The 46250-nt window shown below is 69.8% G+C and carries 39 protein-coding genes and 1 pseudogene; 30 read left to right on the forward strand and 10 right to left on the reverse strand.

Translation table 11 applies throughout. From position 1 onward, the window contains the following. The 4 genes from hemG to E3O46_RS02435 all read left to right on the forward strand — a co-directional run. Positions 1-898 (forward strand): protoporphyrinogen oxidase (gene hemG / locus E3O46_RS02420; protein ID WP_134561043.1); only part of this gene is annotated, 898 nt, incomplete at its 5' end. Then, positions 895-2097, forward strand: a complete 1203-nt coding sequence (locus E3O46_RS02425; RefSeq protein WP_134447054.1) for a TIGR04053 family radical SAM/SPASM domain-containing protein — start codon at positions 895-897, stop codon at positions 2095-2097. The genes hemG and E3O46_RS02425, both read left to right, overlap by 4 nt. Next, positions 2094-3182, forward strand: coding sequence for a ferrochelatase (locus E3O46_RS02430; RefSeq protein WP_134447056.1), 1089 nt, complete (start codon positions 2094-2096; stop codon positions 3180-3182). The genes E3O46_RS02425 and E3O46_RS02430 overlap by 4 nt, the downstream gene beginning before the upstream one ends. Positions 3183-3278: 96 nt before the next feature. Continuing rightward, the gene (locus tag E3O46_RS02435; protein WP_134561044.1) at positions 3279-4289 is read left to right on the forward strand and encodes a nucleoside hydrolase; all 1011 of its coding nucleotides are present in this window, start codon (positions 3279-3281) and stop codon (positions 4287-4289) included. A 63-nt stretch (positions 4290-4352) separates the two neighbouring features. On the opposite strand, the gene E3O46_RS02440 is transcribed toward E3O46_RS02435, so the two are convergent. Then, the gene (locus E3O46_RS02440) at positions 4353-4961 is read right to left on the reverse strand and encodes a TetR/AcrR family transcriptional regulator (RefSeq protein WP_134447060.1); all 609 of its coding nucleotides are present in this window, start codon (positions 4959-4961) and stop codon (positions 4353-4355) included. Between the two features lie 354 nt (positions 4962-5315). On the opposite strand from E3O46_RS02440, the pseudogene E3O46_RS02445 reads away from it, so the two are divergent. The 3 genes and pseudogenes from E3O46_RS02445 to E3O46_RS02455 all read left to right on the forward strand — a co-directional run. Beyond that, positions 5316-5903, forward strand: a pseudogene (locus E3O46_RS02445) (ABC transporter substrate-binding protein); the annotation flags it as partial. A 62-nt stretch (positions 5904-5965) separates the two neighbouring features. Beyond that, on the forward strand, positions 5966-6928 hold the full coding sequence (locus E3O46_RS02450) for an IS481 family transposase (protein ID WP_134447063.1): 963 nt from the start codon (positions 5966-5968) through the stop codon (positions 6926-6928). A gap of 75 nt (positions 6929-7003) precedes the next feature. After that, positions 7004-7123, forward strand: coding sequence for an ABC transporter substrate-binding protein (locus E3O46_RS02455; RefSeq protein WP_134447065.1), 120 nt, complete (start codon positions 7004-7006; stop codon positions 7121-7123). Here the strand turns inward: E3O46_RS02455 and E3O46_RS02460 are convergent. Then, positions 7116-8396, reverse strand: a complete 1281-nt coding sequence (locus E3O46_RS02460) for a family 78 glycoside hydrolase catalytic domain (RefSeq protein WP_134447067.1) — start codon at positions 8394-8396, stop codon at positions 7116-7118. The genes E3O46_RS02455 and E3O46_RS02460 overlap by 8 nt on opposite strands. Positions 8397-8601: 205 nt before the next feature. On the opposite strand from E3O46_RS02460, the gene E3O46_RS02465 reads away from it, so the two are divergent. From E3O46_RS02465 to E3O46_RS02555, 19 genes are all read left to right on the forward strand, one after another. Further along, complete coding sequence (locus E3O46_RS02465; protein WP_134447069.1) at positions 8602-9036, forward strand: GntR family transcriptional regulator; 435 nt, start codon at positions 8602-8604, stop codon at positions 9034-9036. Next, complete coding sequence (locus tag E3O46_RS02470) at positions 9033-9971, forward strand: ABC transporter ATP-binding protein (RefSeq protein WP_134447070.1); 939 nt, start codon at positions 9033-9035, stop codon at positions 9969-9971. The genes E3O46_RS02465 and E3O46_RS02470 overlap by 4 nt, the downstream gene beginning before the upstream one ends. After that, entirely contained in the window at positions 9968-10678 is a 711-nt protein-coding gene (locus E3O46_RS02475; protein ID WP_134447072.1) for a hypothetical protein, read from the forward strand. Before E3O46_RS02470 ends, E3O46_RS02475 begins: the two co-directional genes overlap by 4 nt. 132 nt (positions 10679-10810) lie before the next feature. Next, the gene (locus E3O46_RS02480; RefSeq protein ID WP_134447074.1) at positions 10811-12025 is read left to right on the forward strand and encodes a MalY/PatB family protein; all 1215 of its coding nucleotides are present in this window, start codon (positions 10811-10813) and stop codon (positions 12023-12025) included. A 134-nt stretch (positions 12026-12159) separates the two neighbouring features. After that, complete coding sequence (locus E3O46_RS02485) at positions 12160-13410, forward strand: O-acetylhomoserine aminocarboxypropyltransferase/cysteine synthase family protein (RefSeq protein WP_241975374.1); 1251 nt, start codon at positions 12160-12162, stop codon at positions 13408-13410. A gap of 23 nt (positions 13411-13433) precedes the next feature. Next, positions 13434-14417, forward strand: coding sequence for a Gfo/Idh/MocA family protein (locus tag E3O46_RS02490; protein WP_134447076.1), 984 nt, complete (start codon positions 13434-13436; stop codon positions 14415-14417). Positions 14418-14542: 125 nt separating this feature from the next. Beyond that, positions 14543-16837: a putative bifunctional diguanylate cyclase/phosphodiesterase gene (locus tag E3O46_RS02495; protein WP_166787291.1), complete on the forward strand. Its 2295-nt coding sequence runs from the start codon at positions 14543-14545 to the stop codon at positions 16835-16837. Beyond that, positions 16834-19167 carry a putative bifunctional diguanylate cyclase/phosphodiesterase gene (locus tag E3O46_RS02500; RefSeq protein ID WP_134447080.1) on the forward strand — a complete coding sequence of 778 codons (2334 nt, stop codon included), beginning with the start codon at positions 16834-16836 and terminating at the stop codon, positions 19165-19167. The genes E3O46_RS02495 and E3O46_RS02500 overlap by 4 nt, the downstream gene beginning before the upstream one ends. Continuing rightward, a complete protein-coding gene (dacB, locus tag E3O46_RS02505; protein WP_241975373.1) occupies positions 19164-20687 on the forward strand; it encodes a D-alanyl-D-alanine carboxypeptidase/D-alanyl-D-alanine endopeptidase in 1524 nt (507 codons plus the stop codon). Before E3O46_RS02500 ends, dacB begins: the two co-directional genes overlap by 4 nt. A 36-nt stretch (positions 20688-20723) precedes the next feature. After that, complete coding sequence (locus E3O46_RS02510; protein ID WP_134447084.1) at positions 20724-21323, forward strand: isochorismatase family protein; 600 nt, start codon at positions 20724-20726, stop codon at positions 21321-21323. A gap of 188 nt (positions 21324-21511) precedes the next feature. Beyond that, the gene (locus E3O46_RS02515; protein WP_134447086.1) at positions 21512-22225 is read left to right on the forward strand and encodes a DUF4397 domain-containing protein; all 714 of its coding nucleotides are present in this window, start codon (positions 21512-21514) and stop codon (positions 22223-22225) included. 223 nt (positions 22226-22448) lie between these two features. Further along, entirely contained in the window at positions 22449-23303 is an 855-nt protein-coding gene (locus E3O46_RS02520; protein ID WP_134447123.1) for a DUF4397 domain-containing protein, read from the forward strand. 28 nt (positions 23304-23331) lie between these two features. Beyond that, complete coding sequence (locus tag E3O46_RS02525; protein WP_134447088.1) at positions 23332-24084, forward strand: class F sortase; 753 nt, start codon at positions 23332-23334, stop codon at positions 24082-24084. Between the two features lie 112 nt (positions 24085-24196). Then, on the forward strand, positions 24197-24757 hold the full coding sequence (locus E3O46_RS02530) for an RNA polymerase sigma factor (protein WP_241975372.1): 561 nt from the start codon (positions 24197-24199) through the stop codon (positions 24755-24757). After that, the gene (locus E3O46_RS02535) at positions 24744-25817 is read left to right on the forward strand and encodes an anti-sigma factor domain-containing protein (protein ID WP_134561045.1); all 1074 of its coding nucleotides are present in this window, start codon (positions 24744-24746) and stop codon (positions 25815-25817) included. The genes E3O46_RS02530 and E3O46_RS02535 overlap by 14 nt, the downstream gene beginning before the upstream one ends. 64 nt (positions 25818-25881) lie before the next feature. Next, positions 25882-27357, forward strand: coding sequence for an NAD-dependent succinate-semialdehyde dehydrogenase (locus E3O46_RS02540; protein WP_134561046.1), 1476 nt, complete (start codon positions 25882-25884; stop codon positions 27355-27357). 26 nt (positions 27358-27383) lie between these two features. Continuing rightward, positions 27384-28181, forward strand: coding sequence for a TrmH family RNA methyltransferase (locus E3O46_RS02545; RefSeq protein ID WP_134447095.1), 798 nt, complete (start codon positions 27384-27386; stop codon positions 28179-28181). 97 nt (positions 28182-28278) lie between these two features. Next, positions 28279-29466, forward strand: coding sequence for a thiolase family protein (locus E3O46_RS02550; RefSeq protein ID WP_134447097.1), 1188 nt, complete (start codon positions 28279-28281; stop codon positions 29464-29466). 1 nt (position 29467) lies between these two features. Further along, the gene (locus E3O46_RS02555) at positions 29468-30292 is read left to right on the forward strand and encodes an SDR family NAD(P)-dependent oxidoreductase (protein WP_134447099.1); all 825 of its coding nucleotides are present in this window, start codon (positions 29468-29470) and stop codon (positions 30290-30292) included. A gap of 16 nt (positions 30293-30308) precedes the next feature. Here the strand turns inward: E3O46_RS02555 and E3O46_RS02560 are convergent, their stop codons facing one another. From E3O46_RS02560 to E3O46_RS02570, 3 genes are all read right to left on the reverse strand, one after another. Then, entirely contained in the window at positions 30309-31931 is a 1623-nt protein-coding gene (locus tag E3O46_RS02560; protein ID WP_134447101.1) for a hypothetical protein, read from the reverse strand. A gap of 393 nt (positions 31932-32324) precedes the next feature. Beyond that, entirely contained in the window at positions 32325-33377 is a 1053-nt protein-coding gene (locus E3O46_RS02565) for an agmatine deiminase family protein (RefSeq protein WP_134447103.1), read from the reverse strand. Beyond that, positions 33374-34390, reverse strand: a complete 1017-nt coding sequence (locus E3O46_RS02570) for a nitrilase-related carbon-nitrogen hydrolase (protein WP_198413429.1) — start codon at positions 34388-34390, stop codon at positions 33374-33376. Before E3O46_RS02570 ends, E3O46_RS02565 begins: the two co-directional genes overlap by 4 nt. A 103-nt stretch (positions 34391-34493) precedes the next feature. Between E3O46_RS02570 and E3O46_RS02575 the strand changes: the two genes are divergently transcribed. After that, positions 34494-35123, forward strand: a complete 630-nt coding sequence (locus tag E3O46_RS02575) for a TetR/AcrR family transcriptional regulator (RefSeq protein WP_134447105.1) — start codon at positions 34494-34496, stop codon at positions 35121-35123. A gap of 113 nt (positions 35124-35236) precedes the next feature. Here the strand turns inward: E3O46_RS02575 and E3O46_RS02580 are convergent, their stop codons facing one another. The 3 genes from E3O46_RS02580 to E3O46_RS02590 all read right to left on the reverse strand — a co-directional run bounded on the left by E3O46_RS02580 (position 35237) and on the right by E3O46_RS02590 (position 37520). Then, the gene (locus E3O46_RS02580) at positions 35237-35539 is read right to left on the reverse strand and encodes a hypothetical protein (protein WP_134561047.1); all 303 of its coding nucleotides are present in this window, start codon (positions 35537-35539) and stop codon (positions 35237-35239) included. Between the two features lie 60 nt (positions 35540-35599). Further along, entirely contained in the window at positions 35600-35914 is a 315-nt protein-coding gene (locus tag E3O46_RS02585) for a ferritin family protein (protein WP_134447109.1), read from the reverse strand. Positions 35915-36077: 163 nt separating this feature from the next. After that, positions 36078-37520 (reverse strand): helix-turn-helix domain-containing protein, encoded by a 1443-nt coding sequence (locus tag E3O46_RS02590; RefSeq protein WP_134447111.1) that lies wholly within the window; start codon positions 37518-37520, stop codon positions 36078-36080. A gap of 180 nt (positions 37521-37700) precedes the next feature. Between E3O46_RS02590 and E3O46_RS02595 the strand changes: the two genes are divergently transcribed. Beyond that, entirely contained in the window at positions 37701-39551 is a 1851-nt protein-coding gene (locus E3O46_RS02595) for a phosphoenolpyruvate carboxykinase (GTP) (RefSeq protein WP_134447113.1), read from the forward strand. Between the two features lie 52 nt (positions 39552-39603). Here the strand turns inward: E3O46_RS02595 and E3O46_RS02600 are convergent, their stop codons facing one another. Further along, positions 39604-40176 (reverse strand): TetR/AcrR family transcriptional regulator, encoded by a 573-nt coding sequence (locus E3O46_RS02600; protein ID WP_134561048.1) that lies wholly within the window; start codon positions 40174-40176, stop codon positions 39604-39606. Between the two features lie 57 nt (positions 40177-40233). Here E3O46_RS02600 and E3O46_RS02605 point away from each other — a divergent pair, with 57 nt between their 5' ends. Both E3O46_RS02605 and E3O46_RS02610 read left to right on the forward strand, forming a co-directional pair. Next, on the forward strand, positions 40234-41724 hold the full coding sequence (locus tag E3O46_RS02605; RefSeq protein WP_134447117.1) for an MFS transporter: 1491 nt from the start codon (positions 40234-40236) through the stop codon (positions 41722-41724). 166 nt (positions 41725-41890) lie between these two features. Then, positions 41891-45004: an alpha-mannosidase gene (locus E3O46_RS02610; protein ID WP_134447119.1), complete on the forward strand. Its 3114-nt coding sequence runs from the start codon at positions 41891-41893 to the stop codon at positions 45002-45004. Between the two features lie 101 nt (positions 45005-45105). Here the strand turns inward: E3O46_RS02610 and E3O46_RS18620 are convergent. After that, a partial coding sequence (locus E3O46_RS18620) for an ATP-binding cassette domain-containing protein (RefSeq protein WP_241987323.1) occupies positions 45106-46250 on the reverse strand: 1145 nt, incomplete at its 5' end.

Genomic DNA, 46250 nt, shown 5'->3' on the forward strand with positions numbered 1-46250 from the left:
CGCCGCGTCCCGCTCCGCATCCGTGCCCGTCGCCACCGCGGGGGATGCCGCGGCCGGGTCCCGCGCGACGGCGCCCGCCGGAACGGCACCCGGGCTCGCCCGGGCCGGCGGGGCCACCCTCGTCACTGTCGAGGGCGGACTCGCCCGCCTCATCGACGCGCTCGCCGCGCGGGCGGCGAGCGACGACATCCGCCTCGGCACGGCCGCCACGAGTCTGGCCCGCGAGGGTGCCGGCTACCACGTGGGTCTCTCCGACGGGACGAGTGTCGAGGCCGACGCCGTCGTGATCGCCACCCCCGCGTTTGTCGCCGCCGGACTGCTCCTGGCCGAGAGCCCCGTGCTCGGGGCCGCGCTCGCCGGGATCCCCTACACGGACGTCGCGACGATCTGCCTCGCCTACCCGCGCTCCGCGCTCGGTCGCCCGCTCGGCGGCAACGGGTTCCTGGTTCCGCCGGTCGAGGGCAAACTCGTGGTCGGCTGCACGTTCTCGAGCGAGAAATGGCCGCACCTCGCCGATGAGGAGACCGTCATCATCCGCTGCATGGTCGGGCGCGCCGGGGACACCCGCTGGGCCGGCCTCGACGACACGACCCTCGTCGCGCAGGTGCACGCCGAACTCGTCGAGGCGCTCGGGCTGACCGGGAGACCCACCAGCCACCACATCGAGCGCTGGCCGCTCGGGATGCCGCAATACGTCGTCGGGCACCAGGGCCGGCTCGACACCGCCGACCGGGAGCTCGCCGCACTGCCCGGGGTGCACCTGACCGGATCGGGCTATCGCGGAGTCGGCCTCGCGAGTTGCGTCGCCGACGCCGAGCGGGTCGCCACCCGGATCGCCGAAAGCATCGCCGCCGGCGCCATCGCCGCGGCGCAGGCACCGAGCGAGGTCGGCGCATGAGCATCGTCGACGAGACCAGGAGCCACGTGCTCGGCCACCCCGCCGTGCTGCCGACGCTGCCCGCCGCCCGGCGCGGCCCCGGCCCCGACTACTCGAAGCGCCCGATGCTCGTGTTCTGGGAGACGACCCGGGCGTGCGCCCTCGCCTGCAAGCACTGCCGCGCGAGCGCGACGATGCAGGCGCTGCCCGGCGAACTCACGACGGCCCAGGGCAAGGACCTGATCGACCAGATCGCCGGTTTCGGCCGGCCGTACCCGATCCTCGTGCTCACCGGCGGCGACTGCCTGATGCGCCCCGACCTGTTCGAGCTCGTCGAGTACGCCACCGGTCTCGGACTGCCGACGGCCCTCTCACCCTCGGTCACGCCCACCCTCACCGCCGCGATGATCGAGAAGATCGTCGCGAGCGGGGTGAAGGCCGTATCGATCAGCCTCGACGGTGCGAGCGCGCCGACCCACGAGGGCGTGCGCGGCATCCCCGGCCACTTCGAGGACACCGTCAACGCCATCCGCGCCCTCGCTTCGGCCGGGCTCAGCGTGCAGGTGAACACGACGGTGATGCGCGCGAACGTCGACGAACTGGCGGATGTCGCGGCCCTCATCTCGAACGCGGGCGCGGCCATCTGGGAGGTCTTCTTCCTGGTCCAGGTCGGACGCGGCGTCTCGACGGAGGCTGTCACGCCCGAGGAACACGAAGAGATCTGCCACTTCCTCTTCGATGCTTCCCAACACGGTTTCATCGTCCGCACGGTCGAGGCCCCGTTCTTCCGCCGGGTCGTCGCCCGGCGCCGCGCGGGAGACCCGGCGCCGGAGACCGCGCTATACCAACGGCTGGCCGGCCGGCTCGAGTCCCTGATGGGGCCGCCGATCGGACTGCCCCGCGCGCAGACGGCGTCGACCCGCGACGGCAAGGGCATCGTCTTCGTCGCCTACGACGGCGACGTCTACCCGGCCGGTTTCCTGCCGCTCGGCCTCGGCAATGTCGAAACGACCCCGCTCGCCGAGATCTATCGCGACAACCCGCTGCTCAAGCAGATCCGCGCGACCGAATTCTCCGGACGCTGTGGGAGCTGCGAATACGCCGACCTCTGTGGCGGCTCGCGGGCGCGCGCCTTCGCCTCGAGCGGAGATCCCCTCGGCGAAGACCCGGCCTGCCCGTACCAGCCGGGCGCGGATGCTGCGGCCGGCCTGACGGCATGAGCGAGCCGGGGGAGGAGACCCAGCCTGACCGCGCGTACGACGCCGTGCTCCTGCTCGGCTTCGGCGGCCCAGAGGGGCAGGACGACGTCATCCCCTTCCTCCGCAACGTCACCCGTGGTCGCGGCATCCCCGAGGAACGGCTCGAGACCGTCGCGACCCACTATCGGGCCTTCGGGGGAGTGAGCCCGGTCAACGGGCAGAACCGGGCCCTGCGGGCCGCCCTCGAGGCGGAGTTCACCGACCGGGGTGAGCCGCTGCCGGTGTACTGGGGCAACCGCAACTGGACGCCCCTGCTCGCGGACACCGTGCGGGCGGCATCCGCTGCCGGTCATACCCGGCTCCTCGCGATCACGACGAGCGCGTACAGCTCATACTCGAGCTGCCGCCAGTACCGTGAGGACATCGCCGGGGCCCTGACCGCGACGGGGCTCGACACCACCGTGCACATCAACGCGGTGCGCCCGTACTTCGACGAGTCCGGCTTCGTCCTGCCCTTCGTCGAGGGCGCGCGTGCCGCTCTCGCACGCCTCGCGGCGCGGGGCGTGCCGGTCGATCGCACCCAGGTGCTCTTCACGACGCACTCGATCCCGACAGCGGATGCCGACCGCAGCGGTCCGCGCGACGCCGGCTGGGGCACGGGTGGGGCCTACCTCGCCCAGCACCGGGCCGTCGCGGTCGCCGTGATGGCCGCCCTCGCCGAACCGGGCGCTGCCGCCCCCGATGCACCCCAGCCGGCCTGGTCGCTCGCGTTCCAGTCCCGCTCGGGCCCGCCGGCGATGCCGTGGCTCGAACCCGACGTCAACGACGCGCTCCGAGCGCTCGCCGCCGACGGGACCGAGGCAGTCGTGATCGTGCCGATCGGCTTCATCTCCGACCACATGGAGGTGCTCTGGGACCTCGACACCGAGGCCGCCGCCACCGCAGCCAGCCTCGGACTGGCGATGGAACGCGTCGCAACCCCCGGCATCCACCCCGCCTTCGTCGCGGCCCTCGCCACCCTCGCCCTCGCGCGCCAGCACGGCCCCGTACTGCCCGGCTGCCCCGGCGGATGCTGCGAGAAGGGGGCCGGCCGTCCCGCACGCTAGTCCTGCCCGGCCCCGCACTGAACACCTGGGACGGGCGGGGCCGGGGACACTTGTAGTCTGGTTGCGATATTTCCCCCGGGCGAAGGCGCAGGCACGATGAACCAGATCGAGACGGATGCCGGGGCGCTGCCCCCGATCGAAGCCGAGCTGCAGCGGGTGGTCCGGCCCCGCGCCCGGGTCATCATCGACAACGACTTCTCCGGGGATCCGGACGGCCTCGTCCAGCTCGCGGACCACGTGCTGTCGCCGTCGGTCGAGATCCGGGCGATCATCGGTTCGCACCTGCGCCCCGGCGACCCGTTCGATCCCTCGGAGCAGACCGCGACGAACGCAGCCGCCGCCGCCGCCGAAAAGGTCCTCGACCTGCTCGGGCGCACCGGGAGCATCCCGGTCATCGCCGGGTCGAACGTCGGGCTCAGCGACCGGACCACGGCCATCCGCTCTGACGCAACCGACCTGATCATCCGGGAGGTGCTCCGCGACAACACCGAGCTTCCGCTCTTCGTCGCGTGCGGCGCCGGGCTCACCGAGATCGCGAGCGCCTACCTGCTCGAGCCGCGGATCGCCGACCGGCTGACCCTGGTCTGGATCGGGGGACCCGAACACGACGGGATCGCGGCCGCGCCGCCGGGGACGAGCGGCGCGGAATACAACCTCGCCATCGACATCCGTGCGGCCCAGGTGATCTTCGACTCCCGGATTCCGCTCTGGCAGGTGCCGCGGGACGCCTACCGGCAGACGCTGTTCTCCTGGGCCGAGCTGCTCACCTCGGTACGGCCCTGCGGTGCGATCGGCCGGCACCTCTACGCGGCGCTCGCCGGGGTCGCGGACACGGCCGGGCGGCACGGGATCAACCTCGGTGAGACGTACATCCTCGGTGACAGCCCGCTCGTGCTCCTGACCGCGCTGCACTCGAGTTTCGAGCCTGACCCGTCCTCGAGCGCGTGGGTCACCTGCACCGCCCCACGGATCCTCACGGACGGCAGCTACGATCCCACGCCGCGGCAGGGTCCGCGCCAGATCCGGGTCTACACCCGGCTTGACCTGCGCCTGCTCTTCGCCGACTTCACCGCCAAGCTCGCTGCCCACGCCGCCGCTAGAGAGTGACCTTTCCGGTCGAGAGTGCCAGGCATACCGGTGACTCTCGACCGGAAAAGGCCGGGGAGAGTTCTAGAAGTCGATCGTGAAGAGGGGGCGTAGGTAGCGCCGGAGCTCCTCAGCCATGTCGAGGGTGTCCGGGGCGAGCAGCCACTGCACCTGCAGGCCGTCGCTGAGCGCGATGAGTGACCGCGCGGCGCTCGCCGGCTCGACTCCATCGACCAGCTGGCCCGCCGCCTGGACATTGGTGAACGCGTCGACCATCAGGCCGACGACCCAGGTATACCGGTCGAGGAAGTACTGATGGGCCGGGTGTTCTGGCGCCGTCGCCTCGGCGGAGAGCACACAGTGCAGTTCCACAAGACCCGGGGCGAATTCGGCGTTGTACTCCGCCACGCGCACGATGCCGCGAATCGTCTCGATGTCGGGCGTGCCATCGATGGGGACGAGCGCCACGGAGCGCTCGTCGCGCAGTGCGAGCACGCCCGCGAGCAGTTCGTTCTTGTTCGAGAAGTGGTGCAGCAGGCCGGCCTGGCTCATTCCGACCCGCTCGGCGATCTCCCGCAGCGAACCGTTGCGAAAACCGTGGTTGGCGAACACCTCGATGCCGGCCTCGAGGATTTCCCGACGTCGGCCTGCCGTTTTGGCGTAGCTCCCACGCGACTTCCCCGTCATAGTCATGCGCTGACTCTAGCGCGGGAAAAAACGATTTGATGAAAACCTAGTAGTTAATCGCTTTTCCTGTTAGCTTTTCAGCCAGGCGACCCAAAGAGGGGTCACCCACTGAAAGGGAACACCGATGTTCCGATGGAAAAGCCTCACGGCGGCCGCAGCAGTTCTTGCTCTCGGCCTGACGGGTTGCTCGGCAACCAGCACCACGACCACCTCCGGCGCCCCGACCACACTCACCCTCGGCGTGATCGTTCCAGCTACCACCTTCTCGGCCGCGGATATCGCATTCGCCAATGAGGCCCCTACGGCCAGGCGGTCTACGACACCCTCCTCAAGGCGGATCCAACCGGCGAGGTCGGACCCGACCTGGCCACCAAGTGGGAGTACAACGACACCAAGACGGTGCTCACCCTGACCCTTCGCGACGACGTCACCTTCACCGACGGCACCAAGTTCAACCCGGATGCCGCGGCCCAGAACCTGATCCGCTTCCGTGACGGCGCCTCGCCGAACAAATCCTTCCTCGCGTCACTCGCCGACGCGAACGCCGTCGACGACACCCATGTCGCCCTCACCCTCACCCAGGCCGACCCGGCCCTGCTGCACTACCTGACCCAGAACGCCGGTATGCAGGAGAGCCCCAAGGCCTTCGGCAACGCCGACCTCAAGACCAACCCGGTCGGCAGCGGCCCGTACATCCTCGACACCACCAAGACCGTCGTCGGTACGAACTACGAGTTCACCAAGAACCCGAAGTACTGGGACCCGAGCTCCGTGCACTACGACAACCTCTCCATCAAGGTGCTCGCCGATGTCACCGCGATGCTGAACGCCGTCAAGGGCGGCCAGCTCAACGGCGCCAAGCTCACCGTCAACACCAACAACGCCGAGGTCGAAGCGGCCGGCTACATGTACCCGGCCATGACGTTGGTGACACTTTCGGGCTTGTGAAGAGGGAGGACCTCCGGGCTTAGTGGAGGTATCTGAAATCTTCACAAGTCACGGAGGTCCTCATGGGTCACATTAACGCGCGTTTGACGATTCATGGAAAAGTTCTGCTCATCGAGCGGCTAACTGTGGAGAACCGGCCCGTCGCTCACGTCGCGAAAGAGCTCGGCATCTCCCGTCAATGCGCCCACCGCTGGCTGGCCCGCTACCGGGCCCAGGGTCCTGCGGGACTTCTCGAACGGTCCTCCCAACCCCGGTCCTCTCCTCGAAAGACGAGCCCGGAACGGGAAGAGCTCGTGCTGAAATCACGTCGTGATCTCAAGTCCGGGCCGATGCGCATCGCGATAGCGACCGGAGTGCCGGCCCGGACGGTGTCTCGGATACTGGCCCGACACCACGTTCCCCCGCTCGCCTGCTGCGATCCCCTCACCGGGGAGCCCATTCGTGCGACCCGCGCCACCACCAACCGGTATGAGCGCAAGCGACCCGGCGAGCTCGTCCACATCGACGTGAAGAAACTGGGCCGGATTCCCGACGGCGGCGGCTGGAAGGCCCACGGTCGCAGCGAACAGGTCCGTGGCCGCGGCATCGGATTCGACTACGTCCACGCCGTGATCGACGACCACACCCGCCTCGCCTATGTCGAGATCCACCCCGACGAAAAAGGCGTCACGGCCGCCGGCGTCCTCACCCGGGCGGCCGCGTTCTTCGCCGCGAACGGCATCCCAAAGATCGAACGCGTCCTCTCCGACAACGCCTTCGCCTACCGGAAATCCGTCGCGTTCCAGCAGGCCGTCGCAAACATCGGCGCGGAGCAACGCTTCATCAAACCGCACTGCCCCTGGACCAACGGCAAAGTCGAACGCCTCAACCGAACCCTCGCAACTGAATGGGCCTACAGCCAAGTCTTCACCAGCAACGCCGAACGCGCAGCAGCGCTTGCACCCTGGCTCAACTACTACAACACTGAACGCATCCACTCCGGCATCGGAACAACCCCCATCAGCCGAGTGTCACCAACGTCATGACTCAGTACACGCTACACGCTGAACCCGTTCGAGCTGGACTGGACCGGTCTCATCCTGCTCGACCGCGACGGTTCGATGAACCCGGCCTTCAAGGACGTCCGGATCCGCCAGGCGCTCAACTACGCGATCGACACCAAGGCCATGCTGACCGCGGTCGGTGAAGGCCTCGGCACCCCGACCACGCAGATCAGGTGAAGCGCGGGCTCCAGGTGCGCGGGCCGCCGCCGTTGCCAGTGAAGCGGTCCGTCGCCCGGGCGAAGCGCAGGGGCCGCACGCCGAGTTCGCCGTGCTCGAGCACCTCGGCGTGGCGCAGGGTGATCGTGTGCCCCGCCGGCGCGTCGACCGTGATCGACAGCCAGCCGACGAGGTTCTGCCCGAAGTCGACGAGGGTCGCTCCGGACGGGCTCGTGAAGATGCGCCCGGCGGCCCGGGTCTCGATCCGGCGCACCGGGGGAGCGAAGGAGGGGAAGACGCGCGCGGGGTCCGCCGCGTCCTCCGGCAGCACGATGACGGCGAGCGGATGCGGGAACGACGTCCCCGGAACCGCGAGCGCGTCGTCCTCCGCCCGGGCGTCGTAGTTCTCGCCCCGGTAGATCCCTGCGCTCGTGACCGGGCCGTCCGTCGTCGCGGTCCATGACGTATCCGTCGCCACGGTGTCGATGCGCCCGTCGGCATATTCCAGCCGGAGCTGGAGGGCGAGCGCCTTCGGTCCGGGATAGCTCTGCGCGAAGTTGCCGTCGAAGCCGAAACGTTCGCCGTACCAGCCGTCTGCGACGGTCGCTCCGACCACATTGGGGCCGCCCGCGTGCACGAGATCGGTGACGTCGAAGGTCTGGCAGGCCAGCCGGTCCGCGTAGCTCGTCCAGCCGGGCGTGAGGACCTCGTCGCCGACGATGCGCCCGTTCAGCACGGCCTCGTAGACGCCGTGCGCCGTCGCGGAGAGGGTCGCGCGGATGAGGCCGTCCCGGCTCTCGAAGTCGGTGCGGAACCGCACGGTGCCGCGGTCGGCGGAATCGAGGTCTGCTGCAGTGGCGGGGCCAGTGGATTCGGCAGCGTCGGAGGCGTGGCCGGCTGCTGTGGCTGCGCCGCCAGCGGGCCCCGCCGCGATGAAGGAGCCGACCCAGTCGGCGGCACCCAGGGGACCCGTCTCGACCGAGAGCCACGGGGAGAAGTCGCTCGTCAGGCCATCAGCGCCCGCGACCCGCACCCGCACCTCGCCGCTCGAATACGCGGGCAGCGGGTCTGCCGGCCACGCCCGGTGCTGCGACTCCCCGGAGGCCACCCGGGCACTCAGCACGCGGGAGCCGACCCGGGTTTCGAGTTCGTAGGACTCCTGCAGCCATCCCGGGGAATCCGTCTCGACCTGCCAGGAGAGCGCCGGGCTGCCCGTGGCGAGGAACCGCGGCCGGCCACGCCCCTCAGTGCGCAGGGAAGAGATCGAGGGTACGGTCCGCAAGTTGTCTGGCATGGTCTCTCCGTTGAGAAGGGCGAGCTGAGTCGAGCATTGGTAAAACCTTATATGTGTTCGGTATTTGGGGCCAGCCGGTGCGCTCGTCCGAGTGCCGGGCGGGAATGGCCCCTGAAGACGGTGCCGGAGGAGGGCCGGAGAGGCTTGACAGAACCCGCCGAGGTCCATAGGTTCATTAGTGTAGTAATGAACCAAAGGGGTACAGGTGTTTTCCGAAAGCAGTCCGATCTTCCAGCAACTCGCTGCGCAGATCGCCAACGACATCGTGGCCGGCACGTACCCGGAGGGCACGGCCGTTCCGTCGGCGAGTGAATACGCGATTTTCTACCAGATGAATCCGGCGACGGCGGGCAAGGCCGTGAACGTGCTCGTCGAGCAGGGTGTGTTGTTCAAGAAGCGGGGGGTCGGCATGTTCGTGTCCGAAGGTGCCCGCGAGCTGCTCAGCGCCCAGCGGCACGCGGCGTTCCGCGCGCTGTTCGTCGAGCCCCTCGTCCGCGAGGCGCACGTGCTCGGCATCGAGACCGAAGAGCTCGCCCGGATGATCGCTGCCGAGACCGAATCCCAGTCCCAGAACCAGGATCCGTCCCAGTCCCAGACCCCCCATCGAAACCCGACGATCGAGAAAGAAGCTCTCTCATGACCGCAGCCATCGACATCCGCGCCGTGACCCGCACCTACGGCCACGCCACGGCTCTCGACGACGTCAGTTTCCGAGTGCCGGAAGGCTCGATATGCGGGCTCTTCGGTAGCAACGGCGCAGGGAAGACCACCGTGATGTCGATCATCGCCGGCCACGACCGGCCGTCTTCCGGTGAGGCCCTTGTGCTCGGCGACACTCCGTTCGAGCACGAGCCCACCGTCTCGCGGATCAGCTTCATCCGCGACAACCAGCGCTACCCCGACAACTACCAGCTCAAGCACGTGCTGCGGATCGCCCCCGAATTCGCACCCGACTGGAGCGCCGAGGTCGCCGCTGAGCTCGTCGAGGGCTTCCGGATCCCGGCGAAGACGCCGATCAAGAAGTTCTCCCGTGGCCAGATGTCTGCCGTCGCGATCGTGCTCGGCCTCGCCTCCCGGGCCCCCGTCACCCTCTTCGACGAGCCGTACCTCGGTCTGGATGTCGGAGCGCGCACCGTCTTCTACGACGTGCTCCTGCGGGACTACGGCCGGCATCCGCGCACGATCCTGCTCTCGACGCACCTCATCGACGAGTCGGAGTCGCTCTTCGACCGGGTCGTCATTCTCAACGCGGGTCGGGTGGCCGTCGATTGCGACCGTGACGAGGCCCGCGAACTCGCGGTCGTGATCAGCGGCGCAGCGGATGCCGTCGGCCGGCTGTGCATCGGCCGCACGGTCCTGCAGACGCGCGCCATCGGCACTCTCAGTTCGGTGACCGTTACCGGCGACGCCGACGAGGCCCTCCTCGCCGACGCCCGGCGAGCGGGAGTGCAGGTCGCGCCGGCCTCGCTGCAGCAGCTCGTCGCGGCATACGGCGCGCCCGCCGGAAACGCGGAGGAGCAGACCGCCCCCCAGCCCACCCGCACCACCCAGCAGAAGGAAGCGGCAGCAGCATGAACGCCATCACATCGGTCGTCAAACTGCACCTGAACCGGCGCGTGGTCGCCCTCCTGGTGCCGCTCTTCATCGTCGCGGTCGTCGTGGTGATTTCGATCCTGATCTCGCTGCTCTTCTTGCGGGGTGGCAGCCAGCCCGGCTCCGCAGTGTGGATCAACGCCTCGCGGAGCAACACCGGCATGCTGTTCTCGCTCGCCGGGTTTCTGGTCAGCATGGGCGTCGCCTTTGCCGCGACCACGTTCCCGTTCGCACTGGCGCTCGGGGCCACCCGGCGGGCGTTCACCCTGGGGACCCTGGCCTGGAACATCCTGCAGGCCGTCTATCTCACCGTGGTGTTCGCCGTGCTTACGCTTCTCGAACTCGCCACCGGGCACTGGTTCTTCGGCTTCTACATCTTCGACATCAACATCCTCGGGGCCGGCGACCTCACGAAACTGATCCCGATCGTCTTCCTCTCGGTGCTCGCCCTGCTGAGCGTCGGAGGGGCCTTCGGCGCATCCTGGGTGCGGTTCGGGGCGCGCGGCCCGCAGGTGATCGCGGCCGTCGCTGCCATCCTGATCATCGTCGGCCTGATCGTCGTGATCCCGTCGGCATCCGTGCTGATCGCGAACTTCGCGCTCTGGTGGCTCGCCGTCGCCGGCGTCGTGCTGGTCGTGATCGCGATGGCGGGCATCTGGTTGCCGCTCCGCACCGCGACCGTGCGTTAGTTCGCCGTGATCTCGCACTGAGTCGTTATGTGTCGCACCGAGACTCCCCGCATCGCACGCAGTTGATAGCGTGCAGGTCAAGCACTACTTGGCAGGCAGGGGCACCTCCGGCCATCCACCGGAGAGATTCTGATGACGACTTCCCGCTTTGACGACATCACCCGCGAGCAACTGAGCCGGCCCGACAGCCGGAAGTGGAGCCTGCACGCCGGCACCATCGGCGCCTGGGTCGCAGAGATGGACTTCGGAACGGCCCCCGTGGTCACCGAGGCGCTGCACCGCGCGATCGATGACGGCGACCTCGGGTACCTGGCCCCCGCGACCACGCGGCGGATGGCCGAGGCCGCCTCGGAGTGGCTCCGCACGGATTGCGGCTGGGAGATCGCCCCGGAGAACATCCACCCGGTCTCCGACGTGATGGCCGCCCTCGAGGTCGCGATCACCAAGTACTCCCCGGCCGGGAGCGGCGTCATCATCCCGACGCCCGCCTACATGCCGTTCCTCTCCTTCATCCCGACACTCGGCCGAGAGGTCTTCGAGGTGCCCGGCATCGACTCGGACGGGCGCTGGACGCACGACCTCGCCGGGATCGAGGCGGCCTTCCACGCCGGCGCGCGCACCCTCATCCTCTGCAATCCGCACAACCCGACCGGGACGGCGATCTCCCGCGAGGAACTCGAGGCCATCGCGCAGATCGTCGACCGACACAACGGCCGGGTCTTCGCCGACGAGATCCACTCGCCGCTCCGCTACGGGTCCACGCCGCACGTGGCGTACGCCTCCCTCTCGACCGTGACCGCGCGGCACACGATCACTGCGACCTCAGCGTCGAAGGCCTGGAACATCCCCGGGCTCAAAGCCGCGCAGCTCATCACGTCCAACCCAGCCGACGAGGAGCTCTACCAGATCTTCGGTTTCGCGGTGCTGCACGGGGCGTCGACGCCCGGGGTCATCGCGGCCACTGCGGCCTACCGGCACGGTCGGGAGTGGCTCACCGAGGTCACCGATTACCTCGACGGCAACCGACGCGAGCTCGGGCGGCTCCTGGCGGAGCACCTGCCCGAGGTCGGCTATCGCATCCCTGAGGCGACGTACATCGCCTGGCTCGACTGTCGGCGGCTCGGTATCGAGGGGTCGCTCGCCGACTTCTTCCGCACAGAGGCGGGTGTTGCGGTGACCGACGGAGCGCAGTGCGGGAAGGGATATGACGGGTACGTCCGGCTGATCTTCGCCATGCCCCGGCCGATCCTCGAGCAGGCCGTGTTGCAGATGCGGGATGCCGTCCTGCGGCATACCGCGCAGCGCCAGAACGTGCACAGCAACAACGTACGGACAGGAACACCGTGACCCACCAGGCCGACATCGAACCCACCCTCGAGGACACCGCGCCAGGGCACAGCGTCACAGGGAACACCGCCACGGGGCACACCGTCGCCGCGCCGGAGTACGACTGGGACGGCTACGCCTTCGACACCCGCCAGGTGCACGCCGGCGAGACCGAAGACCGCTCCAACGGGGCCAGGATCCAGCCGATCGCGATGACGGCCGGCTACCGTTTCGACTCCTACGACGATGCCGCCGGACGCTTCTCCGGTGAGGGAGACGGCCTGATCTACTCCCGGCAGCGCAACCCCTCGGGAACCGTCGCCGAGAAACGGATCGCCTCCCTCGAGGGCGGCACCGAGGCCATCGTCGTCTCCTCCGGCCAGGCCGCGATCACCGCCGCGCTGCTCGCGCTCGCCGGCTCCGGCGAACGGATCGTCTCGACCGCGAGCATCTACAGCGGCACCCGGGTGCTGTTCGGCCGCAGTTTCAAACGCTTCGGCGTCAGCGTCGACTACGTCTGGAACGAAGCCGACGACGATGAGTGGGACCGCCAGATCACCCCGGACACCAAGGCGATCTTCACCGAGACCATCCCGAACCCCAAGAACGACATCGTCGACATCGCCCGGGTCGCGCGGGTCGCCCGCCGGCACGGGATCCCGCTCGTCGTCGACAACACGATCGCCTCGCCCTTCCTGATCCGGCCATTCGAGCACGGCGCCGACATCGTCGTGCACTCCTCGACGAAGTTCCTGAGCGGCCACGGCGCCGCCCTGTCCGGCACCATCGTCGACGGCGGCCGCTTCGACTGGGCCGCCTCCACGCGCTCCTACCCACTGCTCACCGACCCGGTGCGCCCGGGCCGGCCTTCGATCTTCGACCAGTACGGCCCCACCGCGTATGCACGGATGACCCGCGAGGCCGTCGTGAACGACATCGGTCCCGCACTCTCCCCGTTCAACTCCTTCCTGCTGCACCAGGGCATCGAGACCCTGTCCCTCCGCATGGAACGACACCTCTCGAATTCGCTCGCGATCGCGGAATGGCTCGAGGGACATCCGCGCGTCGACAGCGTCGACTACGCCGGCCTGCCCGGGAGCCCGTACTACGAGCTCGCCGATCGGCTCTACGGCGGCCGCAGCGGCTCGGTGTTCTCGGTCACCGTGCGCGGCGGCACCGCCGGCGCCCGCCGGTTCCTCGACGGGCTCCGGGTGATCAGCCGGATGACCAACATCGGCGACGTGCGCTCGATGGCGCTGCACCCCGCGACGACGACCCACTCCTCGTTCACCCCAGAGCTCCGCGAGCGCCTCGGCATCGCGCCCGGCCTGATCCGGCTGTCCATCGGCATCGAGGACCCGACCGACCTGATCGCCGACCTCGACCGGGCCCTCTCCGCGCTCTAACGGCACGTGACTAGGCTCGGAGCATGACCGAGACAATTCGCTGGGGAATCCTGGCCACAGGCGGCATCGCCCACGCATTCACGAGTGACCTCATCCTGGCCGGGCACACCGTCCAGGCCGTCGGCTCCCGGTCCCAGGCCGGGGCGGATGCCTTTGCGACCGAGTTCGGGATCCCCACGGCCCACGGAAGCTACGAGGCCCTCGCCGCGGACCCCGAGGTCGACATCGTCTACGTGTCGACCCCGCATCCGTTTCACGCCGCCAACGCGACGCTCGCCCTGAACAACGGCAAGCACGTGCTGATCGAGAAGCCGATCACCCTCAACGCGCGCGAGGCGAGGGAGATCACCGAACTCGCCGCGGAGAAGGGCCTGCTCGTGCTCGAGGGGATGTGGACCCGGTTCCTGCCGCACATGCGGCGAATCAGGGAGATCATCGCAGCGGGCACCCTCGGCGACGTGCACACCCTGATCGCCGACCACACCCAGGATCTCCCCGACGACCCCGGGCACCGGCTCAACTCGATGCAACTCGGCGGCGGTGCGCTCCTCGACCTCGGCGTGTACCCGATCACCTTCGCCTCCGAGCTCTTCGGCACGCCGGAGACCATCCTCGCCGCGGCGACCTTCAAGGCGACGGGAGCGGACGCCCAGGTAGCGACGACCTTCCGCTACCCCGGCGGCCAGATCGCCGTCACGCTCTCGGCGAGCGACACGGCCGGGACGAACACGGCCGTGATCCTGGGCACGCTCGGCCGGATCGAGATCGACGCGGTCTGGTACTCGCCGACGAGTTTCCGGGTGCTGAACAGCAGCGGCGAGGTGCTCGAATCGTACGTGTCTGCCGTGAACGGCCGCGGGATGCAATTCCAGGCGGTCGAAGCCGAGCGGGTCATCCGCGCCGGCCTCACCGAGAGCGACCTGCTCCCGGTCGCGGAGATGGTGAGCATCATGGAGACCCTCGACACAGTCCGGGAACGGATCGGACTGCGCTACCCGGGTGAATAGGCCGCTGACCAGCCGACGCTAGTGCTTCAGGCACGGTAGCCTGACCTCACAGGCAACCGCGACCCGGGGATGACCCCCGGCCGGACGGTACGGCAATCGAGAGCTCGGATCCAATGGAATTGCTGGTGCGGGAGGATCGCAGGCGAGGTGCAGCCACGCCACGGTCGGATGCCTGGCTCGTTTGGTCACTCATCGTGCTGGTGGCGGCGTCGGCGGTCCAGACCCTCGTCGCGGGTGTCGCAGGCGTTCGGACCCCGGTCGGCGACATCGTGGGGGTGCTGTCCTTCTCCGCGCCCATCGTTCTCTGCTGGATATCGGTCCATCGCGCCGCGGCGCGCCGGACCGAGTTGGTCCTCACTGCCCTAGCCCTGAGCGCCTATTCCCTGTCGGGCATTCTCTTCTCCCTAGTCTACCTGGTCTTCGCGGGCATTGCCTCCGACTCGCTGGCGATCCTTGCGACCGCGCTCTTCTTCTCGTTCTACCCGCTGGTGCTCGCGGCCCTCGCCGTCCTGGTCTACCGGCAGAAGGGGCGGCTGTCCTGGGGTGTGACTCTCGACAGCACCGTCGGCGCCCTCGGCGCGGCCTCCCTCGTCGTCGTCCTCCTCGGCCCGAGCATCGACAGGGCATTCGGGAGGCCGTTCTCGCTCGACTCGTTCGTCGCCGCCGTGAATCCCCTCCTGGACATCCTTGTTCTCGCCGCCCTCGCCGGTGTTGCCGCCTCACGGTCGATCAGTGCCGGGCGCAACTTGCTCATGCTGGTCGCGGGGCTGCTGCTCTTCGCCGCCGCCGACATCGGCTTCTCCCTCACCGGGATGACCATCGAGGGCAGTTACTCGACGGCGTCGCCTTTCGACCTCGGCTGGATCGCGGGCCTCGCACTGATGGCCCTGTGGGCGCACCGCTCGGCCAGGCCCGTGCCGCCGGCGCCGGCCGTCCGCGACACGGCCGTGATGCGCTGGGCGCTCTCCCTCCCTGTCCTGGCTACGACCGCGGGACTCGTCGTCCTCCTGATCGCGAGCGAGATCGAGGTCTCCCCGCTCGCCATCTCCCTCGCGGCAGGGGCCGTGGTCCTCTCCGCAGCCCGCACGACGCTCGCGTTCCGTGAACTGCGGCGGATGGGCGACATGCGCAGGCAGGCCAGGACGGACGACCTCACCGGGCTGCCCAACCGGCGCGCCCTCTACTCCGAGGTGCCGTTGAGCCTCACCTCCGGTGCCAACCGGGCCCTGCTGCTCCTCGACCTGGACCGCTTCAAAGAGGTCAACGACAGCCTCGGGCACGATGTCGGGGACGAACTGCTTGTGCAGGTCGGGACTCGCCTCACGAGCCATGTCCGGGGGACCGACCTCGTCGCCCGGCTCGGCGGCGATGAATTCGCGATCCTGCTCGCCGACGCCGGGGAGGCGGAGGCCGTGATCGTGGCGGGGACGCTCAGGGAAGCCCTCGCCCGGCCGTACCTGCTCGAAGGAATCACCCTGCAGACCACGGTCAGCATCGGCATCGCCCTCTATCCCGGCCAGGCCCTCGACCTGACCGGCCTCCTCCGCAAAGCCGACATGGCCATGTACAAGGCGAAGGCAAGCCGCAGCGGTCACCGGGTCTACGACACGAGCGACGACAGCCACGGCGCCGCCCGGCTTCGCACCCTCCAGGAGCTGCGCGTGGCCCTGGCCGAGCGGCAGCTGGAGCTCTACTACCAGCCCAAAGTCGACCTCGCGACCGGGGCCGTGCGCGGTGTCGAGTCGCTCGTGCGCTGGAACCACCCGGTGCGCGGACTCGTCCAGCCCGGTGACTTCCTGAGCATCGTCGAAGAGGCCGGTCTGATGAACGCGATGACCGAACAGGTGCTCGACATGGCCCTCGACCAGGCCGCCGTCTGGCATTCCCGCGGTGCCGACCTGACCGTCGCCGTCAACCTGACGGCGAGCGCGCTCGTCGACGCGGAACTGCCGGAGCGGACCGCGGCGATGCTCGCGGACCGCGGCCTGCCGGCATCCGCCCTCATCCTCGAGATCACCGAGGAATTCCTGCTCGAGGACCGCGCCCGGACCACCGCGATCCTGACCCGGCTGCGGGCGGGGGGCATCCGCATCGCCATCGACGACTTCGGGACGGGATACAGCTCGCTCGCGTACCTGCGCGACCTGCCGGTCGACGAACTCAAGCTCGACCGGTCGATCGTGTCGCCGATGAAGGACGACCCGCGCGCGGCCGCCCTCGTCTCCTCGACGATCGAACTGGCGCACAGCCTCGGGCTCACGATGGTGGCCGAGGGTGTCGAGGACGCCGAGGTCTACGCCGACCTGGCCCGGTACGGCTGCGACGAGGCCCAGGGCTTCCACATGTCCCGGCCGATGCCAGCCGGCGAACTCGACAGGTGGCTCGCAGAACGTCGACTCGCCCTCACGGCGTCACCGTGACGGCCGTCGTGACGCCGCGCCGCCAGGGCCTGGACCGCTGGATGCTCTGGGCGCTCTGGCTGATCATCGCGGCGCACGTGGCGAGCCTCGTGCTGCGGGCACCGGCGGACTACGTCTCCTCCGCGTTCATCCTGCTCGGGGTGCTCGCCGCCGCCGCGCCCCTCATCGTCTGCTGGGTGGCGGTCGCGCGCACCCGGTCGAATCGACTGCAGGCCAGGCTCGCCGCCTCGGCCGTGACCGTGTTCGTGATTGGCAATGGCTTCTTCGCGGCCGCCGACCTGCCGGCCGGGGACTGGGTGCCGGTGCTGGCCGCCCTCGCCCAGCTCTGCTACCTCGCCTTCTACCCGCTGATGCTCGCCGCCCTGTTCACCGTCGTGCGGCACCAGTTGCGGAGCCTTTCCCTCGCGATCGCGCTGGACTGCGTCGTCGGCGGTCTCGGCGCCGCCGCTGTCGTGTCCGCCGTGCTCGGGCCCGTGCTCGCGGTCGGCGCCCAGGGGCCGCCGTCCATTTCCACCTTTGTGGGCATCGCGAGTCCCGTGCTCGACCTCGTCATCGTCGCAGCGGTCGTCGCGATCGCGGCGTCACCGATCCTGATGGCAGGCCAGAGCTGGATCCTGCTCGTGGGCGGGCTGCTCTCGTTCGCCGCGGGGGACATCCTCTTCGCGTTGGGCAAGCTCAACGGCACCTACGTGGTCGGCCACTGGCTCGACGCCGGCTGGTCGATCGGACTCGCGCTCGTCGCGACGTGGCTGCGCACGGCAGCGACCCCGGACACGGACGACGAGGGCACGGGCGACGGAGGCACGGCCGAACGCGGCACGGATGCAGCAGACCGGCCGGGCGCCTCGGCGAGCGGATCCGGCGTGCTCGCGGTCCCTGTCGTCGCGACGATCGCAGGTCTCGCCGTCCTCCTGGTTTCGAGCAGGCACGGAGAGTCACAGGTGACGGTGGGGCTCGCCGCCGCCACCCTCGTCGTCTCGTCAGCCCGCACGGTCATCGCATTCCGGGAACTCGGCCGGATGGGCGATCTCGCCAGGCTGGCCCGCAGCGACGACCTCACCGGGCTCCCGAACCGGCGGGCCCTCTACGCCGAAGTGCCCGCCCGGCTGGCCCTCGGCGGGCGCAATGCCCTGCTCCTGCTCGACCTGGACCGGTTCAAGGAGGTCAACGACAGTCTCGGGCACGACGTCGGGGACGTGCTCCTCGTACAGGTTGGCCTGCGGATCGGCGCCCAGCTCGGCGCGGACGACCTCCTCGTGCGGCTCGGCGGCGACGAATTCGCGATCTTCCTCCGCGACTCCGGCCGGGAAGAGGCCGAAGTCGTCGCGATGAAGGTGCAATCCGCCCTCGCGGCACCGCACACGCTCGAAGGCATCTCGCTGCAGTCGAGCGCGAGCATCGGGATCGCGCTGAGCCCCGAGCACGGCGAGAGCCTCGGCATCCTGATGCGCAAGGCCGACATGGCGATGTACCGGGCCAAGGTGCGGCGCGGCGGACATCGCGTGTACCACCCGGTCGACGACAGCCATGGCGACACCCGGCTGCGCACCCTCGAGGAATTGCGCGCGGCGCTTGTGACCAACCAGCTGGTGCTGCACTACCAGCCGAAGGTCGAACTCTCCGGCGGGGAGGTGCGCGGGGTTGAGGCCCTCGTGCGCTGGAACCATCCGAAACGCGGCCTGCTCTACCCGAGCGAATTCCTCGAACTCGTCGAGGACGCCGGCCTGATGCAGACGCTGACGGAGCGGGTCCTCGAACTCGCATTCGACCAGGCCGCGGTGTGGCACCGTCGCGGCGAGAGGCTCACGATCGCGGTCAACCTCGCGGCGAGTTCGCTCCTCGACTCCGGCCTGCCTGAACGGGTCGGCGTCATGCTCACCGCGCGGGACCTCCCGGCGACTGCCCTCATGTTCGAGATCACCGAGGCGTTCCTACTCGACGATCGCGGCCGGGCGAGCGACATCCTCGGGAGACTGCGTGCCCGCGGCATCCGCATCGCCGTCGACGACTTCGGCGTGGGTTACAGCTCGCTCGCCTACCTCCGCGAACTCCCGATCGACGAGCTCAAGCTCGACCGCTCGTTCGTGGCGCCGCTGAACGGTGACAAGCGCGCCGCCGCAGTGGTGTCGTCGAGCATCCACCTCGCCCACAGCCTGGGGCTGCGGATGGTGGCCGAGGGGGTCGAGGACGCCGAGGCGTACGCGCAGCTCGCGCGGTTCGGTTGCGACCAGGCCCAGGGCTACCACGTGTCTCCGCCGGTGCCCGCCGCCGTTCTCGACGAGTGGCTGGCCGCGCGCCTCACAGCGGACGCAGGTACAGTACAGGCGTGAACGATCAGGACAGCACCGCGCCGCAGGGTCCAGGAGCCCAGGACGCCGCCCCGCATCGCCCCGGAGTGAGCGGCCCCGGAGCGGCCGGGATCGCCGGGTTCCTCGCCCGGCACCGCACCGCTTCCTGGGCCTTGTCCTGGGCCGTTGCCTTCGCCCTGCTCGGCAGCGGCGCCGTCGTCGCCGGCGCGTCCACGCGCGCCTCCGCGCCGGTCTCCCTCCCGGTCACGGACTCCGCGACCCCGACGCCCACCCCGACCCCGACGCCCACGCCGATCCCCGTGCGCCCGGTTCCCGGAGCGATCGTCCCCGCGAGCCACCTGCGCACGTGTTCCGTCGCCGCACTGTCCACCGACTCCCGCCTCGGCAGCTTCCAGTCCCAGGTCGTGAACGCGACGACGGGCGAGGTCCTCTTCGACCGGGGCGGCAGCACGCCCTCGCGCACCGCGAGCGTGCTCAAGGTCCTCACCTCCGCCGCGGCGCTGAGCGTTCTCGGCTCCGACTACCGGGCGACGACGACGGTCGTGAAGGGCGCGGAACCCGGTTCACTCGTGCTCGTCGGCGGCGGGGACCTGACCCTTTCCCGGCTGCCCAGCGGGGCGGAGTCGACCTATACCGGAGCGGCACACCTCGACACCCTCGCCGTGCAGGCCGTCGCGGCGTGGCAAGCCGACCCCGCGACCGCGAACGTCCCGATCACCTCCCTCGTGCTCGACTCCTCCCTGTTCGGAGACCCGGCGTGGGACCCCAGCTGGAACCGCAAGGAACTCACCGACGGGTACATGCCCGAGATCACCGCCCTGCAGGTCGACGGCGACAGAGACAACCCGAAGCAGAGCACCTCCGCCCGCAGCAGCGACCCGATCGGGCGCGCCGGGCAGGCATTCGCCGACCTTCTCGGCAGCAGCGTCACGGTCACCCGTGGCACGGCGCCGGCCGGGGCAACCCAGCTCGCATCGGTCCAGTCGCAGCCGGTGTCGACACTGATCAAGCAGGCGCTCATCGTCTCGGACAACACCATCGCCGAGATGCTCGCGCGGCTCGTCGCGGTCAAGTCCGGCGCGGGCAACACCTTCTCGGCACTCAAGAAATCGACGGTCGCCGGGCTGCAGACGTATGGAATCGACACGACCGGCATCGTCATCGCCGACGGCTCCGGCCTGAGCGACAACAATGCCGTTCCACCGTCGTACCTGACCAAGCTGTTCATCAAGATCAACGCACGCGAGGGCGATCTCGGGGTCATCTTCGACGGACTGCCCGTCGCCGGCGGCAAGACCGGTTCCCTCTCTTACAGCGACCGGTTCACCGGCAAGAACGCGGACGCCGACGGTTCCGTGTTCGCGAAGACCGGCTGGATCGACACCGGGTACACCCTCGCCGGCATCATCCACGCCGCGGACGGGACTCCGCTCACCTTCGTCGTTTACGCGCTCGGTGATGTGGGTGATAATGCGAAGCAGGCGATCGACACCATCACGGCGGCGTTCTATCGCTGCGGAAACAACCTCTCTAATACCTAGCGTCTCACGCAGGCGCAGAACCCAGAACGGAGCACCGTGGCCAGGGCCTTGTTCATCATCGACGTGCAGAACGACTTCACGGAGGGCGGCGCCCTGGGGGTTGACGGCGGGGCAGCCGTGGCCGCGGGCATCAGCAGACTGCTGGCGGAGCATCCGCTGCACTACGACTATGTCTTCGCCTCGCGCGACTGGCACAACGCGGCGGGCGACAACGGTGGCCACTTCGCCGCGGCGGGCGCAGAGCCCGACTACACCGGCACCTGGCCGGTTCACTGCGTCGCGGACACTCCCGGCGCCGACTACCACCGGGATCTCGCGCTACCGGCCGGGACCGTGCATATCCGCAAGGGACAGGGCGAACCGGGGTACTCGATCTTCGCCGGCGTCGACGAGTCGGGCGCGCGCACGGCAGAGGTGCTGATCGAGCACGCGGTGACGGATGTCGACATCGTCGGAATCGCGACCGATCACTGTGTGCGGGCCTCGGGTCTCGATGCGCTCGAGCACGGCCAGCGGGTGCGCGTGCTCACCGACCTCATGGCCGGCGTCGACCCGGACGCGAGTGCTGCAGCCCTCGCCGAGCTGGCGTACGCCGGCGCCACCCTGACCACCGCAGCGGACCTCGCGACCGCCTAGCACCTGTTCCGCCACCCTCGTGGCCCGGCAACTGTTGCCGATGGGGACACCTGTTGCCCGCCCACCGGGAACTGTTGTCCATATCGGCCACAGTTTTGGCCGCGGGTGCATCCGGATGCGGGGTACCACCCGAAGTGGGGGTGGGAGGCAATGCTGCCTCCCACCACCACGACAAGCAGGAGGTAACCATGCGCAAAATTCTAGCCGTAGGCGCCGCAGCCGGTGTACTCGTAGCTCTCGCAGGATTCGGGCCGGCGTACGCCGGGGACGGGGGGCACGGTCACGGTTCCGGTGACAACGGGCCCGCCGAATTGACCGTGTTCCACGGTATCCCCGGGGTCACCGTCGACGTCTATGTCGACGGAGCCCTCACGCTCGACAACTTCACGCCGGGCTCCTTCTCGGACACCCTGTCCCTGGACCCCGGCACCTACTCGGTCGCGATCACCGCTGCCGCCGCAGCGGATGCGAGCAACCCGGTGATCGGCCCTGTCGACCTCACCCTCGAGAGCGGCGACAACTACACCGCCGTGGCTCACCTCACCGAGGCAGGGACGCCGACGGCCACCCTGTTCACGAACAACCCCGACCCGGTTGGCAAGGGTGAAGGCCGGCTCACGGTCCGTCACGTTGCGGCAGCGCCGTCCGTCGACGTGCTCGCGAACGGTGCCGCGGCCATCACCGACCTCACCAACCCCGACGAGGTCGAACTCACCCTCCCCACGGGGACGATCTCGGCGGCCGTCGCCGCGACGGGCACCACCGACCCGCTCCTCGGGCCGGCCGATGTCTCGATTGCGAAGCGCACGAACACCATCGTGTACGCCTACGGCAGCCTCGCCGACGGAACCCTGGCGCTCGCCGTGCAGACGGTTCCACTCGAGAAGGGCCACAGGCACTGACCGCCGGCACTGACCTCCGGCACTGACCGCCGGCACTGAAAAGTCAGCGGCCGGCTCGAGCGGACCGGCCTGCGCAGACACCCACTGCGCAGGCCGGTCTCCGTCCGTCCGAAGCCGGGCGCTCATTCTCCTCGAGGAATTCTTTCCTGCCGCTGCATCCGAAATGGCATCTGAACAGGAAGTAAGGGTAAGAAGCAGCTCACCCCCACCGTAGGAGGACATGATGCACGCGACACACAGCACAGAATTCAAAGCTTCACTCACCGCCTCTCTCACGGCCGCTTCGATCGGAGCGCTCGTCATTTTCGGTGGTCTCGCCCCCGCCAGCGCCGCCACGGATGATGCGAAACTGTCGGTATTTCACGGCGTCCCCGGACTCACCGTCGATGTCTACATCAACAACAAACTGACGATTGACAACTTCAAACCGGGTGACATGGCCGGTCCCCTCGACCTCCCCGCCGGCACCTATTCGGTCGCCATCACGCCCTCCGACGCAGCAGATGCGAGCAAACCCGCGATCGGCCCGGTCGACCTCAAGCTCGAGGCGGGTATGAACTACACTGCAGTCGCGCACCTCGGAGCAGACGCGAAGCCCACGGCGACCCTGTTCACCAACGACACGTCCATGATTGCCGCCGGCTCTGGCCGCCTCGTCGTGCGGCACGTCGCCGCGGCGCCCGCTGTCGACGTCCTGGCGAATGGCGCGGTCGCGATCTCGAACCTTTCCAATCCGAAGGAGTCGGTCCTGACGATTCCCGCGGGCACGATCTCGGCCGTCGTTGCGGCCACCGGCACCACGGCACCCGTGATCGGCCCGGCCGATGTGAAGGTGGCCGAGGGAGTCGACACGATCGTCTACGCCTGGGGCAGCCTCGCCGATAAGAGCCTCGCTGTCGCCGTGCAGACGGTCGCGGGCATGAACTCCGACCCCAACGGCATTCCCGCCGGTGAGGCCGGTCTCGTCGCGACCAACCGGCCGGCGGACACGACCCCGTTCTGGCTCGCCGGCATCGCCGTGCTGCTGCTCGGCCTCGGGTCGGCCAGCTTCCTCGGACTCCGCCGAGTGCGTCGCTGAGCGCGCGAACGAGGACTGAGGGAGAACGATGAGAGCCACGGCGGGCAAAATCGGGATGCTTGCTGTGGCCCTTGTCCTGCTCTCCGCAGCTGCCCTGATGCTGATGCTGATGCTGAGCGGATGCGGGAGCACGTCCGTCGCGGGGAGCCTTGCCGGTGCGCCGATGCAGCTCCCCGCGACGGGCGCTTCTGCGCTTCCAGAATCGTCTGCACTCCCCGAACCGTCCGCAGCCGCGCCGATACCTCCCGCTCCGACGGCGACTCCGCTCCCTCCGGCGGTGCCACTCGTCACCGGGGTGAGCGCCGACATCCGCTCGGTGCAGGGCGTGGCACTGGTCGCACCGGTGCGGATCAGGATCGAGGCGCTCGGGATCGATATGGGTATCGAAGCCGTCGGACTCGGCGACACCGGCGGCATGGGCCTGCCGAAGAATCCGGCGATCGCCGCCTGGTACCAGTTCGGTCCGGCCCCGGCCAGTTCGTCCGGCGCGACCGTGATCGCCGCGCACGTCGACTCCCTCGAATACGACATCGGTCCGTTCTCCCGGCTCGCGACGGCGCCGGCCGGCACGGACATCGTGCTCTTTCTGGCGGATGGCGGTGAACGGCGCTACCGCGTCGAGTCCGTGGCCCTCACCCTGAAGCCCGATGTACCCTGGCCGGCGGTCTTCGACCGGACCGGGCCCGCCCGCCTCACCCTCGTCACCTGCGGTGGCGAATTCGACTACACGGCACGTCGGTACCTCTCGAACGTGATCGTTTCCGCGATGCCGGTTCCCTGATGAGCGGGATTGGCTATGCTGTCGCCGACGACGTCCGGCGCGACGCTCCCCGCAGGGACCGACGATGACCGGCAATCACATCACCCTGACAGTTGGGAGGCGACGAGACCCCGTGACCGTACCCATCGATGACGTCGACCACGTGCGACTTGCCGCCGCGTTCCAAGCGGGGGATGAACGTGCCCTTGCCGAGGCCTACGCACGGTGGTCGTCGCTCGTCTACACGATCGCGGTGCGGTCGCTCGGAGATCCCGGCGAAGCGGAGGACGTGACGCAGACGGTCTTCATCGCGGCCTGGCGCGGACGGGACAACTACAATCCCGAGCGGGCGCGGCTCCCCGCCTGGATCGTTGGGATCACCCGACACACCGTCGCGGACACCCATGAGGCACGATCAAGGCGCCGCCGGATCGAGCAGGCCGTTGCGGGCGAACTGCGGACGACCTCCGTCGACGACTCGGTTGACGTCGCCGACCGGGTGATGTTCGCCGAAGAGTTGCAGCGGCTCCCGCCCGTCCCGCAACGTGTCATGCAACTCGCGTTCTATGCTGACCTCACGCACGCGCAGATCGCCGCGATGCTCGATTTGCCGCTGGGAACGGTCAAGAGCCACATCCGCCGAAGCCTTGGCCGCCTGCGAGCCCGATTGGAGGCCGAAGATGACACATATTGACCGCGACGACCTCGCACTCATCGCCCTCGCGGAATTCGACCTCACCGAGGCGGAACGCGTGCACCTCTCGGTGTGCCCGCAGTGCGCGCTCGAGTTGATCTCCCTGCAGCACACCGCCTCGGTCGGCAGGTCCGCCCGGCACATCAGCCTGACCGAGCCCGCGGGCTCCGTATGGGCGGGCATCCACTCAACTCTCAGCCTCAGCGGCGCTGTCGGTGCACAACCGAGGCTCCGTGACTTCGTGCGCCCTGCGGATGCAGAGGCTGCCGGTGTCGTCTATGACGTGTACGACGCCTCCGACAACTCCGAGGGGTGCGACGTTTCCGAGCGGTATGACGTGTCCGATGGGTACGACGGGTACAAGGTCTCCGACGCGTCCGCCGCGTCCGATGCCTCCGAGGTCTCGGACCTTTTTCCGGGCAGTCGGGAGGCATCCGCGGGGGATCCCGCAATTAAGGTGCCTGCCCGGCCGGTCGCGGCCCTGCCGGTGCCCGTGGCAGAGTTGCCCGTTTCGCCGTCGCCGCCCCCCGCTGCGCAGCCGGCGACCCCCCGCGTTTCCGACTCGCCTGCCCGGCTGCGGCCTCGCCGACGTGTGAGGTCCACGACCCGAACCTGGGTGCGGGTCCTCATCGCCGCGGCGGCGAGCCTGGCGCTGCTCCTCGCCGGGTTCGGCGCCGCCCGCTGGGCCGACGCACTCCGCCCGCCCGCGACGGCGCCCATCACCTTCGAGGCCCAGCTCACGCCCTTCCCCGGCTGGAAGGCGAGCGGCAGTGCGGCGGTCGAGGTGACTCCCGGCGGTCATCGCGAGGTCGTCGTCGACCTCACCGGTCTCGCCGTCGCAACCGCGGCGGCCCCCCTCCGCGAAGTCTGGCTGATCAAGGCGGATGCGTCCGGCCTGATCAGCATCGGCCTGCTCGACGGGAACATCGGCCACTTCGATATCCCGGACGGCGTCGACCTCGCCCAGTACCCGCTCGTCGACGTTTCGGCGGAACCCGACAACGGAAACCCGGCTCACTCAGGAAATTCGATCGTGCGCGGAGAGCTGCACGCTATGTGAGCGCGGCCGCCCGCGGATAGGCTGGATGACGCAGAGCAGCAGACACTCGCGACAGGGAGACACTATGACGAACGTCACCGAAGCCGAACTTCTCCGGATGGTTCCGAAGGAACTCTTCATCAACGGGGAGTGGGTGCCCGCGCGTGACGGGGCGACGCTCGACGTCGTCGACCCGGCCACCGGGCTCGTCATCGCCTCGATCGCCGACGCCGGGGTCGCCGACGGCGCAGCAGCCCTCGACGCCGCCGTCGACGCCCAGGACAGCTGGGCGGCGACCCCACCCCGGGTACGCGGTGAGATCCTTCGGCGCGCCTTCGACCTGATGCAGGAGCGCAAGCAGGAGTTCGCGCTCCTGATGACGATCGAGATGGGCAAGCCGCTCGCCGAGGCCTACGGCGAGGTCGCGTACGGCGGCGAATTCCTGCGCTGGTTCAGCGAAGAGGCCGTGCGCATCAGCGGCCGGTACGGCACCAACCCCGAGGGCACCGGACGGATGCTGGTGTCCCAGCACCCGGTCGGCCCCTGCTTCCTGATCACGCCCTGGAACTTCCCGCTCGCCATGGCCACCCGCAAGATCGCCCCCGCGCTCGCCGCCGGCTGCACCGTCGTTGTGAAGCCGGCGTCGCTGACCCCGCTCATGACCCTGTACTTCGCCAAGCTCCTCGCCGAGGTCGGGCTCCCCGCCGGTGTGCTCAACGTCATCACGACCTCGCGTTCCGGCGCGGTATCCGACCCGATCATCGCCGACCCGCGGCTGCGCAAGCTCAGCTTCACCGGTTCGACGGCCGTCGGCCGCCGAATGATCGGCCAGGCCGGCCAGGGCGTGCTGCGCACCTCGATGGAACTCGGCGGGAACGCGCCGTTCATCGTCTTCGCCGACGCCGACCTCGACAAGGCCATCGACGGCGCGATCGCGGCGAAATTCCGCAACGTCGGGCAGGCATGCACGGCCGCCAACCGGTTCATCGTGCAGGCGTCCGTCGCGGAGGAGTTCGCCCGCCGGGTCACCGAGCGGGTGCAGGACTTCGTCGTGGGTCGCGGCACCGCAGAGGGCGTGAACATCGGACCGCTGATCAACGCCGGGGCCGTGGAGAAGGCATCCACCCTGGTGCAGGACGCCCTCGAGCGCGGCGCGAGACTGCTCACCGGCGGCGACTCGATCGAAGGCGCCGGCACCTTCTTCGAGCCGACCGTGCTGGCCGGGGTCGCGCCGGGCAGTGACATCCTGCGCGAGGAGATCTTCGGGCCGGTGCTCGCGATCGCGACCTTCGACGAGGAGGACGACGCAGTGCGGCTCGCCAACGACACCGAGTTCGGGCTGGTCAGCTACGTCTTCACCCGGGACCTTGCCCGCGGGCAACGCATGGTCGAACGCCTGCAGACCGGGATGATGGGGCTCAACATCGGCGTGATCTCGAACGCGGCCGCACCGTTCGGCGGGGTCAAGCAATCCGGCCTCGGGCGCGAGGGCGGCCCGGAGGGCATCCAGGAGTACCTCTCGACCAAATACACGATGACCCCGGACCCCTTCGCCGACTAGCACCTGCCGGCTCGTAGACTGAACGGATGCCCGTCACCCCGATCACCGACCTCGACGACCCGAGACTCGTCGACTACGCCCACGTCACCGACGTTGCCCTCAAGAAGGCCCGCGGCACCGAGCACGGCCTGTACATCGCCGAGTCTGCGCTCGTGCTCGAGCGGGCGCTGCGTGCCGGCCACCGGCCACGCTCCGTGCTCGCGCTCGGCAACACGGTCGACGAGGCGCGCGCGCTCGTCGGCGAGGACGTGCCGGTGTTCGTCGGGCCAGGGGAGCTCCTCGCCGAGCTGACCGGGTACATCCTGCACCGCGGTCTGATCGCGGCGATGAACCGGCCGGTCCTGCCGGACGCCGATAGCCTGCTCGCCGGAGCCCGGCGCATCGTGATCCTCGAGAACGTGTCAGACCCCACCAACGTCGGCGCCATCTTCCGCTCCGCCGGCGCGATCGGGGCGGATGCGATCCTCGTCACGCCGCGCTGCTCCGACCCGTTCTACCGCCGCGCCATCCGCGTCTCGATGGGGACGGTGCTGCAGGTGCCGTGGACCCGCGTCGGCGACTGGACGAGCACCCGCGCCCTGCTGTCGAGGCACGGTTTCCACGTCGCCGCGCTCGCCCTCCGGGCGGATGCCGTCAGCCTCCGTGACGTGCAGTCTCGCGATCACGAGAAGCTCGCCCTGCTGCTCGGCGCCGAGGGCGACGGCCTCACCGAGGACGCCCTCGCCGCAGCGGACAGTGTCGTGCAGATCCCGATGAAGCACGGCGTCGACTCCCTCAACGTGGCCGCGGCGAGCGCCGTCGCGATGTGGGCGCTCTCGGCCTGACCCGCGCCGCGCATCCGCCCGCCCGTTGCTCGCGGAGCCCTGCGCCGCGCCAACGCCGGCGGGCCCCGGCGGCGCGGCATAGGCCTAGGCTGTCGGCATGAGCAACGAGGCCGTGATCATCGATGTCGTGCGTACCCCGTCCGGGCGGGGCAAGCCGAATGGAGCGCTGTCGGGGGTGCACCCGGCGGACCTGCTCGCCGGGGTGCTCGCCGAGCTGGTCCGCCGGAATGACCTCGACCCCGCGCTCGTCGACGACGTGATTGGGGGCTGCGTCACGCAGTCGGGCGAGCAAGGTTACAACGTGACCCGCACCGCGCTGCTCAGCGCGGGATTCCCGGAGTCCGTGCCGGGCACGACGATCGACCGGCAGTGCGGTTCCAGCCAGCAGGCGGCGACCTTCGCCGCCCAGGGCGTGATCGCCGGCAGTTACGACATCGTGATCGCGTGCGGAGTCGAGTCGATGAGCCGGGTTCCGCTTGGTTCCTCGCTGCGTCCGGGCCAGGACCCGTCCGGCCGGCTCCTGCTTGAGCGCTACCCGAACGGTCTCGTCGGCCAGGGCGTCTCCGCCGAGCTGATCACCCGCCGCTGGGGCCTCAGCCGCGCCGAACTCGACGAGTACGCTGCCCGTTCGCATCGGCTCGCAGCGGATGCGACCGGCCGTGGAGACTTCGACCGCGCCCTCGTCCCGGTCCGGCTCCCCGACGGCTCCTCCGTCACGGGCGACGAGACCGTCCGTCCCGGCACCACGGCGGCGGGCCTCGCCGCATTGCCGCCGGCGTTCCGCACCGATGCCCTCGCGGCCCGGTTCCCCGACCTCGACTGGCTGACCACCGCGGGCAACTCGTCCCCGCTCACCGACGGCGCCTCCGCCGTGCTGATCATGAGCGCTGCGCGCGCCGCCCAGCTCGGCTGCACGCCGCGGGCGCGGTTCGACAGCTTCGCCATCACGGGGAGCGACCCTCTCCTGATGCTCACCGGCGTGATCCCGGCAACCCGGCGCATCCTCGCCCGCTCCGGCCTCGATCTCGACGACCTCGACGCCTACGAGGTCAACGAGGCTTTCGCGTGCGTTCCGCTCGTCTGGGCGCGCGAACTCGGCGCCGATCCCGCACGCCTCAACCCGGACGGCGGCGCGATCGCCCTCGGCCACGCGCTCGGTTCCTCCGGCACCCGACTGCTCGGCACCCTCCTCGGCACCCTCGAGCGCACCGGTGGCCGCTTCGGCCTGCAGACCATGTGCGAGGGCGGCGGCATGGCCAACGCGACGATCATCGAAAGGCTCTGAGATGCGCATCGACGGATGCTCCGCACTGGTCACCGGAGCCGCCTCCGGCCTCGGGCTGGCTACCGTCACCGCCCTGCACGCGGCGGGGGCAGCAGTCGTGCTGCTCGACCTGCCGGGAGCACCCGGGGCCGCGATCGTGGCCGCCCTCGGCGACCGGACGCGCTTCGTGGCCGGCGACGTCACGAGCGTGGGCGATGTGCACAGCGCCGTCGAGGCGGCGGTGTCGATGGCGCCGCTGCGGATCGTCGTGACGTGCGCGGGAATCGCGCCGGCGGAACGCACCGTCGGGAGGGACGGCCCGCTCCCGCTCGACGACTTCGAGCGGGTGATCCGGGTGAACCTCACCGGGACGTTCAACGTGATCCGGCTCGCGGCCGCCGCGATGCTCGCCGCCGAGCCGATCGACGAGATGGCCATCGGCCTCGGCGCCGGCTCTGGCGCAGGTGCTGGAGCCGGGGGAGGCGGGACCGCCGAGCGGGGCGTCATCGTGACGACGGCATCCGTCGCAGCTTTCGACGGACAGGTCGGGCAAGCGGCATACGCGGCCTCGAAGGGCGGGGTCGCGGCGATGACGCTGCCGCTCGCCCGGGAGTTCGCGCGCTCCCTGATCCGGGTCGTGTCGATCGCGCCCGGCGTCTTCGACACCGCGATGCTGCAGGGCATGCCTGCTGCGGTGCGGGAGTCGCTCGCCGCGCAGGTTCCGCACCCGGCCCGGCTCGGCGACCCGAGCGAGTTCGCCGCGCTCGTGCGGCACATCGTGGAGAACCCGATGCTCAACGGCGAGACGATCCGGCTCGATGGCGGAATCCGGATGCCGCCCCGCTGAGCCCGCGCGACCTGGCCTACTCGGTGTGGTTGACCTTCCGCTGCGGGGAGCCTGCCGCCCAGCGCTCCGCGGAATCCGTCGCGAGCCCGGCGATCTCGTCCTGGCGGTGCACGATCGTCTCGGCGGCCGCGATCCGCTCCGTCAGGGCCGGCAGTGTGACGCCCGCGAGCAGCGCCGAGAGCTGCGCCTCATACTCGATCCGATAGTTCTCGGTGCCCTCGGTCAGCGAACTCAGCAGCGCCGCGTACTCGATGCGCGCCTCGCGGGCGGTGGCCTGCTCGGTCTGGGTATTCAGCTCGAAGAACTTCGTGCGCGCCCGGTTCTCGGAGATGAGGGCGGCGCGATAGTTCGGACCCGTGCTCTTCTGACCGGTCTTCACGCGCAGCTCGGTGGCCCTGGCCAGGATCTCCCTGGCCCGGTCCCGTTCGGCGCGCAGGATCTGAGAACCCGTGACCGTGCCGGCGTAGTTCGCCACGATCGGCGCGCCCGGCGCGGGCGCCATCGGCGCACGCGCTGACCGGGTCAGGGGCGCCTGGGGTGCGCGCTGTGCGGCGAGGTGTGCGGCAGACTCCGCGGCGGACCGCACCGTCGACACCGGTTCCGGTTCCGGCGGCGCGGGCAGTCGCGACGGGCCGGCCAGTGGCACGTGGAGCGGCACGTTGATCGCTTGCGCTGCGGCGGCCCGTGCGGCCGCGGCCTGTGCTGCGGATGCCTGCGCCGCGGATGCCTGTGCTGCGGCGGCTTGCGCGGCTGCGGCTTCTTCTGCCGCGGCTTGTGCTTCGGCGTGTGCGGCGGCGGCTTGCGCCCGGGCGGCCTGCTCGATTGCGGCTTGAGCTGCCTCGGCCTGCTCAACCGCACGGTGTGCTGCAGCTTGTGCTGCAGCGGTTTGCACGGCGGCGGCGTGCGCTGCCTCGGCCTGTGCCGTCTCGGCTTCCGCGGCGGCGGCCTGCGCCGCGGCCGCCTGGGCGACCGCGGTCTCTGCGGCTGCGGCAAGCGCGGCAGCGGCAGCGGATGCACTGGGTCGCGGCGGCGGTGCAGCGACCGGTTGTGCGGCGGCCGGCGGCGCGGCCGCAAACGATGCGGCGATCGGCGGCGCGGTAGTAAACGGTGCGACAACCGGCAGTCCGGTGACCGGCGGCGCGGCCTGGAGCGCGGCGGGCAGAAGAACAACCGGCACCGCAACGGGTGCGGTCACAGCCGTACCCACGCCCGGATAACCGGCTTCCCGCGGCTGGACGGCCCGGGCCACGAAGTCGGGGACGACCTCGGTGCTGCCGTCGCCGCGCTTGAGCACCCAGTTCACGTTGTCCCGGCCGCTCACCGTGGGCACTGAGATCTGGGCGACGTCGACAAAGGCCTGTTGGGCGTAGTACTCCGCGTTGGACAGCACGCCCTTGCCCGGAGACACCCGCGCGTTCATGTGCCGGCTGAACCGGCTGCGCTCGGCGGCGCTCAGGAGCGCCGGGTTGAAGGTGATCGCTGCGCTGCGCCCGAGCCGGACGACGGGAGAGGTCCCGGTCGCGGGTTGGCTTGCGCGCGCGGCCGGCGGATTCTTCCCCGCGGTGCGTGCGGCGGAGCGCTGGCTGCGGCGCAGCAGGGCCTCGCGTTCCACGTCACGGAAATCGCCTGTGGCACTCATCCGAGAACTCCCGCTCGGACGTCGGTGTACGTCGGCAGCTTGTCGAAGGCTTCGGGTATCGGTGTATCGGGTGTCGGGTGGGTCACGGCGGGTCCGCGTTTCTCGCTTCGACGTCACCTCTTCGTCGGGGTGCTCAGCCGACAGGGGTTTCGGGACCGTGTGTCGGCAGTCGAACGGAGGGGACCGGTCCGCAGCGAGGGCTGCGAGGGGTCCGGCACCGTCTGGAAAATCGAATCAGCCGCTGGGGCGAACGACAGACCTTCCGACGAATGGTTACGTAGTGATAAATGGGTATGGTCGGCCGTGCGACGGACCCCGGAACAGGGGGGGAAATCACACGCCCACACATACCCTAGCTGCGCCGACAGCCTCACCGCCAGACATTGCGGCGGGTTAAGCCGCCGCGGGCTGCTGCTGGGTGATGCAGTGGATGCCTCCGCCGCGGGCGAAGAGCGGCCGCGCGTCCACGGTCACAACCTTCCGCCCCGGGTAGGCGTTCTCGAGGATCGACCTGGCCGCGGCATCCGCCCGGGGTTCGCCGAAGCCGCACGCGATGACGCCGCCGTTGACGACGAGGTGGTTCACGTAGCTGTAGTCGACGAAGCCCTCGGCGTCGGAGAGCCGGGCGGGCGCGGGCAGGTCAATGATCGTCCAGGGCCGGCTAGCGGCATCCGTCGACGCGGCGAGCCCCGCGCGCAGCTCCCGGGTCACACTGTAGTCGGGATGCGCCGGGTCGTTCTGGGCGTGCACCAGGAGCGTGCCGGGCGCGGGGATCGCGGCGACGATGTCGACGTGCCCGCGGGTGCCGAAGCGGGCCTGGTCGCGGGTGAGGCCGCGCGGCAGCCAGATCACGTGCGTCGCCCCGATCGTGCGGGCGAGTTCGGCCTCGACCCTGGCCCGGTCCGCCTGCGGGTTCCGGCAGGGGTCGAGCTGCACGGTCTCGGTGACGATTACGGTGCCCTCGCCGTCGACCTGGATGCCGCCGCCCTCGTTGACGAGCAGCGAGGACACCGGTCTCGCCCCGGCCGCGCGGGTCACGATCCCGGCGATGTCGGCGTCGCGGCCCCAGGTCGCCCAGTCCTGGCCGCCCCAGCCGTTGAAGATCCAGTCGACGGCGCCGAGCCGCCCGGCCGGATCGAGCACGAAGGTCGGCCCGATGTCGCGCATCCAGGCATCGTCGAGCGGGGCCTCGAGTACGTCGACGCCGGCGGAGAGGTGCCGCGCGGCGGCGGCCCGCGCGTCGCGTGCGCCGGTCCCGCCGGCGCTCCCGGGGTCGACGACCATGGTCACCGGCTCGAACTCGAGCACCGCGTGCGCGACGGCCGCCCAGGTGCTGCGCGCATCCTCCGCCTCAGCCGCCGTGTCGCCGAGCGTGTAGCCGTCGGAGGGGAAGGCCATCCAGACCCGCTCCTGCAACGCGGTCTCCGCGGGCATCCGCCAGGTCATGCGCGGGCCGCCGCGCCCGCGCCCGCGCTCGAGTCCGCGTCCGCACCGAACGGATGCCCCTGCTCGACCGGGGTGGTCAGGCGTCCGTAGCTGTCGGGCCGGCGCGTTCCCAGGAACGGGAACAGGGCCAGCCACTCGGCCCGCTGGGCGAGATCGAGGTCGGCCACGAGCACGGCCGACTTGTCGCGGGGGGCCTGGACCAGCATCCGCCCGTAGGGGTCGGAGATGAACGAGGAGCCGTAGAAGGTCAGGTCGCCCTCATCGCCCCAGCGGTTCGGGACGACCATGAACAGGCCGCTCGTGATACCGTTGCCGACGATGACGTGCTGCCAGATCGGCTGGGTGTCGAATGCCGGGAAGCCCGGCTCGGAGCCGATCGCAGTCGGATAGGCGAGGATCTGCGCCCCCGCAAGGCCGTAGAGGCGCGAGACCTCGGGGAACCACTCGTCCCAGCAGGTCGGCATGCCGATGCGGGCGCCGTCGAGTTCGGCCGGGGCATAGACGGGGTACGCATTCTCCGGCGGCCCGGGGCGGAAGTAGGTGTCCTCGTAGTAGCCCTCGGTCACGGGGATGTGCAGCTTGCGGGTGCGGCCGAGCAGCTCGCCGGAGGGGGAGACGATGATCGCGGTGTTGTAGCCGCGCGGGTCGCCGGGCTGGTCGGCCGGGTCCGGCCGCTCGAACAGCGAGGCGTGCACGACGACGCCGTGCGCGCGGGCCTGCTCGGCGGCGAAGGCGAAGGTCGGGCCGGTGAAGAGGTCCTCGGCGTCGAGCTTGGGCACGCCGGTCGCACGACGGTTGCCCGGGTACTTGCGGAGGGTCAGTTCCGGGAGGAACACGATCCGCGCCCCCGCGGCGGCGGCAAGGCGGATGCCCTCTGCGAGTTCGGCGCGGAGGGTCGCGTCGTCCGCGTGCCAGCGGTGCTGCACGAGCCCGACCCGGAGCGGGGCGGGGGTGGGTGCGGCGTCGGCGACCCGGGTCAGCGGCGGGGCGGCGGGGGCGATGATGAGCTGCAAGGCGTCTCCTGGGGTGCCGGCAACGGCGGTCGAAGAAAGGATAGGGAGCCAGTTGATCACTTGATCAATAAGCCCGAGGCATAACTATATACACTGAGGTGCGATGTCAACCCTTCCGAGCCGAGTCAAGCGCAAGTCCGGTCCCGAGCGCGCCGCCGAGATCGCGCGCACGGCCCGCGAGATCGCCCGCTACGACGGTCTCGACGCCATCACGCTCCGCGCGATCGCGGCCCGGATCGGTGTCACACCCGCCCTGGTCAGCCACTACGAACCGAGCACGGAGGGCCTCGTCGCGACGACCTTCGGCTCGATCGCCGGCGCAGAGCTCGCGGAGATCACGAAGGAGCTCTCCGCTCTCCCGAGTTCCGTCGAGGCGCTGCGCGCGCTGATCGACACACTCCTGGGCCCCGATCGCAGTGCCGTGACGACCGTATGGCTCGACGCCTGGAGCGTCGGGCGCCGCAACATCGCCCTTGCCCGTGAGGTCGGCGTGCAGATGGATGCCTGGCAGGCGTTCCTCGTGGCCCTCCTGAACCGGGGCTGCGCGCGCGGCGAGTTCGCCGTCGCCGACAGCGGCGCCCTGGCCTGGCAGCTCCTCGCGATCATCGACGGCATCAACGCGCACGCCGTCGTGCGCTACGGCGACGCCCGCGGCCAGCGCGACCTCGTGCGCACCGTCGCAGAGCACGAACTCGGTCTCCCGCCGGGCACCCTCTCTGCCGCACCCGCCTGACGCACTCGCTCCGGCGCATCCGCTCTCCGCAACTGGGTCGGAACGTACATGTCGGCATCCGTTGCATCCGCTGCCAGACACGACGACTCCCACCGGGTACGCTCGCCCCGCGGTCAGGACGCGATGGTGAAGAGCCCCGCGATACCGACGAGGAACAGGCAGAGCACCGGGAGGAAGGCATTTCCTCCAAAGATGTCACTCATGGCGACGTTGTCGTCGCCCTGTTTGATGGACTGCAGACCGGTGGAGAGCTCGGGCAGCGAGGTCGCCAGGGCCAGGATCGTGGCACCGAAGATGATTCCAGAGACTCCCAGCTGGTTCGCCGCCGCATCGCCGGACAACTCCAGAACGACGCCGGCGACGAGCGTCGCCAATGCCGAGACTGCGAAGATCGCTCCGGCCCTTCCGGTGCTCATTTTTGTGCCGCCGTTGAGGAGCCATTCTCCGTTACATTGTGGCGAACGCGCGCGGCGCACTCAATCGGCTTCCGCCTCCGCCTTCTCACCGTGCGAGACGATATCGCCGTCCGTGAAGAGGATGCCCTGAGCGATTTCTCGCCATTTCGGCTTTGCGCGGAGCAGGAACTCCAGTTCCATACTGAAATGTTTGTACTCTTCGCCGAGCGAATCCTCCATGATGGCGCGGGCGGCGGAATCCTGCTCAACGGCTATGCGTTGTTCATACCAGCCGATTGCTTCGGCTTCTTCGGAGAGGCTTGCGCACATCCTGGCGAACGTACGCACCTCGGCAGACAACTCCTGAGGCGGCTCGTGATACTGGTCTGTCGGCATGTTCTCTTCCTTTTCTGTCGGAAACGGCCCGACTAATCGCAGCGTAGGCCCTGATCCGGTGCGGGCGTAAGAACGCGAGACCACCGTGGAAGGTGGCGTTGCTTCGAAACATGGAATCCCCACACACATACTCGACCCAGCCGGACGCCAAAACACCATCCGATCACGGGGCCGCGTGGGCCTCGAGGAATTCGTAGACCTCGGTGTCGTCGACGCCGGGGAAGGTGCCGCTCGGCAGGGGCGAGAGCACGTGCGCGTGCAGGCGGGCGCTCGGCCAGGCGTGACCGGCCCAGTGCGCGGCCAGGTCGGAGGCCGGCCGGCGGCAGCAGGACTCGTCCGGGCAGCGCGACACGGCTCGCTGCACGGTCTCGCGTCCGCGGAACCACTTGGCGTGCACGAACGGCACCCCGACGCTGATCGAGAATTCGCCGCCATCCGCCGCCCCGGTCTGGGTGGCCGACCAGAAGGTGCCGGCCGGAGTGTCGGTGTACTGGTAGAACTCGGTCGTGCGGTTGGTATGCGTGAAGGCGCTGCGGGCACTCCACTGCTTGCAGACGAACTGGCCTTCGATCGAACCGGTTACGTCGACCGGCAGCGGCAGGCCGTCGTTCTCGTAGCCCTTCTGCAGGGCGCCGTCGCCGGTGACCCTGAGGAAGTGAAGCGGCATGTCCAGGTGCGAGGTGGCGAGGTTGGTCAGGCGGAGGGCCGCGGCCTCGTGGGTCACGCCGAACGCGTCGCGGAAATCCTCGACCGAGAGCTCGCGCTCGCGTTTCGCGCGCGCGAGGAACGCGACGGACGCGGCAGGCGGCATCAGGCACGCGGCCGCGAAGTAGTTGATCTGCAGCCTCTGCCAGAGGAACTCTGCGTAGCTCGCCGGGCGTTCGTGCCCGAGCAGCCGGTGCCCCATCGCCTGGAGCGCCATCGACCGCAGCCCGTGCCCGCCGGGGATCGACGCCGGCGGCAGGTAGATCCGGTGGTTGACGAGGTCGGTCACCGAGCGGGTCGAGTTCGGCAGGTCGTTGACATAGATCAGGCTGAAGCCGAGCTGCTCGGCCATCACGCTCACCTCGCGGTGCGTGAGTGCTCCGGAGACGTGACCGGACGCCCGCACCCGGTCCTCGGCGAGCTCCTCGATGTCGGGCATGTAGTTGTTCTGCTCGCGCATGAGCTCGCGCAGCTCCGTGTTCGCCCGCCGGGCCTCCTCCGGCGTCGCGATCGCCTCGCTCGCGCGCCGCGCAAGCTCACGGTGCAACCCGATGAGCGACTCGAGGGCAGTGACCGGCATGCCCTTGGTGACCTTGACCTCGGGCAGGCCGAGCGCACCGTAGAGCGGGTTCTTCTGCGCCCGCGCGAGCTCGATCTCGAGCGCGGCCCGCCGGTTCGGCGCCTCGCCGTTGAGCAGGTCGGCGATCGGGACGCCGAGCACGGTCGCGACGTCCTGCAGGATCGACAATTTCGGTTCCCGCCGGCCGTTTTCGATGAGCGACAGCTGGCTGCCTGCGAGTCCGACCTTTTCGCCGAGCTGGTCGAGGGTGAGGCCGCGCTCGCCGCGATAGTGGCGGATGCGCAGGCCCAGGGTGACGAGATCAGAGGCTCGAGTCGACATTCCTTAACAATATCTAAAGAAGCGCGATTCTTAAAATGAGTTTTTTGATCCAGGAGGGAAGATTGCGCGCATTCTGGTTCTGCAGCACAGAGTTACGGACGCCCGACGACAAGCCGCGCGGATGCATCGATCACGACCGCAGGCATCCGCTGCACACCCCATACCGAGAAAGGCCAGGAGATGACCATCGCCCACTTCCGAGTCACATCCAGCGGAAGCGATTCCGACGACACTGCCGGTACCACGGATCCCAATCTCCAGTCCTGGGTGGATTCCATCGCCCGGCTGACCCAGCCGGACGAAGTTATCTGGTGCGACGGTTCGAGCCGGGAGGCCGACGAACTCTCCAAGCAGCTCGTCGCAGAGGGCAAGCTCATCAAGCTCAACCCCGAGTGGCGCCCGAACAGCTACCTCGCCCGGACGAGCCCGTCCGACGTCGCCAGGGTCGAAGACCGCACCTTCATCTGCTCGACGGACCCCGACGACGCGGGCCCCACCAACAACTGGGCCGACCCCGCAGCGATGAAAGACGAGCTGCGCGCCGTCTTCGCCGGCAGCATGCGCGGCCGCACGATGTACGTCGTGCCGTTCTCGATGGGCCCGCTCGGTGGCCCGATCTCCCAGCTGGGCGTCGAGATCACCGACTCACCATACGTCGTGCTCAACATGGGCATCATGACCCGGATGGGCGACGCCGTGCTCGAGCTGATCGAGGCCGGAGCCCGATGGGTGCAAACCATCCACAGCGTCGGCTACCCCCTCACGGATGCCGCAGGCGAGACCCGCCCGGACGTCACGTGGCCCTGCAACGACACCAAGTACATCGTGCAGTTCCCCGAGACCCGCGAGGTGTGGTCGTACGGCTCGGGCTACGGCGGCAACGCGCTGCTCTCGAAGAAGTCCTTCGCCCTGCGGATCGCGTCGGTGATGGCCCGCGACGAGGGCTGGCTCGCCGAGCACATGCTCCTGATCAAGGTGACCTCGCCGGAGGGTCGCGCCGTTCACCTCGCCGGCGCCTTCCCCTCCGCCTGCGGCAAGACCAACCTGTCGATGCTGCGCCCGACGATCCCCGGCTGGACGGTCGAGACGATCGGCGACGACATCGCCTGGCTCCGCCCCGGCCCCGACGGACGCCTCTGGGCGATCAACCCGGAGGCTGGCTTCTTCGGCGTCGCCCCCGGCACCGGCGTCGTCACGAACCCCACCGCGGTGCAGACCGTCTGGGGCAACACGATCTTCACGAACGTCGCCCTCCGCGACGACGGCGACGTCTGGTGGGAAGGCCTCACCGAGACGCCGCCGAGCCACCTGATCGACTGGCAGGGCAACGACTGGACGCCCTCGTCGCCGACGCCGGCCGCGCACCCCAACTCCCGCTTCACGGTCGCCGCGGCGCAGTGCCCCTCGATCTCCGACGACTGGGAGGCCTTCGGCGGCGTCCCGATCGACGCGATCCTCTTCGGCGGGCGGCGCGCCACGAACGTGCCCCTCGTCGCCCAGGCCCGCAGCTGGAAGCACGGCGTCTTCATGGGGGCGACGATCTCCTCAGAGAAGACCGCAGCAGCAGAGGGCACCGTCGGCGAACTCCGCCGCGACCCCTTCGCGATGCTCCCGTTCTGCGGCTACAACATGGCCGACTACTGGGCGCACTGGCTGAAGGTCGGCAAGGGCCTCGGCAGCCGCGCCCCCGAGATCTTCCAGGTCAACTGGTTCCGGAAGGGCGCGGACGGCAGCTTCCTCTGGCCCGGCTTCGGCGAGAACTCGCGGGTGATCGAGTGGATCGTGCGCCGCATCGAAGGGTCGACGGATGCCGTCGACACCCCGATCGGACGCCTCCCCGCCGCGGGCGCCCTCGACCTCGCCGGTCTCGACCTCCCGGAGGAGACCGTGGAGCAGCTGTTCCACATCGACAAGACCAGCTGGCTCGCCGAGTGCGACCTCACCGAGGACTACTTCGCCCAGTTCGGCGACCGGGTCCCCGCTGCGTTGCTCGCCGAACTCTCGAGCGTGCGCTACCACCTCAAGGGGTAGCGGCGGGCCGTGGGGGCCGGCCGGCGGCATCCGCTGCCCGGCCCGCCCCGGCTCAGGGGGCGATGAGTTTGCGGGCGGCGGCGACCGCTGCGGCGCGGCGGCGCTCCCGCACGGATGCCTCCGGCGCGCTGCCCGGGGCGGGGAACACCCCGGGGGAGTGCACCCACGACGTCGCGTGCGAGAAGACGAGGGTGACGAGGTCTTCCGGATCCCAGCAGGGGTCGATGTCGCCCCGGGACTGGGCGGCGGCGATCGCGGCCGCCTCCGGGCCGTTGCGCCATTCCGAGGTCGTCGGCAGCAGCGCGGCGGCGCCCTCGAGCCTGGCCCAGTCGAGCATCCGCACGTGCTCGGGGTGCTCGACGACGTGGTCGAAGACCCGGCCGACGAAGCCGGGCAGGTCGTCCGTGTCCATCGGGATCGCGGCCATCACGTCGCGCCGGTTGACCTCGAGCACGGCGGTGAACAGGGCGCCCTTGTCGCCGAAGTATGCATAGAGGCGCTCCTTGCTCGCCTTCGCGGCCGTGGCGATGCGGTCGACGCGCGCGCCGGCCAGTCCGTACCGGGCGAACTCGGCCTGGGCCGCATCGAGAATTCGCTCGCGGGTCGCTTCACCGTCACTTCTCATGACTAAGATCATACCTATCCCAACCAACTAGTTCGTTTGAATAGGATTTCTGTCTCGATGAGTTCCCCCGCTCCTGCTCTCTCCGTCTCCTCCCCGCCCCTGTCCGATCCCGCAGCTCACCCGCGCCGCTGGTGGCTCCTCGCCGTGCTGGCACTGGCCCAGCTCATGGTCGTGCTCGACGGGACCATCGTCAACATCGCCCTGCCGAAGGCGCAGCTCGCCCTCGGCATGAGCGACGGCGACCGCACCTGGGTCGTCACGATCTACGCCCTCGCCTTCGGCTCGCTGCTGCTGCTCGGCGGCCGCATCGCGGACTACTGGGGCCGCAAGCGCTCCTTCCTCGTCGGGATGGCCGGCTTCGCGCTCGCATCCATGGTCGGCGGGCTCGCAGACACCACCACCCAGCTTCTGATCTCCCGCGGTCTGCAGGGTGCATTCGCCGCCCTGCTCGCCCCGGCCTCGCTTGCGATCCTCACGATCACTTTCCCCGGCGGCACGGACCGGATCAAGGCCTTCGCCGTCTACGGCGCGATCGGTGGCGGCGGCGCGGCCGTCGGCCTCGTGCTCGGCGGGGTGCTCACCGAGTTCACCAGCTGGAACTGGTGCCTGCTCGTCAACGTGCCGATCGCCCTCGTCGCGATCCTCGCCGCGATCCCGCTGATGCAGGAGAGCCGCGCGCACGGAAACACCCGCTATGACCTGCCCGGCGTGATCCTCATCGTCACCGGCCTCGCCTCACTTGTCTACGGCTTCAGCCAGGCCGAGAACGGCTGGGGGCGGGTCGAGACGATCGGCTTCCTCGCCCTCGGCGTCGTGCTCCTCGTGGCCTTCGTCATCGTCGAGGCCCGGGCGACGAACCCGCTGCTGCCGCTCCGGGTCGTCACCGACCGGGTCCGCGGCGGCGCCTTCCTGGTTTCGCTGCTCACCGGAGCGAGCCTCCTCGGCGGCCTGTTCTTCCTCACCCTGTACTTCCAGATCGTGCTCGGTTACTCGCCGCTGCGCTCCGGGCTCGCCTCGCTCCCGATGACCGCGACCATCATGGTCTGCGCGACCGCGCTCTCCGGCATCCTGCCGAAGGTCGGCGTGCGCCTGCCCCTGACGATCGGCCCGGTCATCGCCGCCGCCGGGCTCGCCTGGTTGTCTTTCGTCACTGTCCAGGACGACTACGTGCTGCGAGTCCTGCCGGGTGTCATCCTGCTCGGCATCGGCCTCGCAGCCATCTTCGTACCGCTGCAGAACGTCGCCCTCGCCGGCATCGACGCGCACGACGCCGGTGTGGCCAGCGCCGCGGTGTCCGCGACGCAGCAGATCGGCGGGTCGATCGGCACCGCCCTGTTCACCGCCCTGTACACGGCCGCGATCTCGAGCTACCTGGCCTCGAACCCGGCGACGCCGACCGTTCAGCTCGACGCCTTCGTGAGCGGGTATTCGGTCGCGTTCCTCTGGGCTGCCGGGCTGATCCTGCTCGCCGCTCCGATCTCGTTCTTCATGATCAAGCACTCGAAGGCGGACCTGGTCGGTGCCCCCGAGATCGTGCACCTGGGCTGACCGGGTCTGTGTGCCTCGCGCGTGCTCGGCGTCACCTGGACCGCGCGGGGCTAACCCAGGAGATCCGGCGGGATGCGCAGCCGGGGCCGCGGAACAGTGCGGCAGTTCCGACCAACCGGTGCGGAATTCCTGAGTTCGCCCCCGCGGGCGGTCGTAGGATGCTGGCATGGACGACGAGGCCGCACTGATCCAGAAGCGCATCGACCGGTTCCTCCGCGAACGGCTGCGGCCGGCCGTGTACCGCGCGGTCGTGCCGCTGCAGGTCTCGGCCTGGGTGTCGGCGGCTCCGGTGACGGATGCCCCCGCGACCTTCGCCGAGGCCGTGCAGCAGTCCTACGCTCCGTTCGCCCCCGCCGAGGCATGGGGCCGCCCCTGGGCGACGGTCTGGTTCCACGTGACAGGCGTGATCCCCGCGGACTGGGCCGGGCAGCCCGGTACCCGGATCGAGGCCGTCGTCGACCTCGGCTTCACCGACACGACGCCGGGGTTCCAGGCCGAGGGCATCGCCTGGACCGCAGGCGGTGCCGTGATCAAGGGGATCGCACCGCGCAACCGCTCCCTGCCGCTTGCGCCGCTGGTACCGCGACCGTTGGACGCAACGGGCGCCCCGGCATCCGTCGACTTCTACGTCGAGGCGGCCGCCAACCCCGACGTCACCGCGGGGTTCACGTTCGTGCCGACCCGGAACGGCGACCCGGCCACGGCCGGCACCGAACCGCTCTATCGGCTGCGACAGCTCGACCTCGCGCTCCGCGACGACGAGGTCTGGGAGTTACTGCAGGACGTCCTCGCCCTCGACGGTCTCCGCCGTGCCCTGCCGCACGGGTCGACGCGCGCTGCCGGGATCCTGCGCGCCCTCGAGCGCTGCCTCGACGTGCTCGACCCGGATGATGTCTCCGGATCGGCCGCGCGAGGCCGGGCCGTGCTCGCCCCCGCGCTCGCGCAGCCCGCCGCCGCGAGCGCGCACCGGGTGCACGCGGTCGGGCACGCCCACATCGACAGTGCCTGGCTCTGGCCGGTGCGGGAGACCGTGCGCAAGGTCGCCCGCACGTTCTCGAACGTGCTGGCCCTGGCCGGGGAGTATCCGGGATTCACCTTCGCCGCGTCATCCGCCCAGCAGTACGCCTGGCTCAAGGAGTACTACCCCGAGCTGTTCGAGCGGGTGCGCGCCCAGGTCGCCGCGGGTGCTTTCGTGCCCGTCGGGGGGATGTGGGTCGAGTCGGACACGAATATGCCCGGCGGGGAATCCCTGGCCAGGCAGTTCGTCGCCGGCAAACGGTTCTTCCTCGCGGAGTTCGGGATCGAGCCGCTCGAGGTCTGGTTGCCGGACTCGTTCGGGTATTCCGCCGCGCTTCCGCAGATCATCGCGGCGGCGGGGTCGCGCTGGTTCCTCACCCAGAAGTCGTCCTGGAACGAGACGAACCCGATGCCGCACCATTCCTTCCGCTGGGAGGGCATCGACGGCACCCGCATCTTCACGCACTTCCCGCCCGTCGACACCTACAGCTCCGACCTCTCCGGCGCGGATCTCGCCCGTGCGGAGACCCAGTATTCCGAGAAGGGCATGGCCAATACCTCGCTCGTCCCCTTCGGCTGGGGCGACGGCGGGGGCGGCCCGACTGCAGAGATGATCGCCGCCGCCCGCCGGACCGCCTCGCTCGAAGGGTCACCGACGGTCGAGCTCTCCACCCCGCGACGGTTCTTCGAGGCCGCAGAGGCCGAGTACCCGGAGGCGCCGATCTGGTCGGGTGAGCTCTACCTCGAGTTCCACCGCGGTACATACACGTCGCAGGCCCGGACCAAACGCGGCAACCGGCGCAGCGAGCATCTGCTGCGGGAGGCCGAGCTCTGGGCCGCGACCGCGAGCATCCGCACCGGGGCCGCCTACCCGTATGACGCGCTCGAGCGGGCCTGGCAGACCGTGCTGCTCCAGCAGTTCCACGACATCCTGCCCGGTTCCTCGATCGACTGGGTGCACCAGGAGGCCGAACGCCGCTACGCGGAGGTCGCTCGGGACCTCGGCGCGCTCGTCGCGGAATCCGTGACCGCACTCTGCGGCGCCGGCGACCGAACCGTGGCACTCAACGCGGGTCCATACGCCCTGTCCGGTGTGCCAGCCCTCGGCGCCGGTCCGGGCGCGACGGTCAGAAACGACGCGGGCCTAGCGGATGCCCCCGCGACCGTGGTCCGCACGGCGTCCGGCCTGCTCGTGCTCGCGAACGGCCTCGTCAGCGTCTTGATCGACGCCGACGGACTCCTCACCTCCCTGCGCGACCACCGCGCCGACCGGGAACTCATCCCGTCCGGCAGCCGCGGCAACCGGCTGCTGCTGCACCGCGACACTCCCACCCAGTGGGACGCCTGGGACATCGACGCCCACTACAAGCGCACGACCGTTCCGCTCGACGCCGCCGTGTCCGTCGAGGTCGTCACCGACACGCCCGCCGAGGCCTGCGTGCGGGTGACGCGGGAGTTCGGCGGTTCCCGACTCGTGCAGGACATCACCCTCGCCGCCGGCTCCCCGGCGCTCGATCTCGCCTTCGACGTGGACTGGCACGAACGCCAGAAGCTCCTGAAGATCGAGTTCCCGTTCGACGTGCACGCCGAACGGGCCGCCTCGGAAATCCAGTTCGGGCACGTCTATCGCCCGACGCACGCGAACACCTCCTGGGACACCGCCCGCTTCGAGACCTGCGCGCACCGCTGGGTGCACGTCGGCGAGCCCGGCTACGGGGTGGCGGTGGCCAACGATTCCACCTACGGCCACGACATGACCCGCACGACGGATGCCGCCGGCCGCGCCACGACGACGGTGCGGCTGTCGCTGCTGCGCGCGGCACTCTTCCCGGACCCCGAGGCCGACCAGGGCAGGCACGCCTTCCGGGTCTCGGTGCGACCGGGCGCGAGCATCGCGGACGCGATCACCGAGGGCTACCGGCTCAATCTCCCGCTGCGCACCGTGACCGGTGTCGCGAGCGACAGCATCGAATCGCTCCTCGAGGTCGACAACCCCGCCGTCGTGATCGAGGCGGTCAAACTCGCCGAAGACCGCAGCGGCGACCTGGTCGTGCGCATCTACGAGGCGCACGGGTCCCGGGCGCGTGCCCGGGTCATCCGCCGCTTCGAGGCAGCGGATGCCTACCCGACCGACCTGCTCGAACGCCGGCTGGCAGAACCCGGCCTTCCGCTCGCGCAAGCGGGTCCGCTTCTCGACATCGAGCTGCGGCCGTTCCAGCTCGTCACCCTCCGCTACCCCCGACCGATTCGACGGAGTTCTTAGGGATCTCGGACCAAGACCGGCCTCCCACGTGGCGGAAGAGCAAGAACTCCGTCGAATTCGTCAGGGGTCAGTGCGGGCACCGGGCGTGCGTCCCGGCGCGGTTAAACGAGCAGCTGGTGCTTGGCGAGCTCGCGATAGAGCGGCGTCGACACGACGAGCTCGGAGTGCGTCCCGGTCCCGATCACCTGGCCGTGGTCGAGCACCACGATCTGGTCGGAGTCGACGACGGTCGAGAGCCGGTGCGCGATCACGATGAGCGTGCGGTCGACGGCGACGGCATCGATCGCGGCCCGCATCAACTGCTCGTTGACCCCGTCGAGGCTCGAGGTCGACTCGTCGAGCAGCAGAATCGGCGGCGCCGCGAGCAGCGCCCGCGCGATCGCGAGCCGCTGGCGCTCCCCGCCGGAGAGCATCACGCCGGATTCCCCGACGGCGGCGCCGAGCCCGGCCGGGTCGCGCTCGAGCACCTCGCCGAGGTTGACCGCGTGGAGTACGGCGATGCACTCCTCGTCGGTCGCATCCGGCGCCGAGAGCACGAGGTTGTCGCGCAGCGAGCCGGCGAGCACGGGGGCGTCCTGCTCGACGTAGCCGATCTGCGACCGCAGCGCCGTGCGATCCAGGGTGCGGATGTCCAGCCCACCCAGTCGGACGACGCCCGCGTTCGGGTCGTAGAACCGTTCGATGAGCGCCAGAATGGTGCTCTTCCCGGCGCCGGACGGGCCGACGAGGGCGGTGCGCAGTCCGCGCGGAGCGCTGAACGACACCCCGCGCAGCACGGGCCGCGGCTCGGACGGGTCAGCGGCCGGACCGGCGTCGACGTTGGGCGCACCGGTGTCATCCACCGACCCGAAAGCCGGGGCTGTGTGCGGACCGTCATCGGGCCCGGCAGCGGGCGACGCAGGCGAATCGACCGAGGTCGCCGAAGCGGCTGAGGCGGGCGTATCGGGCGCATCGGGCGAAACGGGCGCGTCGGGCGCGGTAGCGGTGCCCGGGGCGTCGGTCGCGGAGTCGTCCGCGGCGGAAAGGCCGGGCACCTCGGCGTCGGAGGCCTGGTCCGGGGCGGCAAACGCCGTGGCCGCTGCGACCGCGGCGATCGACACGGTGCCTGTGGCCGCCGCATATACCGCTGCGGTCATCGCGGCCGATGCCTCGGCGGCGGCCTCGGCAGAGGCGGCGGCGGTCGCGGCGGCCCTGGCGGACGCGTTCGCCGCGGCCGCGGACTCCGCGGCGAGGGCTGCGGCGGGCC

It is taken from the genome of Cryobacterium glucosi (assembly GCF_004402235.1).
Taxonomy (GTDB): domain Bacteria; phylum Actinomycetota; class Actinomycetes; order Actinomycetales; family Microbacteriaceae; genus Cryobacterium; species Cryobacterium glucosi.

Coding starts and splice junctions, on each gene's coding strand:
- E3O46_RS02425 (WP_134447054.1), top strand. CDS start 895: ATGAGCATCGTCGACGAGACCAGGAGCCACGTGCTCGGCCACCCCGCC.
- E3O46_RS02430 (WP_134447056.1), top strand. CDS start 2,094: ATGAGCGAGCCGGGGGAGGAGACCCAGCCTGACCGCGCGTACGACGCC.
- E3O46_RS02435 (WP_134561044.1), top strand. CDS start 3,279: ATGAACCAGATCGAGACGGATGCCGGGGCGCTGCCCCCGATCGAAGCC.
- E3O46_RS02440 (WP_134447060.1), bottom strand. CDS start 4,961: ATGACTATGACGGGGAAGTCGCGTGGGAGCTACGCCAAAACGGCAGGC.
- E3O46_RS02450 (WP_134447063.1), top strand. CDS start 5,966: ATGGGTCACATTAACGCGCGTTTGACGATTCATGGAAAAGTTCTGCTC.
- E3O46_RS02455 (WP_134447065.1), top strand. CDS start 7,004: ATGAACCCGGCCTTCAAGGACGTCCGGATCCGCCAGGCGCTCAACTAC.
- E3O46_RS02460 (WP_134447067.1), bottom strand. CDS start 8,396: ATGCCAGACAACTTGCGGACCGTACCCTCGATCTCTTCCCTGCGCACT.
- E3O46_RS02470 (WP_134447070.1), top strand. CDS start 9,033: ATGACCGCAGCCATCGACATCCGCGCCGTGACCCGCACCTACGGCCAC.
- E3O46_RS02475 (WP_134447072.1), top strand. CDS start 9,968: ATGAACGCCATCACATCGGTCGTCAAACTGCACCTGAACCGGCGCGTG.
- E3O46_RS02480 (WP_134447074.1), top strand. CDS start 10,811: ATGACGACTTCCCGCTTTGACGACATCACCCGCGAGCAACTGAGCCGG.
- E3O46_RS02490 (WP_134447076.1), top strand. CDS start 13,434: ATGACCGAGACAATTCGCTGGGGAATCCTGGCCACAGGCGGCATCGCC.
- E3O46_RS02515 (WP_134447086.1), top strand. CDS start 21,512: ATGCGCAAAATTCTAGCCGTAGGCGCCGCAGCCGGTGTACTCGTAGCT.
- E3O46_RS02520 (WP_134447123.1), top strand. CDS start 22,449: ATGCACGCGACACACAGCACAGAATTCAAAGCTTCACTCACCGCCTCT.
- E3O46_RS02525 (WP_134447088.1), top strand. CDS start 23,332: ATGAGAGCCACGGCGGGCAAAATCGGGATGCTTGCTGTGGCCCTTGTC.
- E3O46_RS02535 (WP_134561045.1), top strand. CDS start 24,744: ATGACACATATTGACCGCGACGACCTCGCACTCATCGCCCTCGCGGAA.
- E3O46_RS02540 (WP_134561046.1), top strand. CDS start 25,882: ATGACGAACGTCACCGAAGCCGAACTTCTCCGGATGGTTCCGAAGGAA.
- E3O46_RS02545 (WP_134447095.1), top strand. CDS start 27,384: ATGCCCGTCACCCCGATCACCGACCTCGACGACCCGAGACTCGTCGAC.
- E3O46_RS02550 (WP_134447097.1), top strand. CDS start 28,279: ATGAGCAACGAGGCCGTGATCATCGATGTCGTGCGTACCCCGTCCGGG.
- E3O46_RS02555 (WP_134447099.1), top strand. CDS start 29,468: ATGCGCATCGACGGATGCTCCGCACTGGTCACCGGAGCCGCCTCCGGC.
- E3O46_RS02560 (WP_134447101.1), bottom strand. CDS start 31,931: ATGAGTGCCACAGGCGATTTCCGTGACGTGGAACGCGAGGCCCTGCTG.
- E3O46_RS02565 (WP_134447103.1), bottom strand. CDS start 33,377: ATGACCTGGCGGATGCCCGCGGAGACCGCGTTGCAGGAGCGGGTCTGG.
- E3O46_RS02575 (WP_134447105.1), top strand. CDS start 34,494: ATGTCAACCCTTCCGAGCCGAGTCAAGCGCAAGTCCGGTCCCGAGCGC.
- E3O46_RS02580 (WP_134561047.1), bottom strand. CDS start 35,539: ATGAGCACCGGAAGGGCCGGAGCGATCTTCGCAGTCTCGGCATTGGCG.
- E3O46_RS02585 (WP_134447109.1), bottom strand. CDS start 35,914: ATGCCGACAGACCAGTATCACGAGCCGCCTCAGGAGTTGTCTGCCGAG.
- E3O46_RS02590 (WP_134447111.1), bottom strand. CDS start 37,520: ATGTCGACTCGAGCCTCTGATCTCGTCACCCTGGGCCTGCGCATCCGC.
- E3O46_RS02595 (WP_134447113.1), top strand. CDS start 37,701: ATGACCATCGCCCACTTCCGAGTCACATCCAGCGGAAGCGATTCCGAC.
- E3O46_RS02600 (WP_134561048.1), bottom strand. CDS start 40,176: ATGAGAAGTGACGGTGAAGCGACCCGCGAGCGAATTCTCGATGCGGCC.
- E3O46_RS02605 (WP_134447117.1), top strand. CDS start 40,234: ATGAGTTCCCCCGCTCCTGCTCTCTCCGTCTCCTCCCCGCCCCTGTCC.
- E3O46_RS02610 (WP_134447119.1), top strand. CDS start 41,891: ATGGACGACGAGGCCGCACTGATCCAGAAGCGCATCGACCGGTTCCTC.